Origin of the sequence: Dactylosporangium sp. NPDC005572 (genome assembly GCF_040605515.1) — a bacterium.
Classification (GTDB): Bacteria; Actinomycetota; Actinomycetes; order Mycobacteriales; family Micromonosporaceae; genus Dactylosporangium.
This window is the reverse complement of sequence record NZ_JBEXCY010000037.1, coordinates 1-57,671: the sequence shown is the minus strand read 5'-3', so window position 1 is coordinate 57,671 and position 57,671 is coordinate 1. Positions and strand designations below refer to the sequence as shown.

Below are 57,671 nucleotides of genomic sequence, written 5' to 3'. Positions count from 1 at the left end.
GGCTGCGCGAACGGCCCGGCGAGCGCGTCGACCGGCTCGCCGAATGGCTCGGCGCCTACGCCGAGCGGTTCGGCGGGCGGTTCACCGAGGACATGGCCACCGGGCAGTTCACCATCGACCAGCTGCCGGCGAGCCTGCAGACCGAAGCACCCGGCGTGCGCTACGTGCGCACCCGCTACGTGCCCTACGGCGGCCCGGCGACCGTGCCGGCGTGGCTGTGGGAGGCCCCACAACGCCCCCGCGTCGCGCTCACGATGGGCCTGTCGGCCACCGAGGTCTACGGCGGCTACACCGTGTCGCTGCAGGACGTCCTGGACCGCCTCGGCGAGCTCGACATCGAGGTCGTCGCGACGGTCGCCGAGCGCGAGCAGGCCCGGCTGCGACGGGTGCCCGGCAACGCCCGCCTGGTGCCCTACGTGCCGCTGCACGCACTGCTGCCGACCTGCGCCGCCGTCGTCCACCACGCCGGCGCCGCGACGCTGGCCACGGCGGCGCTGCACCCGGTGCCGCACCTGGCCCTGTACTACCACTTCGACCAGCCGATGCTCGCCCGCGCCCTGGTCGCACAGGGCAGCGGGCTCGCCGCACACACCGGTCGCGCGACCGGCGAGGTCGTGCGCGACGCGGTGGCGCGGCTGCTCGCCGAGCCGTACTTCCGCCGCAACGCGGCCCGCCTGCGCGATGAGATCCTCGGCTCCCCCTCGCCGAACGCGCTGGTGCCGGAGCTGGAGGCACTGACCCGCAAGTTCCAGTCGAGTCCCTAGGAGAGCCCGTGCGTGTCCTGCTGTGCACCCTGCCGCAGAAAACCCACTTCCTGACGATGGCGCCGCTGGCGTGGGCCCTGCGTACCGCCGGGCACGAGGTACGCGTCGCCAGCCTGCCGCAGTTCTCCGCGACGATCACCCAGGCCGGCCTCACCGCGGCGCCGGTCGGCCGGGCCGTCGACGTGGACCGCCTCGACACCGACGAGGAGCGCGAGGAGTTCCGCCGCGGCCTGCCCCGCCCCTACCACCTCGCCGAGGAGCCGACCGGCCCGGTCGGCTGGGCGGACGTGGAGGAGGACTACGAGAACTTCGTGACGTGGGGGTTCAAGCTCCACAACGCGCCCCTGGTGACCGAGCTGGTCGCGATGGCCCGGCACTGGCGGCCCGACCTGGTGCTGTGGGAGCCGTTCACCTACGCCGGCCCGATCGCCGCCAAGGCCTGCGGCGCCGCCCACGGCCGGCTGCTGTTCACGGCGGACGTCTTCGGCGTCGTCCACGAACGGCTCCGGCGGCTCGCCCCGCCGCGGCGCGACCCGCTCGCCGGCTACCTGCGCACCCACGCCGAGCAGTTCGGCGTCGACTACGACGACGACATGGTCTCCGGTCAGTTCACCGTCGACCAGCTGCCCGACTCGCTGCGCGTCGGGGCCGACCTGCACTACGTCCCGATGCGGTACGTGCCGTACGGGGGGCCGGCGGTGGTGCCGAAGTGGCTGTGGACCGCGCCGGAGCGGCCGCGGGTGGCGCTCACCATGGGCCTGTCGGCGACGGAGCACTTCAGCGGCTACACGTTCAGCGTCGCCGATGTGCTCTCGGCGCTGGCCGACCTCGACGTCGAGGTCGTCGCGACGGTCGCCGCCACGGAACAGGAGCGGCTCGGCACCGTGCCGGACAACGCGCGGGTCGTCGACTACGTGCCGCTGCACGCGCTCGCCCCGACGTGCACCGCCGTCGTCAACCACGGCGGGTTCGGCACGCTGAGCACCGTCGCGCTGCACGGCGTGCCGCAGCTGCTGCTGCCGTACCACTTCGAGGGCCCGCTGCTGGCCGGCCGGCTCGTCGCGCAGGGCGCCGGGCTGGCGCTGGACTCCGGCGAGGCGACCGGCGACGCGGTCCGGGCCGGGCTGCTGCGGCTGCTCGGGGAGGCGTCGTTCGCCGAGCGGGCCGGGGCGCTGCGCGACGAGATCCGGGCGCTGTCCGCGCCGAACGAGGTCGCCGACCAGCTGGAGGCGTTGACCGCCAAGTACCGCCCCTGATCGCAGGCGCGGCGAAAAGGGGGCCGGCGAGCCGGCCCCCTTTCGTCATTCGGGTCAGGGCCGGTGCAGCGCGACGATGATCACGCCCTCGCTCACCATGTCGGGGTCGAAGTCCTCGTCGAGGCCCATGTCGAGGATGCGCTGCAGGTCCTCGGGCAGGTCGTCGTGCCGCTCGGCGTACTCCCGCATCGCCTCGTACGTGCGCGGGTAGGTGTACATCGTCTGCATCGTGATGTCGGTGATCTCGTCGATGACCAGCCCGGCCTGCTCGGCGAAGCCGGGATAGTCCTCCGCCCGCACCAGCGGCGCGGCGCGCCACGCCCACAGCGCGGCGGCGACCGCGGCCTGCGTCTCCGCGTCCTGCTCCAGGTCCTCGCCGCGGCGCACGAAGTCGGTGAGGACCGCCCGGCCGCCGGGCCGCAGCACCCGGCTCACCTGTCCGAGCACCTGGGCCCGGTCCGGGATGTGCACGATCGACTCCAGCAGCATCACCGCGTCGAACGACTCCGGCTCGAACGGCAGCGCGGTGGCGTCGGCGTGCTGGAACACGGCCCGGTCGGCGAGCCCCTCGGCCCGCGCGCGGGCACCGGCCAGCGCCACGTCCCGCTCGCTCACCGAGATGCCGAGGACCGCGGCGCCGGTGCGCCGGGCCAGGTGCACGCCCGGCTTGCCGGGGCCGCAGCCGACGTCCAGCACCCGGTCGCCCGGCCGGACGCCGAGCTTGTCGATGACAATGTCGGTGAGCCGCTGGCCGGCCACCTCGAAGCTGCTGTCGTCGTCGGGCCCGGTCCAGTAGCCGTAGTGCATGTTGCCGCCCTGGAACCGGGTGATGAGCTCGTTCGCCTCGTCGTAGAAGGCGCCGACCTCGCCCGGGGTCGGCAGCCGGAACACGTCGGTCACGCCGGGCTCCCGGGCGTCTCCAGCAGCTCGGCGGCGTGCCGCTGCAGCAGGTCCCGGGCGGCGCGGACCTCCGCGGCCATCGGCCGGTCGGCGGCGAGCGGCGGCGAGATCGCCTCCAGCTCTCCCCAGACCCCGGTGGCGGTGTCGCGGCGCTCGAGCATGGCGGTGAGCTGCGCGACGCCGACCGCGAGCGACCCGACCGTGAGCCAGCCCAGCTCCAGCGCGTCGGCGACGCCGTTGGCGCCGTTGAGCGCCATCGGGACGTGGTCCTGGTTCCAGCCGTTCGTCGGCAGCGTCGTCAGCGACGCCGGCGCGACGAGCTGGCGCAGCCGGGCAACGAACGACGTGGCGCTGATCTGCACGCCGGCCAGCCCGCAGCCCCGGCCGGCGCGCGGGGTGAGCATCGGCGGCAGGTCGCCGTTGGTGACCGGGCTGACCAGCAGCGCCAGCTGCCGCTCGGCCAGGTACGCCGCCATGTGCATGGCCAGGCCGGTCTGCTCCGCGGCGAACCCGACCGGCATCGCGTGGAAGTTCCCGGCGTGCAGGACCCGCCCGTCGTAGGTGATCGGGTTGTCGGTGACCCCGTCGGCCTCCCGCGCGAGGATCGCCCCGGCGGCGTCGAGCTGGTCGAGCACCGCGCCGAGCACCTGCGGGGTGCACCGCACGCTGTACGGCTCCTGCAGCGGCCGCCGGGGATCGTGGACCAGTCCGGCCGGCAGGTCGCGCCGCAGCCAGCCGGTCACCGTGAGCTGGCCGGTCTGGCCGCGCGCGATGGCGACGCCGTCGTCGAAGTGCTCGGGGTTCGAGCCCAGCAGCGCGGCGATCCGCGCGGCGAGCACCGCCACCGCCCGGGTCAGGCGCAGCGCCGACTGGTGGTTGACGATCGCCTGGGCCAGCCCGACGCCGGTGCCGTTGACGAACGCGAGCGCCTCGCGGACCGGCCACACCAGCGGCTCGGCGCCGAGCCGGGCGAGGACCTCGGCGGCCGGGCGCACCGCCCAGCGCGACTGCTCGTCGCGCATCCACGCCTCGCCCTCCCCGGTGAGGCTCAGCGCGGCATGCGCGAGCGGCTGCAGGTCGCCGCTGGCGCTGACGGTACCGTCGCGCGGGATCACCGGCGTGAAGCCCTGGTTCCACAGCTCGGCGAGCCGGTTCCAGAAGTCGGGCGACACCGCCGAGAAGCCCTTGCGCATGCTGTTGAGCCGCAGCCACAGCACCAGTCGCGACACGTCCGCGTCCAGCGGACGGCCCTGCCCGGTGCCGAGGTGGGCGATGAGCGAGGCGCCCTGCTCCAGCTCCGAGTCGGCGCGGAACAGTACGAGCGGGCCGAAGCCCTGGGTCAGGCCGTAGATCGGCGCCCCGGTGGCCAGGCGCGCGTCGACGGTGTCGGCGCTGGCCCGCATGCGCGCGACATCGGCCGCGTCGCACGGTTCGAGCTTGGCGTCCCAGGCCGCGCCGCGGACGATGTCCGCCAGGCGTCCCGCGTCGCTGGTACTGCTGCTGGACATCTCCACGGTGATGGTCACGTTGGCTACCTCTGCGGTCGGTGGGAACGGGTCAGGGGCCGGACGTCAGAGCGGGTCGGGCTGCTCGGCGCGCAGCTTGCCGGTCGGCGAGCGCTCGATGCGCGGCAGCACCCGCACCCGGCGGGGCCGCACGCCGATCGCCGCGATCGCCGCGGCCAGGTCGAGGCCGGCCAGCGTCGTGCCGGGCCGAAGAACGAGCAGCAGGTCGAGGTGCTCGCCGATCATCGGATCGGCGACCGGGGCGAGCGCGAGGTCGGCGGCGTCCAGCAGCGGCCGGATGCCCCGCTCCACCTCGTCGAGGTCGATGCGCCGGCCGTTGACCTTCACCAGCCGGTCGCGCCGCCCGGCGAAGCGGAAACCGCGCGGACCGACCGGCTCGACGTGGTCGCCGGTGCGCCGGGTGGCCGGGGGCCGCTCCCCCGCGCCGAACGCCAGCCGGGGGCTGCGCACCACGAGCGGCACCTCGCCGGGGACGGCGGCCTGCTCGTCGGCGCCCGCAGGCACCAGGTCGACGTCGGGCAGCAGCGTCCACGGCGGCGGCTCGCCGCCGGCCCACCGCCGGGCCGCGATCCCGCCGGTCTCGGTGGAGCCGAGCACCTCCACGATCTCGGCGCGGTCGGCGCCCGCCTCGGCGAGGAAGCGCCCGGCGGTGGCCGGCAACATGGCGCTGCTGTGCAGCACGACCACCCGGTCGAACCCCCGGACCCAGTCCAGGTGCTGCAGCAGCAGCGTGAAGATCCATGGCGTGGCGGCGACCACGACCGCACGGCCGCCGACGGCCGGCATGGCGCCGAAGAAGCCCGAGCGGTACCACACCGGCACACCGAGACGCGCCGGGACGAGCACGGTGGCGAGCGCGCCGTAGATGTGCACCGGCGGCACGAACGACACGACGGCGCGGGGCGCCTCGGCGCCACCGAGCAGGTCCGCAAGCAGGCCGGCCTCGGTCCACAGCTGCTCGCGCGTGCGCCACCAGGCGCGACGCGGGCCCGTGGTACCGGAGGTGTGGAACGCGACGGTCTCCGGCACCAGCCGGTCGACGAGGCCGGCGGCTGCGCCGTCCCACGACACGTGCCACGCGCCTCCGGTCACCTCCGGCGCCTCGAACCCGGCCGACAGCAGCGCCTCGGGCGTCAGCTCGGCGTAGCCCATCTCTGTGCTCCTCCCGCGTTCCGCGCTCACGCGATCGACTGGGCGATCACCATGAGGTACTGGCCGTACTCCGAGTTGCGCATGTCGGCACCGCGCCGGTAGCAGTCCTCGACGCCGATGTAGCCCATGCGCAGCGCGATCTCCTCCAGGCACGCGACCCGCACGCCCTGGCGGTTCTCGATGACCTGGACGTACTGGCTGGCCGCCAGCAGCGAGTCGTGCGTGCCGGCGTCGAGCCACGTGAAGCCGCGGCCGAGCCGCTCCAGCCGGGCCCGGCCCTGCTTGAGGTAGGCCAGGTTGACGTCGGTGATCTCCAGCTCTCCGCGCGCCGACGGGGTGATGTCGCGCGCGATGTCGACCACGTCGCGGTCGTAGAAGTACAGGCCGGTGATGGCGTTGTCGGAGCGCGGCCGCAGCGGCTTCTCCTCGATGGAGACCAGCGCCCCGGTGGCGTCGACCTCGCCGACGCCGTACCGCTGCGGGTCCGACACCGGGTAGCCGAACAGCGTGCAGCCGTCGAGCTGCTCGCGGGTGGTGCGCAGCAGCTCGGGGAAGCCGGCGCCGTGGAGCAGGTTGTCGCCGAGGATCAGCGCGCAGTCGTCGCCGGCGATGTGCCCCTCGCCGATGAGGAACGCCTCGGCGATCCCGCGTGGCTCGGCCTGCTCGGCGTAGCTGAGGCTCAGGCCGAGCGCCGAGCCGTCACCGAGCAGCGTGCGCAGCGCCGCGACGCCGGGCGGCGTCGAGATGAGCAGGATCTCCCGGATGCCGGCGAGCATCAGCACCGACAGCGGGTAGTAGATCATCGGCTTGTTGTAGACGGCGAGCAGCTGCTTGGACGTGGCCAGCGTCGAGGGGTACATGCGGGTGCCGCTTCCCCCGGCCAGGACGATGCCCTTCACGTTGCGGTCCGTTCTTCCGGGGCCGCCGGTACCCGGCGGCGCTCGCCGGGCATCAGGCGACGGGTCAGCGGTCCGGTGACCGCAGTGGTCAGCACCGCGATGAGGACCAGGATGGTGAAGCCGAACTCGTTGACGAGGCCCGCCTGCAGGCCGACGGACGCGATCACCAGCTCGGTGACGCCGCGGCAGTTCATCAGCACACCCACCTGGGCGGCCTCCCGGGCCGGCAGCCCGGCGAGCCGGGCGGCGCCGGCGGCCCCGGCGAACTTCGTCAGCTGCGCGGCGACGCAGATGACGGCGAAGAGCAGCCAGCGCCCCGCGTCGCCGCCCAGCAGCCCGATCGACGTGGTGAGCCCGACGCCGGCGAAGAACAGCGGCAGCAGGATGGTGAGCGTGAAGCCCTGCAACTGGCCGGCGAGCCGCTCGACCGCCGGGCGGCCGCGGGGCACCGCCACACCGAACAGGAACGCGCCGATGAGCGGGTGCAGGTGGATCAGCTGGGTCAGCGCGGCGTAGGTGACGGCCCCCGCGACGAGCACGACGGTGAGCAGCTGGGTGGACTCCACCCGATCGACGAGCAGGCGCAGGGCCGGCCGCACGCACAGCAGCGTGACGAGCGCGAGCGCGACGGCCAGACCGGCGGTGTGGGTGAGGTCCGCGGTACCGCCGGCGCCGGCGATGATCAGGGTGAGCGCCAGCCACGCGACGGCGTCGCCGAACGCCGCCGCCGACAGCGACAGCGCGCCCACCCCGGTGCGCTCCAGGCGCAGGTCGACCAGGATGCGGGCGAGCACCGGCAGCGCCGTGACGGCGAGGGCCAGCCCGAGGAAGAGCCGGTGGGCGGTCCCGTCGCCGCCGGTGCCGGACAGCCGGCTCCCGGCCGCCGCGGCGAGGCCGAGCCCGGCCAGGAACGGCAGCCCCATGCCGCCGACGGTCACCAGCGCCACCGAGCGCGGCCGGACGGCGCCGGCCTCGTCCTGCTCCGGCCGGCCCAGTCGCAGCTCACAGCCGAGCAGGAACATGAAGACCACGAGACCCAGCTGCGCGGCCTTCCCGAGACCGTCGAGCACGCCGGCCGGGAACAGCCAGGCCACCGCGCCCGGCCACATCAGGCCCAGCAGCGACGGGCCCAGCACGATCCCGCCGAGGATCTCGCCGAGCACCGCCGGCTGGCCCCAGCGGCGCAGCAGGTGCCCGAACAGGTGGCTGACGACCAGCACAACGGCGACCGCCAGCAGGAAGCGGGCCAGCGGGTCGACCGGGGCGCCGGAGCGCGGCGACAGCGCGTCCGGCCCCCACAGGGCGGCCGCGCCGGCGAACACCACCAGCCCGGCGGCCACGCCCCAGGCGGTGCGGCTCACCGCACGGCTCCGGCCACCCCGGCGGCGAAGCCGCGCCGGCCGTACAGCAGCGGCCGGTCCGTGCCGGAGCCGCCGCCGGGTCCGCCGGTGAGCACCGCCTGCCGGACGAGCCCGAAGACCACGACGTGGTCCCCGACCGGCACGAGGTCGGCCACGTCGCACTCGGCGACGCCGTACGCGTCCTCGACGAGCCAGGGCAGGCCCGTCGCCGCGGCGCGCCACGCGACCTGCTCGAAGCGGGAGGCGGAGGCGGAGGCGAACAGCCGCGCCGCCGGGGTGCCGCCCTCGTGGAGCAGGTTGACCGCGAAGGCGCCGCGCTCGCGCACCGCACGCAGCGTGCCGGTGCGCTCGTCGAGGCAGACGAGGAGCGTGGGCGGGTCGAGCGTGACGCTGGTGAGCGAGCTGCAGGTCAGGCCGTGCGGCCGCCCGCCGGCGTCGACGCTGGTGACGATCGTGACGCCGGTGAAGTACGCGCTCATGAACCCGCGGAACTCCTCCGTGATCGATGCGCTGCCCATGGCGGTCAGGCGTTGAGCTTGGCGAGGTACTCGTAGCAGCTCGGCAGCGCGGCCACCATCTCCCGGGCCTCGGCGCGCAGCCGGTCGAACTCCGCTCGCGCGCGGGCCGGATCCAGGTGGTGCAGCGCGGCCGGCGGCTCCGCCGGCACGTGCCCGAGCCCGAGGTTCATCGCGTTCCACGAGTAGCTCTCGAACCCGTGGTAGGAGGGGTAGATGGTCTCCTCGTCGAGCAGCCGCGAGCCGGCCAGGGCGAGCCGCTCGTCCAGCCCGTCGGGCGCCGGCCGGTTCTTGGCCTCCTTCCAGTACGGCGTGTCGTCGCGGCGGGCCACCCGGTAGTGCAGCACGAGGAACTCCTTGACGCCGTCGACCGCGCGGGCGATGCGCTCGTTGTAGGCGGCGATCGTGGCCGGGTCCCAGCGCTGGTCCGGGAAGTGCCGCACGAGCTGCTCGATGCCGTGCTGGATGAAGAAGATGCCGGTCGACTCGAGCGGCTCGACGAATGCGCTGGACAGCCCGATGGCGACGCAGTTGTTGACCCACGAGTCGCGGTTGCGGCCGATGCGCATCCGGATGTGGTTGGCCGGCAGGTCGTCGCGGCCGGGGGCGACCGCCGCGCGCAGCTCGCGCTCGGCCTCCTCCGGGTCGATGAACTGGTCGGAGTACACGTAGCCGTTGCCGTTGCGCCGGAACAGCGGGATCGTCCACATCCAGCCGGCGTTCATCGCCGTGGCCGTGGTGTAGGGGCTCATCTCGACGGCGTCCTCGCGCGGCACCCGGAGGGCGACCGCGCGGTTGTTGGGCAGCACGTCGAGGAACGACTCGAACGGCGTGCCGAGGGCCTGGTTGATGAGCAGGCCCCGGAAGCCGGTGCAGTCGACGAAGAGGTCACCGGCGATGGGGCCGTGCCCGGCCGTGACGACGTGCTCGATCCAGCCCCGCTCGTCCAGCGCGACGTGCTCGACGCTGTCGACGACGTGCCGCACGCCGAGCCGGGTCGCGTGGGCCGTCAGGTAGCGCGCGACCTCGTCGGCGTCGAAGTGGTAGGCGTACGGGAACTGGGCGCGCTGCTCGGCGAGCGTGGACCGCCCGAGCGGCCCGTCGAGGCCGGCGACGAACAGCGAGCCGTCCAGCATCCGCGGTGCCCGCTTCGCCTCGCACAGCGCCGAGGTGATGAAGCAGGCGCGGTCGAACGGGACACTGCGGTCGCCCAGGGCCAGCCACCACTCGGCGAGCGAGAAGCCGTCGACCATCCGCAGCCGCTCGAACGGGTGGTAGAAGTGCTCGTCGGGGCGGCGCCAGTTCTGGAACCGGATCCCGAGCTTGTAGCCGCCCGCGCACTTGGGCAGCCAGTCGGCCTCGTCGAGGCCGAGGTAGTCGAAGAAGTGCCGGATGGTGCTGAACGTGGCCTCGCCCACGCCGATGCGGGACACCTGCGCCGACTCGACCACCGTGACGTCGATCCGGCTGCCGAAGGCGGCCTTGAGGTAGCTCGCGGTCATCCAGCCGGCGGTGCCGCCACCGACGATGACGACGGATCGGATCATGGCTTCTCCCTCGGGTGCGGGACTCGGCGGGGGGCTGACTCAGACAACGTGAACGTCCGGGACGTACCGGATCCAGCGGCCGCCGGCATCGCGGAATGCCTGCTCCTTGGCCATGATCTCGTCGGCGTGGTTCCACGCGAACAGCAGCGCGTAGTCGGGGTAGGGCGCGGCGAACGCGGCCGGCTCGCGCACCGGCAGATGGGCACCGGGGGTCAGCCGGCCGATCTTCGCCGGCGTGCTGTCGCAGACGTAGGCGACCAGATCGGTGTCGATGCCGCAGAAGTTGGTGACGGTCGCGCTCTTGGCGGTCGCCCCGTAGCCGACCACGACGCTGCCCTCCTCGCGCAGGCGGCGCAGCAGCGCGACGAGATCGGTACGGATGCGCAGCACCCGCTCGCCGAACGCGCGCAGCGTCGCCGGGTCGTCGATCGCGGCCGCCCGCTCCTCGGCGACGAGCGCCGCCACGGCGTCCGACGGGGTGCGCGCACCGGCGTGGGCCAGCGTGTAGCGGACCTCGCCGCCGTGCACCGGCAGGCGCTCGACGTCGACCAGCTCCAGGCCGTGCGCCGCCGCCATCGCGCGGACCGAGGACGCGCTGAAGAAGAAGAAGTGCTCGTCGTAGATCTGGTCGAACGAGGTGCGGGCGATGATGTCGCCGAGGTACGGGTCCTCGAACACGAACACGCCGCCGGGGTGCAGCAGCGCCTTCACGCCGGCCAGGATCGAGCCCATGTACGGGATGTGGCACAGGGTGTTGGCGGCGTAGATGACGTCGGCCGGACCGTCCTCGGCGAGGATCTCGCGCGCGGTCTGCTCCTCGAAGAACGACTTGCGCACCCGCACGCCCTTGAGCGCCGCCACGTCGGCGACCCCGCCGGACGGCTCCACCCCGAGGTGACGCACCCCGGCGTCGGCCAGTGCCTTGAGCATGACGCCGTCGTTGCAGCCCAGCTCCACCACGAACGGGTCCTCGCGGGCGAGCTCGGTGGTGAGCAGGCGCTTGGCCAGCTCCTCGAAGTGCGCCCGCATCACCGCCGAGCCGGACGAGTGGTACGGGTACGCCTCGTGGAACATGCGGTCGCGGGGCACCTCCTCCATGAGCTGGACCATGGCGCAGGACCCGCACACACCGACCGCGAGGCGGTAGAAGAACTCCTGGGCCGGGTCGGCGCCGGGCTCGACGAACGCGTCGGACAGGGGCTGCCGCCCGAAATCGAAGAACTCGCCGACGGTGCCATTGCACACACGGCAGTTGGTGGTGTTCGACATGGAGACTCCTGACTGAGGGAATCGACCGCGGCCGGACGCCGGTTGACCGACACATTGACCGGTGAACGGCTCCGCGAACAAGCGCACATAGAACGGTGACGGCCGGTCGTGACCGTACCGCACCATTGCTCGCTGGCCGAGGCCCGGCGCACCGCGAAACCCGGTCACACCCGGGCCGAACTGCGCGAACGGCGCGCCGGCGGGCGCGCATGTGTCCCGCTGGCGAGACGCTGCGGTAATGGCGTGAGCAATTGTGAACGCATTGACTGTGCTGCACGCCGATCGCTACCGTCGCCGGTGTTTCCCGCCACGTGCGCGCTTTCCGTCGCGCCGGAATTCGGCGGTAACCGCACCGGCTGCGTCGATCCGCGGGAAACCGCCGGCGAGCCGCGGGAGATTCGAACGGGGAGGAGCCCGATGATCATTGCCGGAATCGCGCCCGGCCGCTTCGGCGGCGTCGCGATGATTCGCGACGACCGGCTGTTGCTGCACACGGACGTGCGGCACCTCGACAACAACCCGGACGACGTCGTCCTCGACGACCAGGACATGGTGCCGCGACTGCTGGGCACCCGCACGCCCGACGACGTCGACGAGTGGGCGGTGGCCGCCGACGCCGGCGGCGGGGCGCTGCGCGACGGCGGCAACCTGGAGATCGGCGGCAAGACCCGCAGCGCGGTGCGCTACGAGCGGGTCGAGTGCCTGGCGGCCGCGGCCTGGTGCACCAGCCCGTTCGCGCGGCGCGGCGAGGGGGCGCTCGTCGCGGTGGGGGCGCACCGGTTCCACTTCGGCGGCGACGGCGTCATGCGGCCGGCGGGCGGCCGTGAGGCGCCCGCGACCGCCAACCGCTGCCTGGTGGCCCTCGGCGAAGCCGTCGATTGGGCCACCGAACGGCCGGCCGACGGGGACGGCGAGTGGTGGACGCCGCCGTTCCACGCCGCCGCGTGCGCCGCGATCGGGGCTGCCGCACTGCGGGCGGCCACCGGCGGCAAGCTGCGCCCGCTGCAGTGGCACGTGCAGGCCGGGCCGGAGCTGGTCCGCCATCCGCACCTGCCGGCCGGCTGGCTGCCCCGCCCGTGCCGGCCCGAGGAGCTGGCCCGCCTGCTCGCGGGGACCGGCCGCGCGGTCGTCGCCCTGCACGGCCGGGTCAAGCCGGCCCGCGACTCGCTGGGCACCCGGTCCCTGCTGATCCCGGTGACCCGCACGCCGGCGGAGCCGGCCGCGGCGGCGCTGTGCCTGGTCGAGGACGTGGCTGAGGTGTTCGCCGACGGGCGGCCCGACCCGTACGCCACCCGCCGCCTGACGCTGCGGCAGTCCTGGGCGCACCGCCTGCCCGGGCTGGCCGGCGGCCCGGTCCGGGTGCAGACGGTCGACCCGGACAGCGACCGCACCCTCACCATCCTGCTGCGGGAGTACCGCAAGTGGTCAGGGGGCGTGCCGGTGCTCGGCGTCGCCGAGGCCCGCCTGCCCGGCCGCGGCCCGTTCCCCGACGTCCACTCGGCGCTGCGCTGGGACGGCGCCGACACCGTGTGGGCCGACAACGTCCTGTACCGCCGCGCCGACGACAAGGGGGCCCGGCGATGAACCGCGCCGAACGCGCCATGGTGATCTCGTTCCAGAAGTCCGGCACGCACCTGATGCAGGAGCTGATGCTGGGCCTCGGGTACCGCATCGTCGGCGTGCCGCGCCCGGCGCCGCACAGCGGCCCCGACTTCGACGACGAGCAGCTGCTGCGGATCGCCGGACTGGTGCTGTCCAAGGAGGACCACGACGAGCTGGTGGAGCTGCGCGGGACCGAGGCGTTCGCCGAGCGCGCACAGGACGCCTGGTCGGCGCTCGTCTGGCACTGGCATCAGCGGCTCGGCCAGCAGGTCGTCAACCGCTACGGGCAGAGCCGGCTCGACGTCGCCGCGCGGACGACCACCAACCCGTACCTGCCGTACAGCCGCTTCGCCGACACCCCGCCCGGGCTGTGCTGGATCTTCCACGAGCTCGACATCCACCGCGTCGACGGCAGCTTCCTCAGCGAGTGGGTGGAGTCGGGAACCCCGCCGCTGGTGCTCAACTACCGCGATCCCCGTGACGTCGTCGTGTCGATGATCAACTTCTTGGAGGGGCGCACCCGCGCGGGCTACGGCAACTTCTACGAGGCCGACATCTTCTCCACCATCCTGGCCAGCAAGCCGACCTGGGAGGAGAAGATCGACTACGCGCTGCGCGACCCGTCGTTCCTCGCCCACGACCAGTTCCGCAAGGCCCTGTGGCTGCTCAACCACCCCAACGTGTGCACGGTGCGCTACGAGGATCTCGTCGGCCCGCAGGGCGGCGGCTCCCGGGCGCGGCAGGTCGAGGCGGTCGACCGGGTGCTGCGGCACCTCGACGCCGACCTCGACGCGGAGGCGGTGGCCGACCGCGTCTACAACCCCGACTCGTGGAGCTTCTACAAGGGCCGTAGCGGCGGTTGGCGGGAGCACTTCACCGCCCGCAACCTGGCCCGGTTCCGCGAGCAGTTCGGTGACCTGCTGGAGCAGTACGGCTATGAATGAGCCCGGCGGAGGGCCGCCGCCTGAACCGGTGGCGGCCCTCGACGCGCTGCGGGGCCGCGGCGGGGGCGTGTGCCCCGTCGCCGGCCCCGCGCCGTTTCACGCGGTGCTCGGCGCGCCGGAGGTCCGGGCGGTGCTGCGCGACCACGACGCCTTCCCGTCCCGCTTCGGACCGGGCCTGGCCTACGCGCAGCCGGGCGGCGTGCTGGTGGCCAGCGACCCGCCGGACCACACGGCGCAGCGGGCACTGCTCGCGCCGGCGTTCCGCCCGGCCGCGATCGCCGCGCTGGAGCGCCCCGTCCGCGAGCTCGTCGACCGCCTGGTCGGCGACATCGCCCCGCACGGCCGGGCCGACCTCGTCACCGACCTCGCGGCGCCGCTGTCGCTGCGGATGGTGTGCGGGCTGCTCGGCCTGCACGCCGACGACATCCCGAGGTACTGGTCCTGGGTCCTCAAGCTGGGCGAGGGCCTGCTGTACCCGGCCGGGTCGCTCGACCGGCGGATCGTCGATGCCTACCGCGCCTTCTACGAGCACTTCCACCCGCACCTGCAGCGCCGCCGGCGCGACCTCGAGCGCGGCCTACCCGCCCCGGACGACCTGCTCACGCACCTGATGACGGCGCGGCCCGGCGGGCGGGCGCTGAGCCACCCGCAACTGCTGGCGTTCTGCCAGTTCCTGCTCGTGGCGGGCAGCTCGACCACGGTCATGCTCGTCGGCAACCTGGTGCACCGGCTGCTCGGCGACCCGGACCAGCTTGCCGGCGTGCGCGCCGACCCGTCGCTGCTGCCGGCCGCGGTCGAGGAGAGCCTCCGGGTCGACACGCCGCTGCTCGGGCTGTTCCGCACTTCGGCCGGCGCACAGCGGCTCGCCGGCGTCGACCTGCCGGACCGGGCGAAGCTCCTGGTGATGTTCGCGGCGGCGAACCGTGACCCGGTCGCCTGGCCCGACCCGCACCGCTTCGACGTCAGGCGCGACCCGGCGGCGCTGCGCCGGCACTCCTCGTTCGGCCACGGCGCCCACTACTGCCTGGGCGCGCCGCTGGCCCGCCTGGAAGCGACCGTCCTGGTCGGCGCGCTGCTGGACCGGCTGCCGGGCCTGCGCGCCGCCGGGGCGCCGCGGCGCGTGCCGGCCGCCATCCTGCACGGCTTCGACCACCTGCCCATCGCCTGGGACCCGCCGACGGCCTGACCGCCGACGGGGGCCGGCCGGGGCCGGCCGGGCGGCGGGCCGGGTCAGACCGTGACGACCCGGGCCGCCGCGGTGACGCGCTCCATGAGGTCGGCCTGCCGTATCGTGCCCTCGTCGTGGGCCCGCAGATCACCGCCGGCGAGCACGGCCTGGGCGAACGCCCCGACCACGTTGGCGAACTGGTGGTCGGCCGGGAGCACGAACTCCTCGCGGTGGTCCTGCCGCACCACCCGCAGCACCGGCTGGTGACTCTCCGGCGGCGTGAACACCCGGTCGAGCAGCAGCCGGCCGGTGCTGCCGGCGAGGTGGTAGCTGTTGCGGTACGAGTGCTCCATGCCGAACGTCAGCTCGGCCGGCACCCCGTCGGGCGTGCACAGCAGCACGCTGCCGGAGAGCACGGACCCCGACGTACGGTCGCGGCGGAACACCGCGCCGACGACGTCGAGGTCGCTGCCGAGGAAGTGCAGCGCGGCCCGCACCGGATAGCCGCCGAAGTCGAGGAAGGCGCCGCCGCCGACCGCCGGCAGGTAGCGGATGTCGCCCGGCGGCTTCGGGGGGATGGTGAAGGCGCTGCCGAAGCCGCGCAGTTCGCCGATGGCACCGTCGGCGACGAGCTTGCGCACGGCGGAGTGCTGGGAGTGGAACAGGAACATGAAGTTCTCCAGCAGCACCAGGCCCCGCTCGCGGGCCAGCGCCAGCAGGCGGCGGGTCTCGGCGTGGCCGCCGGTCATCGGCTTCTCGACGAGCACGTGCTTGCCGGCCAGCAGCGCCCGCTCGATCCACTCGGCGTGCATGAGCGCGGGCAGCGGGATGTAGACGGCGTCCACGTCGTCGCGCTCCAGCAGCGCGGCGTAGCCGGTCACCGGCTCCCCGCCGTGGCGGGCGGCGAAGCGGGCCGCCTTCGCCGGCTCGCGGCTCGCGACGGCCACGACCTCGGTGAGCGGGTCGGCGGCCATCGCCGGCAGCGTGCGGCGCCACGCGATGTCGGCGCAGCCCAAGACGCCCATCCGCAGCCGGTCGGTCGTGCTGGCTGAAATCATCGCAGGAGCTCCGCTCGGCAACGGTCCGGTCAGGGACGCGGTCGGGTGGGGGGCGGGTCCGCTCAGGACGGAACGCCGCCGGCCCTGAGGGCACGATAGTGAGCCAGGCACTGCTCATATGTGGGCAACCGGCCGGCCGCCGCCGCCTCGGCGAGCGTCGGGGCCGCGGCGTCCTTGTCGGACATCACCGGCGGGCCGTCCAGCGGCCACGGGATGCCGATCTCGGGGTCCAGCGGGTTGATCTCGATCATCGTGCCCGGCACGTACGACTCGGAACACAGGTAGCTCATGCAGGCGTCGTCGGTGAGCGCGAGGAAGGCGTGGCCCAGGCCGTCGGCGAGGTACACGGCGAGGCCGGACTCCTCGTCCTGGCGGGTGGTCTCCATCATGCCGAACGTCGGCGAGCCGACCCGCAGGTCGACCACGACGTCGAGCACCGCGCCGCGCACGCAGGTCACCAGCTTGGCCTGGCCGGGGGGCACGGTCGTACCGTGGATGCCGCGCATGGTGTTGCGCCGGCTGAGCGAGTAGTTCTGCTGGCCGACCACGAACGGGTAGCCGATCACCTCGGTCAGTTCCTCGGCGCGGAACGCCTCGTAGAAGAACCCGCGCCGGTCCAGGTGCTTGTCCGGGGTGATGCAGTAGGCGTCCCGGACGGACATTTCAGTGACCTTCATGGTGAGCAACACATCCAATCAGCACAGGCTGTGCAGGCAGGCCAGGAGGCTGCGGGCCTCGATGTTGAGGTAGTGGCCGTGGCGGAGCAGGTCCATGATCTGCCGGACGGTCATCCAGCGGTAGTTCGGCGGCACCTCGAGCGGCGCGCCGGCCCCGACCTCGACGATCCGGTAGCGGGTGAGGGCATGGTAGAAACGCCCGCCCTCCTCCGACAGCAGCGTGTCGAAGCGGGTGCGCGCCCCCGGCGCCGCCAGCAGGCCGGCGCCGAACGTCTCGCCGTCGGCCGGCTGCGCGCCCGGCAGTTCGTGCATCGTCGGCGCCATCTCGACCATGTCCATGAGGCCGTACTCCGCGCGCGCCTGGACCAGCACGTGCAGCACCCCGTCGATCGGGCGCACGGCGAGTTCGGCCCGGCCCTCGCCGCGGGGGTGCAGCAGCGGCTGACTCCAGCGCCGCACCTCGCGGGTGCCGGCCGTGACGTCCACCGCGATGATGCGGAAATGGCGGCCGTCCCGGTCCGCGATCTCCTCGTCGGTGCGCTTCCAGTCGGCGACGTCGCCGAGCGGGATGAGCCGGGCGGTCCAGTCGCAGCGGGTCTTGGCCTCGGTGAACCAGCTGAGGATGTCGCCGGCGGTGCGCGTCGCGCCGGCACCGCCCGCGCCGTACTGGTACGAGCGCACCAACGCGTCGCGGAACTCGTCGTCGCCGGTGGTGTCACCCTCGTCCGGCAGGTCGAACGACATGCACGACAGCACGGTCCGGGCGTCCATGTTGACCAGGTTGTCGATCCGCATGAGCGCGCGGATCTGGGCCAGGGTGAGCCAGCAGTACCCCTCGTGGACCGGCACCTCGCCGGTCACCAGCACGACGATGTTGCGGTTGCGCTTGCGCCAGAACCAGGCGCCCTGCTCCGACTGCAGCACGTCGACGACGACCTGCCCGCGGCCGGGCCCGACGAAGTGCTCCAGGTAGCGGGTGCGGTCGCCGCGGTGGACCTGCGTGTAGTTGCTGCGGGTCGCCTGCACCGTCGGCGACAGCTGCAGGGTGTTGGCGTTGCCCGGCTCCATCTTCGCCTGCATGAGGCAGTGCAGCACGCCGTTGAACTGCTTGACGACGATGCCGAGAATACCGATCTCGGGCTGGTTGATGATCGGCTGGGACCACGTGTCGGCCCCGCCTTCGCGGACTCGCAGCCCCTCCACGGTGAAGAACCGCCCGCTGGCATGGCCCAGGTTGCCGGTCTGCTTGTCGAACTGCCAGGCGTCGAGCGCGCTGAACGGGATCCGCTCGACGCTGAACCGCCCGGCCGTCGCCAGCCCGGCCCACCAGGCGTGGAACTCCGCGAGCGGCATGAGCGCGCCGGCGTCGACGCCGGCGTCCACGAGTCTCGTCATGACAGGCGAATCCTTCCGTCGCTGCGCGCGTCCGGCGGCGCGGGGAGGGCGCCGCCGGACGGCATGGGATGTTCGGTCGGAAGCCGGGTGCGGGTAGGACCGGCCGGTCAGAGCCGGTTGAGCACGCCGTTGAGGACGTCGATGGTCCGCTCCTGCTGCGCCTCGGACAGCGACGGGAACATCGGCAGCGAGAAGATCTCGTCGGCCACGGCCTCGGTCACCGGCAGGGAGCCCTTCGCGTACCCCAGATGCGCGAAGCCGGACTGGGTGTGCACCGGCCAGGGATAGCTGATGTTGAGGTGGATGTCGTGCGGGCGCAGCGCCTCGATGATCTGGTCCCGCTTCGGGTGCCGGACCACGTAGACGTAGTAGACGTGCTCGTTGCCGGGCGACACGACCGGCGTGACGAGGTCGGTGCCGGCGAACGCCTCGGCGTAGCGGGCGGCGACGCGCTGCCGGGCCGCGATGTAGTCGGGCAGCCGCCGCAGCTTGCGGCGCAGGATCTCGGCCTGCGCCTCGTCCAGGCGACTGTTGTAGCCGGGCGTGGAGACCACGTAGTACTGGCTCTCCATGCCGTAGTAGCGCAGCCGGCGCAGGTTCGCCTCGACGTCGTCGTCGCCGGTGAGGGTGGCACCGCCGTCGCCGTAGGCGCCGAGCACCTTGGTCGGGTAGAAGGAGAACGCGGCCGCCTTGCCCATCGAGCCGGCGATCCGGCCGTGGTGGCGGGCGCCGTGGGCCTGCGCGCAGTCCTCCAGGATCGGCAGGTTGTGCCGCGCCGCCACCGCCTCCAGCGGTGCCATGTCGACGCACTGACCGTACAGATGCACGGGCAGGATGCAGCGGGTCCGTTCGGTGATCGCCGCCTCGACCTGCTCGACGTCCATGAGGAAGTCGTCGGCGTGGATGTCGACGAAGACCGGGGTCGCGCCGACCGCGTCGATCGCCAGTACCGTCGGTGCCGCGGTGTTCGACACCGTGATGACCTCGTCGCCGCGGCCGACGCCGAGCGCCCGCAGGCCGAGGACGATGGCGTTGGTGCCGTTGTCGACGCCGACGCCGTGCGCGACGCCGTGGTACGCGGCGAACTCCTCCTCGAACGCCTTGACGCTCGGGCCGAGGACGAGCTTGCCGGAGCGGAACACCGAGTCGACCGCGTCGAGGAGGTCGTCGCGTTCCTGTTCGTACTCCGCCAGATAGCCCCAGACGTACAGAGTCATGACGGCTGATCACCTCCGAGATGTAGCGCGGGCGGCCGTGCGGGAGCGGTTCACGTCAGACCAGCTGCTTGAGCAGGTCCGCGCCGACGGTGTCCCACTCCTCGCGGTACACGGCGAGGACGTGGACGTCCCAGAGCCGGCCGTGGAAGAACGTGTGACCGGGCAGGACCGCCTCGGCGCGCACCATCGCCGAGCGGTCGGCACCGAAGCCGATCGCCGACGGCGCCGGGTCGACCGTGTGGAAGTACACCTTCCGGGTGCGCCACATCGCGAACGCGAAGTTGGTCGTGAGCGCGTGCGCCTCGGTCACCACCTCGTCCGGCTGGCCCTCGACGAGGCTCACCTCGGCCCGCAGATGCCCGGCCGGGGCCAGGTCCGACAGGGCACTGAAGCCGATCAGCCGCTCGTCGCCGGCGGGCTCGCCCCCGGGGCCGGGCTGGTCGCGCCGGTAGACCAGGAAGCACGCCGACCGGCCCCGGCCGAACTGGTCGACGAAGGTGTCGAGCATCGGCAGGCCGGCGTGGCCGAGCCGCAGCAGGACCCCGTAGACGAGCGGTGCGTCGGCGACGGCCGCCGGCCGCAGCGTGACGTGACGCGATTCGGTGTGCGGAAACAGCATGTTCGTGGTCCTCGTTTCGGCTCGACAAGTGCGCGCCGAACGGTCGGGCGCGTTTCTTCGCGCATGGCGCCGACCGCTTCGACAATGTGCCGGCAATAGCTGCGACGGAGGCTAACCGCGACATCGTGAGCCGTCAACGCGTGGCAATTCTCCACGCATTTTCCGCGCCCGTGCCCGCCCGCCGCGCGGCGTCCTGCCGGCGGGACATGAGGGCGGTCCTGAGCTGCTACTGACAGCCATCCCGGCCAACCGCGGAAAGCGCCCGAAGGTATTGACCGTGTAACGAGCCCGTCGATACTGTCGCCGCGCTGTACATCGTGTGTTCCGCCGCTGGCGATAACGAAGGGGCGATGACGGGACAATGGTCAACCGAGCACTTGCCGAACAAATCGATCCGGCCCTCGTCGACAAGATCGAGGAAATCGTCCGGACCACCGCACACACCATTTGCGCGGAGCAGCCGGACGTGCCCGAACCGGGCAACCTGCGCGAGCTCGACTCCTTCTCGATGGTCCAGGTCCTGCTGGAGCTCGAGAACTCCCTGGAGATGAAGCTGCTCGAGAAGATGGAGCACTTCGAGGGCGAGAGCTTCCGCGACCTCGCGGAGTTCATCCTGATCATCTCAGCCGAGGACGAGGAGGAGAAGCGTGCGTCCGCCCTCGCGGCTGGGGACTCCTCTGCCCCAGCCTGAGCCGGTCGGCGCGCCGGGCCCGGTCGCCGGCGTCCTCGGCGCCGTCGGTCGAACCCCGCTGGTGCGGCTGGAACGGCTCAGCCCGGGCCCGTCGGCGCGGCTGTACGCGAAGCTCGAGTCGCTCAACCCCGGCGGCAGCATGAAGGACCGCGCCGCCATCGGCATGGTCCAGGGCGCGATCGCCAGCGGGGAGCTGGTCCCCGGCCGTTCGACGGTCGTGGAGTCCAGCTCCGGCAACCTGGGCATCGGCCTGGCGCAGGTGTGCCGCTGGTACGACCTGCGGTTCATATGCGTCATCGACCCCAAGACGACCGCGCAGAACATCGGGATCCTGACCGCCTACGGCGCGGAGCTGGACACGGTGACCGAGCCGGACAACGACCTCGGCGACTACCTGTCGGCGCGCATCAAGCGGGTGCGTGAGCTCGTGCTGACCGTGCCGGACGCCTACTGGCCCAACCAGTACGCGAACCTGCTCAACGCCCGCGCCCAGGAGACCGTCATGCGGGAGATCAGCGAGGCGCTCGACGGGCGGGTCGACTACCTGTTCGTCGCGACCGGGTCGTGCGGCACGATCCACGGCTGCATGCGGTACATCGCCGAGCACGGCCTGCGCACCCGGGTGGTGGCGGTCGACGCGGAGGGCAGCGCGATCTTCGGCGCCGCCCCGTGCCGACGGCTCATCCCGGGCCACGGCGCGGCGATCCGCTCGGCGCTGTACTACGACGGCATCGCCGACTCGGTGACGCGGGTGTCCGACCAGGACTGCGTGGTCGGGTGCCGCCGGCTGGTCGGCACCGAGGCGATCCTCAGCGGCGGCTCGTCGGGCGCGGTCGTCAGCGCCGTCACGCAGTGGCTGCCGCGCCTGCCCGAGGACGCCAACTGCGCGCTGATCCTGCCCGACCGCGGCGAGCGCTACCTGGACACGATCTATTCCGACGCGTGGGTGTTCGAGAAGTTCGGCGACATCCGGCACCTGTGGAAGGAGCAGGCCGCGTGCTGATCCTCAGCCGTCGCGACGTGCGGACGGTACTCGACGGCGCGGAGTCCGCCGTCGGGCGCACCGTCCGCGCCGCGTACGTCGACCACGCCGAGCGGCGCACCTCGGTGCCGCACTCGGTCTTCCTGCGCTTCCCCGACAGCCCGCGCAACCGCATCATCGCGCTGCCGGCGTACGTCGGGGGCGACCGCCCGGTCGCCGCGGTCAAGTGGGTCGCCTCCTTCCCCGGCAACCTCGACCGGGGCGTCGAGCGGGCGTCGGCGGCGATTCTGCTCAACTCCGTCGAGGACGGCCGACCGGTCGCGCTGCTGGAGGGCGCGGTCATCTCGGCCCGGCGGACCGCGGCGAGCGCCGCGCTGGCGGCGGACGAGCTGACCACGGCCGCGGCGCCCGACGTCCGCACGGGCGTCACCCTGGTCGGCTGCGGCGTCATCAACTTCGACGTGCTGACCTTCCTGCGGGCGCGGATGCCGCAACTGCGCGACGTCGTGCTGCACGACCTCGACCCGGCCCGGGCCCGCGCGTTCGCCGAGCGGGTCGGCCGTGCCCGGCCCGGGCTGCGGGTGCGCGTCGACGACGACCTCGACACGGCGCTGGCGGCGAACCGGCTGGTATCGCTGGCCACCACGGCCGCCGAGCCGCACCTCGGCACCGCGGCCTGCCGCCCGGGGACCGTGATCCTGCACCTGTCGCTGCGCGATCTCACCCCGGAGTCGATCCTCGTCGCGACCAACGTCGTCGACGACGCCGACCACGTGTGCCGCGCCGCCACGTCGCTGGAGCTGGCAGAGCGCCGCTCGGGTGACCGCTCGTTCATCACCGCGGAGATCGGCGCGGTGCTGGCCGGCCGCGAGCGGGTCCCCTACGACCCGCACGCCATCACCGTGTTCTCGCCGTTCGGCCTCGGCGCGCTCGATGCGGCCCTCGCCGCCTACGTGCTCGACACCGCGGTCCAGCACGGCCTCGGGGTACACATGGCCGACTTCGCCGACGACCCCGCCTGACCCTCCCTCCCCGTCGACAAGGAGTCGTCATGGACACCAGCGTCCAGCCCCGGGACCAGTACCTCGTGGTGGTCAACCACGAGGAGCAGTACTCGATCTGGGCCGCCGACCGCGACCTGCCGCCCGGGTGGCGGGCCGAGGGCACCGCGGGCAGTCGCGACGAGTGCCTGGACCACATCGAACGGGTGTGGACCGACATGCGTCCGCTGAGCCTGCGTCAGCGCATGGCCGACGATGCCGGCTGAGCACACCGCCGCCCGCCCCGCGGCGGTGCGGCACCTGACCCCCCTCGCCCTGCGCCTGCGCGGCCCGCTGAACCGGGCCGCGCTCGACGCGGCGTTCGCCGGCCTGCTGCGCGACCATCCCGAGTTGGGCGCCGGCGGCGAGGCGCTGCCCCGGCGGGCCGCGCCGCCGGCCGGCCTGCGCGCGACGGCCGATCTGATGCGCACCGTCGACGTGCTGTTCGACCGGCTGCGGCGGGAGCCGACCGGGCCGCTCGACGGGCCGCTCGACGCTGTACTGCTGGACGTCGGCCCCGACGAGCATGTGCTGCTGCTGGCGCTCGACGCCGCGGCCACGGCGGTCACCGTCGACGCGGTGGCTGCCGCGGTGGCGGACCGGTACGCGGGCCGCCCGGCGCAACCGCTCCCGCGAGGGCCCGTCGCGCCGGCGACGGCCGCCCGGCCGACGTCGGCGGCCCCGTTCGCGGCGCGCAGCGCGGACCCGGCGACGTTGCTCGCGGCCGTGCAGACGCTGGTGGCGCGCCACGGCGGCGAGTGGGCCGGCGCCCTGGAGCTGCGGGCCGGCGGGGCAACCGTGACGGTCGCACCGGACCTCGCGCCCGGGCTGAGCGTCGCGGACGCGATCGCGCGGGTGTCGGCCGCGCTGGCCGTCGCGGGGCCGTCCTCGCCCGCGGAGCCGGTCGCGGCGGTGGTCGAGGTGCTCGACGCATCCGGTGCCGACTTCGGGGCGGTACTGGCGGAGACGGTGTTCGTCGGCCCCCGCACCGGCCCGGACCGGCTGGTGGTCCGGGTGCGCCGCGGCGCCGACGGGGTGCCCAGGGGCGAGGTCGAACACGGGGACGAAGAGGAGGCGGCCCGGCTCGCGGGCCGCCTCGCCGTCGTCTGTGCGGCGTTCGCCGCGCCGGACCCGCCGAGCCTGGGCCGGCTGCCCCTGCTGCCCCCGGCGGAGCTGCGGGAGGCGCTCGCGCTGCCGCGCCCGGCCACCGGGCCGTTGCCGGCGGCCCCGGTGCACGAGCTGATCGCCGCCCAGGCCGCCCGCACGCCCGACGCCGTCGCCGTGGAGTGCGGCGGCCGCCGGCTGACCTACGCGGGCCTGCTCGCGCGGTCCGGCGCGATCGCCGCCGAGCTGCGCCGGCGCGGCGTGCGGCGGGGCGACGTCGTCGCCGTCGCGCTGGAGCGTGGCGTGGACCTGACGGCCGCGCTGCTCGGCGCGGTGCGGGCCGGCGCCGCGTACCTGCCGCTGGACCCCGAGCACCCGGCGCCCCGCCTTGCCGCCGTCCTCGACGGCGCCGGGGCCACCGCCGTGATCGGCGCACTGCCGGCGGCGGCCGGCGGCCCCGCCACGGTCCTCACCCTCGACGAGCTGCCGGACGCGCCGGCGCCGCTGCCCGACGTCGCGGCGGAGGACGCCGCCTACGTCATCTTCACCTCGGGATCCACCGGGCGGCCCAAGGGTGTCCTGGTCACGCACGGCGCGCTGACGAACTTCCTGCGGTCGATGGCCCAGCGGCCCGGCCTGACCGCGGGCGCGGTGTTCCCGGCGGTGACGACGGTGTCGTTCGACATCGCCGCGCTGGAGCTGTTCCTGCCGCTGGCGACGGGCGGGCGGGTGGTGGTCGCGACGTCCGCGCAGGCCCGCGATCCCGAGCGCCTGGCGGGGCTGCTGCGGGACAGCGCCGCACGGACCATGCAGGCCACCCCCACGACCTGGCGACTGCTGCTGGACGCGGGCTGGGTGCCGCCGGCCGGGTTCACCGCGCTCTGCGGCGGTGAACGGCTGCCCGCCGACCTGGCCCGCCGGCTCTGCGACACGGGCGTGCGGCTGTGGGACCTCTACGGGCCGACGGAGACGACCGTGTGGTCGTCGACGGCCACGGTGGTCGACGGCGCCGTCCACGACTTCGCCGCCGTGGCCGGCACCACGCTCCGCGTGCTCGACGCGCGGCTGGAGCCGCTGCCCACCGGCTGCACCGGCGAGCTGTACATCGGGGGCGTCGGCGTCGCCGCCGGCTACCTCGGCCGCCCGGCGCTGACCGCGGACCGGTTCCTGCCGGATCCGTTCGGTGCCGGGCGCCTGTACCGCACCGGCGACCTTGCCCGGCGCCACCCCGGCGGCCGGATCGAGATCCTCGGCCGCACCGACCACCAGGTGAAGATCCGCGGCTTCCGGGTCGAGCCCGCGGAGATCGAGGCGGTGCTCGTGGCCCACCCCGCGGTGCGCGCCGCGGTCGTCCACCCCGTGCCCGGGCCGGACGGCACGCCCCGGCTGGTCGGCTACGTCCAGCCGGCCGGCGCGGCCGCCGACCTGCCGGCCCTGCGCGCGTTCTGCGCCGAGCGGCTGCCCGCGTACCTCGTCCCCACGCACCTCGTCCCGCTCGACGCGTTCCCGACGACGGCCAACGGCAAGATCGACCGCGCCGCGCTGCCCCTGCCGCCGTCCCCCGCGACTTCCGCGCCCCCGGCGGCTCGGGGCACGGCCCCTCGGACGACGGTCGAGGAGGTCACGGCGAAGCTCCTGGCGGAGGTGCTCGACCGCCCCGCGCTCGCCCCGGACGAGGACTTCTTCGCCGCCGGCGGGGACTCCCTGCTCGCCCTGCGCGCGGTGAACCGGCTGCGCGCGGAGTTCGGCGTCGACCTGCCTATCGCTGCCTGCTTCGAGGCCCGCACGCCGGCCGCCATCGCGGCCCGGCTCGCCGCGGCCGCCCCGGCGGCGCCCCCGGTGCGCCCGGCCCCCCGCGACGGCGCCCGGCTGCCCCTCTCCGCCGAGCAGCACCGCATGTGGCTGCTGCAACAGCTGGACCCGGCGGGCGTCGCCTACAACGAACCGCTCGCCGTCACCCTCCCCGGCCCGGTGGACCCGGCCCGGCTGACGGCCGCGCTGACGCAGCTGTTCGCCCGGCACGAGATCCTGCGCACGCGGTACCCGGTCGCGCCGGACGGCGAGCCGCGACAGGTCGTCGACCCGCCCGCCGAGGTGGCACCGCCGACCGACCCCCGCACCCCCGGCCAGGTCCTCGACGACCTGCTGCGGCAGCCGTTCGACCTGGCGGCGGCCCCGCCGATCCGCGTCGTCCGGTCGGGCGACACGGTCCTGTTCGTCCTGCACCACATCGCCACCGACGACCGCACCAACGAGCTCCTCGCCGCCGAGCTGCACACGGCGTACCTCGGCCACCCGCTGCCCCCGGTTCCCGTGCAGTACGCGGACTACGCCGCCTGGCAGGCCCGGCGCCCGGCCGCCGCCGACGAGGCGTCACTGCGGTTCTGGCGCGACCGCCTGACCGGCGCCCGCCCGGTGTCCCTCGCGGCGACGGGGGCCGGCGACCCTGCGAGGGACACCGACGACACGCGGGGCGGGACCGTGCGGTTCACCGTCCCGGCCGCGGTGACCGGCCGCCTGCACGAGCTGGCGGCGGCCCACGACGCGACACCGTTCGCGGTGCTGCTGGCCGGCTTCGTCGCGGTGCTGTCCCGCCGGACCGGCAGCCTCGACGTCCCGGTCGGCGTCGCGGTCTCCCGGCGCGACCGGCCCGAGCTGGAGCCGGTCGCCGGACTCATGGTCAACACGGTCGTCGTGCGCGTGGCGGTCGACCCGGCGGAGAGCTTCCGGCGGCTGCTCGGCACGGTGCGCGACGCGGCGGTCGACGCGCAGGCCCACGCCGCCGTGCCGTTCGACCGGGTCGTCGAGCGGGTCGCCGCCCGGCACCCGCTCTTCACCACGATGTTCACCATGCACGCGGCGAGCGCCGCCCCCGGGATCGGGCTGCCCGACCTGCCCGGCGCGAAGTTCCACCTCGGCTGCCACGTGACGGCCCGGCCCGACGGCGGGCTCGACGGGCGGATCGAGTACCCGGCCGCGCGCTACGACCCCGCCACGGTCGCCGCGCTCACCGCCGAGTACCTGCGGTTCCTCGCGGAGGCCGGCGACGCGCCGGAGACCCCGCTGGCCGGACTCGGCACGCAGAGCACGCCCGGCCCGCGCACCGAGACGGTCGCGGCGAGCACGGTGACGCTCGGCGGGGCACCGGAGGCGATCGCGGTGACCGGCCTCGGCCGGACGCTGACCTACGCCGAGCTCGACCTGGCGGCCGATGCGCTGGCCCACCGGCTGCGCCGGGCCGGCGCCGGTCGCGGGACGTTCGTGGTGGTCCGGCTGCCGCGCAGCGCGGACCTCGTCGTCGCGCTCCTGGGCGTGCTGCGTTCCGGCGCGGCGTACGTGCCCCTCGACCCCGCGCATCCGCAGGAACGGCTGCGCCAGGCCGTCGCCGACACCGACGCGACGCTGGCGATCACCGTCCCCGGCGCGCCGGCACCGGCCGGCGTGCGCGCACTGCACCTGGACCAGTCGCCCGGCAGTGCGGGCGACGCTGCCGCGCCGCCCGACCCGCACCCCGGCGACCCGGCGTACCTCGTCTACACCTCGGGCTCGACCGGCACCCCGAAGGGCGCGGTGGTGACCCGGGGAGGGCTCGCCAACTACGTCCGCTGGGCGGTGGGCGCCCTGCCGCTGGGGCCGGGCGCCGGCGCGCCGCTGCACACGTCGCTCGCGTACGACCTCGGACTCACCGCGCTCTGGCCGACGCTCGCCGCGGGCGGCGCGGTCCACCTGGTCGAGGAGGCGCCGGGCGTCGAACCGCTCGCCGCGCTCCTGTCCGACCCGGGCGGTTTCGGCGTGCTGAAGCTGACCCCGACCCACCTCGACCTCCTGGCGGCGCCACCCCGCGCGGAGGCCACCCGATGCCTCGTTGTCGGCGGCGAGGCGCTGTACGGCGAGCAGCTGCAGCCGTGGGCGGCGACCGCCCCGGAAACGCTCGTGGTGAACAGCTACGGCCCCAGCGAGACGGCCGTCGCCTGCTGCGTGCACACCGCACCGGCCGGCGCGGTGCGGCCGGGCCCCGTGCCGATCGGCCGCCCGATCCCGGGCGTGACCGTCCACCTGCTCGACGACGCGATGCGCCCGGTACCGGACGAGGAGCCGGGCGAGCTGTACGTCGGCGGCGCCGGCGTCGGCCTCGGCTACGCCGCCGGCCCGCGCCTCACCGCCGAGCGGTTCGTGCCCGACCCCTGGCCGGCCGAGCCCGGCGCCCGCCTGTACCGCACCGGCGACCTCGTCCGCCGGCAGGCCGGTGACCTGGTGTTCCTGCGCCGCCGCGACGACCAGCTGAAGGTGCGCGGCTACCGGGTCGAGCCGGCGCAGGTCGAACGGGCGCTCATCGCACACCCCGCGGTCGCGGCCGCGGCCGTCACCCTCGCCGCCGACCGGCTCGCCGCGTACGTGGTGGCGGCGGCCGCGCCAATCGACGCCGGCGAGCTGCGCGCCCACGTGGCGGCGCGGCTGCCCGGCCACGAGGTGCCGGACCTGTGGGCCTTCGTGCCGGCACTGCCGCTGCTGCGCAACGGCAAGCTCGACCGCCGCGCCGTCGCGGCGCTGGAGGGTGCCGTCCCGGTGGCCGCCAGCGGCGCCGTCGGTACCGCCGCGGAGGCTCCGTCCACGCCGGCCGAACAGGCGATCGCGGACGTGTGGCAGGAGCTGCTGGGCGTGGCGCGGGTCGGGCGCCGGGACGACTTCTTCGACCTCGGCGGCCAGTCGCTACTGGCCGCCCGGGTCGCTGCCCGGCTGCGGGAACGCTTCCCGGTGACCGCGCGGGACCTGTTCGCGGCGCCGACCGTGGCCGGGCTGGCCGCACTGCTCGCCGCCCGGGTCCAGGCCCAGCTCGCCGCGATGTTCGGGCCGGCCGCGCTGTCGGGCGCCGGGGCCCGAACCGAACCCGCGGCCCTGCCCGGACCGGCCGGGGACCCGCAGCCGGACGCCGGGCCGCGGCCCCTGTCGTTCGCGCAGCAGGGGCTGTGGATCCTCGACCAGCTGAACCCGGGCAGTACCGAGTACCTGGTGCTCACCGCGCTGCGGCTGCGCGGTGCGCTCGACGTCGGCGCGCTGGCGCGGGCGCTGAGCGCGGTGGTGGCGCGGCACGAGATCCTGCGCACCCGGTACACCGCCGGCGCGGACGGCACGGCCCTGCAGGTCGTCGACCCGCCGGCGGCGGTGCCGTTGCCCGTCACCGGGGGCGACCCGCAGGCCGTGCTGGTGCAGGAGTTGACGACCCCGGTCGACCTCGCCGCCGGGCCCGTGCTGCGGGCCCGGCTGGTGCGGGTGGCGCCGGACGAGCACGTGTTGAGCCTGGTGGTGCACCACATCGCGATCGACGGCTGGTCCGCCGGAGTGTTCGCGGCCGAGCTGGCCGACGCCTACGCCGGCGTGCCCGGGCCGCCGCCCGCGCTGCAGTACGGGGAGTTCACGGTCCGGCAGCGCCGCCATCTCAGCGGCGCCCGGCTGGAGGGGCTGCAGCGGTACTGGGCGGATCAGCTCGCCGGTCTGGAGCCGACCGAGCTGCCGGCCGACCGGGTCCGGCCGCCCGTGCGGGACCCGCGCGGCGGTGTCGTACGGTTCAGCGTGCCGGCGGCGCTGGTCGAGCGGCTCGACACGCTGGCGCGCGGACACGGCGCGACGCCGTTCATGACCTACCTCACCGGGTACTTCGCGCTGCTCACGCAGTACACCGGACGCACCGACCTCGCCGTCGGCGTGCCGGTGTCCGGGCGCGGCGGGGTGGTCGTCGACGACCTCATCGGGTACTTCGTCAACTCGGTCGTGGTGCGGGTCGACGCCTCCGGGGCGCCGTCGTTCACCGGGCTGCTGGAGCGGGTGCGGGACGTGGCGACCGCCGCCTACCGCCACGACGACCTGCCGTTCGAGCTGCTGGTGCAGCGGCTGGCGCCGCAGCGGGACCTGTCCCGGCATCCGCTGTTCGGGCTGCTGTTCGCCTTCCGGGAGGAGGGCGCGGGCCGGTTCCGGCTGCCGGGGCTGGCGGTGGAGCCCGAGCCGGTACCGTGGCGCACCGCCAAGTTCGACCTGACGCTCGAGCTGACCCGCCGTGCGGACGGCGGGCTCGACGGTGAGCTGGAGTACGCCGAGGCGCTGTTCGACCGCGCGAGCGTCCAGCGCCTCGCCGGGCACTACCGGCAGATGCTGGAGCGGGTCACCGCGGCCCCGGACACGCGCGTCGACCGGCTCGACCTGTTCGGCGCCGACGAACGCGCGGCCCACGGCCGCGAGATCGCCGGGCCGCAGGTCCACAACGGCGACGCGGGGCTGCCCGAGCTGATCGCGGATCGGGCCCGCACCGCCCCCGACGCGATCGCGGCCGAAGCGCCGGGTCGTCGCGTCACCTACGCCGAGCTGGACGCGGCGGCCAACCGGCTCGCCCACCACCTGCGCGGGGCCGGTGTGCGCCGCGACGACGTGGTCGGGGTCCGGCTGCCGCGCGGGATCGACCTGGTCGTCGCGGTGCTCGCGATCCAGCGGGCCGGCGGCGCCTACCTGCCGCTGGACTCCGCGCACCCGGCCGAGCGCACCGCCTGGATGCTGCGCGACGCGGGCGCCCGGCTCGTCGTCGCCGACGACGACGCACCGCCGCCCGCCGGCGAGGTGGGGGTGATCGGGTTGCGGACGGCGCGGTCCGCGATCGACGCGTGCCCCGGCGACGCCGCCCCGGTGCGGACCGACCCGGACGGTGCCGCGTACGTCATCTACACGTCAGGATCGACCGGACGGCCCAAGGGCGTCGTCGTGCCGCACCGCGGCATCACCAACCGGGTCCTGTGGGCGGTGCGCCGCCACGGCCTGGGCCCCGCGGACCGGATGCTGCAGAAGACCGCCGTCACGTTCGACGCGTCGGTGTGGGAGCTGCTCGGGCCGCTCGTCTGGGGCGGCACGGTGGTGCTGCCGGAGCCTGGCACCGAGCGGGACCCGGCGCTGATGGTACGGGCGCTCGCCGCCGGACGGATCACCGTGCTGCAGGGCGTGCCGTCGTTCCTGCGGCTGCTCGCCGAGGAGCCGGGACTCGACCGCCGCACCGGGCTGCGGCTGATCTTCTCGGCCGGCGAGGCGCTGGCCGGCGACCTGGCGCACCGGCTGACCGAGCGCACCGGCGCGGTGCTGGTGAACACCTACGGGCCGACCGAGTGCTCGATCGACGTCACCGCGTGGCAGTACGGGCCGGCCGACCGCGGCGCCGCCACCGTTGCGATCGGCCGGCCGCTGGACAACACCCGCGCGGAGGTGCTGCTCGCCGGGGGCACTGCGGCCCCGGCCGGTGTCCCGGGCGAACTGGTCGTGTCCGGCGCCGGGGTGGGGCGCGGATACCTGGGCCGGCCGCGGCTGACCGCCGAGCGCTTCGTCCCCGACCCGTGGGGTCCGCCGGGGTCCCGGGCGTACCGCACCGGGGACGTGGTCCGCCGCCGGACCGACGGGGTCCTGGACTTCCTGGGCCGCGCCGACCAGCAGGTGAAGATCCGCGGTGTCCGGATCGAGCCGGGCGAGGTCGAGGCCGCCCTCGGCGCGCACCCCGCCATCGCGTCGGCCGCCGTGGTACCGCGACCGGGCCCCGACGGCCAGCCGCGGCTCGTCGCCTACGTCGTCGCCCGCGGCCCGTCGCAGCCCGGCCTGGCACCGGCCGAGCTGCGCGCATTCCTGGCCCGGAGCCTGCCCGAGACGCACCTGCCGTCGCTGTACGTCGCCGTCCCCCGGATGCCGCAGACCACCAGCGGCAAGATCGACCGCGCCGCCCTGCCGGAGCCGGCCGACGGGCCGGCGCCGGCGACGGCGCCAGCGACCAGGCGACGCCGCACGGCCGCCGAGGCCGGGGTGGCCGCGCTGGCGGCGGAGGTGCTGGGCCGCGACGACGTCGGCGTCGACGAGGACTTCTTCGACCTCGGGGGCCACTCGCTGCTGGCCGTCCGGCTGGTCAGCCGGCTGCGCGCGGAGCTCGGCGCCGACCTGCCGGTGCGGGTCGTCTTCGAGGAGCGCACGGTCAGCCGCATCGCGGCCCGGCTCGCCGACCGGGGCAACCGCAGTGGCAACCGCAGTGGCGACGGCGGCATCGCCGCGCACACCGGGCCCGCTCCCCTGTCGTCGGCGCAGCAGCGCATGTGGTTCCTGCAGCTGCTGGAGGGCGGCAGCCAGTACCACGTGACCTTCGGTCTCCGGCTGCGCGGACCGCTCGACGTCGATGCGCTCGGCCGGGCGCTGCGGCGGCTCTTCGAACGGCACGGGATCCTGCGCACCCGCTACGCGCCGGATCCGGGTGGTGGGGCGGTGCAGCTGGTCGAGTCGCCCGGCGAGGTGGCGCTGCCCGTCACGGACACCGGCGAGTCGGAGCTGCCGGCCGTGGCGGGCGCGCTGGCGGCGCGGCCGTTCGACCTGGCCGCCCGAGCGCCGGTGGCGCCGCACCTGCTGCGCCTCGGCGGCGACGACCACGTCCTGCTGCTCGTCATGCACCACATCGCGACCGACGCCTGGTCCGACGCGATCCTCGCGCGCGACCTCGCCGCGCTGTACCGCGCGCAGACCACCGCCGAACCGGACCGGCTGCGGCCGGTGCCGGTGCGATACGCCGACTACGCGGCCTGGGAACAGCGCGGGGCGACGGCCGACGAGGACCTGGCCTACTGGCGGGACCGCCTCGCCGGCCTGGCGCCGCTGGACCTGCCGCTGGACCGGCCGCGCGGCCCGGTCCGCGACCCGGCCGGCGCCGCGGTCACCGTCGACCTGCCGCCCGGCGTCGTCGGTCCGCTGCTGGCGACGGGCCGGCGACAGGGTGCGACGGCGTTCATGACGTTCCTCGGCCTGTTCTTCGCGCTGCTGCGGCGGTACACCGGTGGCACCGACCTGACCATCGGGACCCCGGTCGCCGGGCGGGACCACGCCGACCTGCACGACGTGGCCGGGCTGTTCGTCAACACCGTGCCGGTGCGGATCGACCTGAGCGACGACCCGACCTTCGAGGCGCTGGTCGGCCGCGTCCGCGACCGGGTGCTCGACGGCCTGGCGCACGCGGCGCTGCCGTTCGACCGGCTCGTCGAGCATGTCGCGCCGTCGCGCGACCCCGCGCGGCTGCCCGTGTGCGAGGTGATGTTCGACCTGAGCGAGGAGCCGCCGGCCGGGGCGGACTGGCCGGGGCTCGCGGCGGCGCCGTTCGCGGTCGCCCGCACCACGGCGAAGTTCGACCTGACACTGGCGCTGCGCGCGCGGGCCGACGGCGGGTACACCGCCGAACTGGAGTACGCCACGGCGCTGTTCGACGCCGCGACGGCGACCCGGATGGCCGGACACCTGGTCACCCTCGCCACCGCCGCGGCGCGGCCGGACCGGCGGGTCGGCCGGCTCGACCTGCTCACCCCGGCGGAGCGCGACGAGCTGCTGCGCGGCGCGGCGGAGCCGGTGTTCGAGGGTGGGTGCCTGCACGAGGAGTTCGAGGTGCAGGCCGCACGCCGGCCGGACGCGATCGCGCTGCAACACGAGGACGAGCGGGTCACCTACGCGGAGCTGTCCCGGCGCTCCACGGCCCTCGCCCGGCGGTTCGCCGCCGCCGGCGTCGGCCCGGAGACGCCGGTCGCGGTCCACCTGGAGCGGTCGATCGACGCGGTGGTCACGCTGCTCGGCGTGCTCAAGGCCGGCGGCGTCTACGTGCCCCTCGGGACCGGCCAGCCGCCGGGGCGCCTGGCCGCGATCCTCGACGACCTGCGCCCGGCGGTCGTCGCCACCCACGCCCGGCTGCGCGACCGGCTCGACGGCGTGACCGCACCGGTCCTGGCCGTCGACGCGCCCGACACCGCCGACCCGGCCCACGCGGCCGGGGCACCGGTCGCCCTGCCGCCCGGCGACCCGGACCGGCTCGCGTACATGATCTACACCTCCGGTTCGACGGGCCGCCCGAAGGCCGTGATGGTCACGCACCGCTCGTACACGCATCACTGCCGGACGACGGCGGCGCTGCACGGGCTGACCGCGGACGACCGGGGGGTGCTGCTCTCGGCGCTCACCTTCGACCTGGCGATGGAGCAGCTCGCGGTGACGCTGCTGGTGGGTGGCGCGCTGACGGTCAGCGACGCGCGGTTCTGGGCGCCGTCGGAGGTCCCGGACCGCCTCGCCGCCGCCGCAGTCACGCACGTGTTGTTCACGCCGGCGTACTACCGGCAGGTCATGGACGGGGTGCGGCCGAACGACCCGCGGCTGGCGGCGCTGCGCATCATCCACGTCGGCGGGGAGCTGGTGACCCACGGCGACGCCCGCCGGTGGTACGACGCGGGCCAGCCGGCCCGGTTCATCGGCGCGTACGGGCCGACGGAGGCGACGGTCGTGTGCCTCACCCACCCGGCGGCGGCGCGGGACGTGGCCGGCACTCCGCCGGAGACCGGCCTGCCGATCGGGCGGCCGCTGCCCGGGACCCGCGCATACGTGCTCGACCAGGATCTCAACCCGGTCCCGGTCGGGGTCGCCGGCGAGCTCTGCGTCGGCGGGGCCCGGGTCGCCCGCGGCTACCTGCGCCGACCGGCGCTCACCGCGGACCGGTTCGTGCCCGACCCGTTCGGCGACCGGCCCGGCGAGCGGCTGTACCGCACCGGCGACGCGGTGCGGTGGCGCCCGGACGGCACGATCGAGTTCCTCGGCCGCATCGACGCGCAGGTGAAGCTGCGCGGGTTCCGGATCGAGCCGGGCGAGATCGAGGTCGCGCTCGGCACCCACCCGGCGGTGGCCGCGGCGGCGGTCGCGGTGCGCGACCTGACCCCCGGCGACGCCCGCCTGGTCGGCTACGTGGTGCCGCGCGGGGGCCACCGGCTGTCGTTCCACGAGCTGCGCGAGCACCTGCGCGACCAGGTGCCCGACTACATGATCCCCAACGCGTGGCTGGCACTGGACGAGCTGCCGCTCAACGCGAGCAAGAAGATCGACCGGCGGGCCCTGCCCGCGCCCCGCCCCGACGACGTGCTGCAGCGGCGCGGGCACACGGCGCCTCGCGACGAGGTCGAGGCCGCCATCGCCGCGGCCTGGGCCGACCTGCTCGGAGTGTCCACGGTGGACGTCACCGACGACTTCTTCCACCTGGGCGGTCACTCGCTGCTCGTCACGCGCCTGCTCGCCCGGCTGGACGACCTGTTCGGCCTCCGGATTCCGCTGCGACTGCTGTTCGAGGCCACGACCGTCGCCGACCAGGCCGTCGCCCTGGCCCGGCTCGCCGAGACCGCCGACCCCGGCAGGGAGAACGCATGACCGACGTCACCCAACCCACCGCCGGCACCGCCGTGCTGCTCGGCCGGCTGCGGCAGCGCGGCCCGGAGCGCGCGACCGCCGCCGGCTTCCCGGCCGTGCCGCGCACCGCGCCGCCGGCCGCCTCGTCCGCGCAGCGCCGGCTGTGGTTCCTCGACCGGCTGCGGCCGGGCGGCGTGGAGTACCTCGTGCCGATCGTGCTGCGGCTGCGCGGCCCGCTCGACCCGGCCGTGCTCGCCGAGGCGCTCACGGCGCTCGCCGCCCGGCACGAGGTGCTCCGGACCCGCTACGGCGCCGGCGCCGACGGCGAGCCGGTGCAGCTCGTCGACCCGCCCGCGCTGGTACCGCTGCCGGTGTCCGGCGGCGACGAGGACGCCGGCGCCGCGACGGTCGCGGCGGCGCTGGCCGAGCCGTTCGACCTCGCCGCCGGGCCGGTGCTGCGGGCCCGGCTGGTGCGGCTCGCGCCCGACCACCACGTGCTCGTCCTGGTGATCCACCACATCGCCGTCGACGGCTGGTCGTGCGGCGTGCTCGTGCGCGAGCTCGCCGACCTGTGCGCCGGCCGGGACCTGCCCGATCCGGTGCAGTACGCCGACTTCGCCGCCTGGCAGCGCGCTCAGGACACCGATGACGGCCTGCGGTACTGGCGGGAGCGGCTGCGCGGCCTGGCGCCGCCCGAGCTGCTGACCGACCGGCGCCGTCCGGTCAGCTGGCAGCCGGCCGGCGCGACGGTGCCGTTCGAGCTGCCCGCCGAACTGGGGGCCGAGATCGGCCGGCTGGCGGGGGCACACCGCGCGACCCGCTTCATGGTGTACCTCGCCGGCCTCTGGGCGCTGCTGCACCGGTACACCGGCCAGACCGACCTCGCCGTGTCGACCCCGGTCGCCGGCCGGACCCACCCGGGCACGCACGAGCTGGTCGGCTTCCTCGTCAACCTGCTCGTACTGCGGGCCGACCTGTCCGGCGCACCCACCTTCGCCGTGCTGCTCGACCGCGCCCGCGAGACGGCGCTGTCCGCCTACGCCCACCAGGACGTGCCGTTCGAGCGGGTCGTCGACGCGCTCGCGGTGGACCGCGACGTGTCGGCGCACCCGTTCACCACGGTGAACCTGACGCTGCAGAACACCGAGCCGCTGCGCTTCGCGGCCGGCCCGGTCGCCGGCGAGGCCGTGCCGGTGCCGTCCGACCAAGCCAAGTTCGACCTGAGCTGGACGCTGGAGGAGCGCCCCGACGGCTCGGTCGCCGGCGAGGTCACGTTCCCGCACGCATTGTTCGACGCCGAGACGGTCGCGGCGATGGCCGAGCACTACGGCCGGCTGCTCGCCGCCGCGGTGGCCGACCCCGGCCGCCGGGTCGACGACCTGCCGCTGCTCGACGCCGGCGAGGAGGGGGCGCGGCTCACCCGCCGGCCCGTCGCGGCGCCGCCCGACGGGCCGTGCCTGCACGAGCGGTTCGCGGCGCACACCGAGCGCGAGCCGTGCGCGGTGGCGCTGACGTCCGGCACGACGCGGATGTCGTACGGCGAGCTGGAGGCGAAGGCCAACCGGCTGGCCCGCCGGCTGCGGCAGGCCGGCGCCGGCCGGGAGGCCCTGGTCGGCATCCTGCTGCCCCGGGGCACCGACATGATCGTCGCGCTGCTCGCCGCCCTCAAGGCGGGCGCCGCCTACCTACCGCTCGACCCGCAGTACCCGGACGAGCGCATCGCGTTCCAGGTGCGCGACGCGGCAGCGCCGGTCGTCGTCACCACGACCGCGGACGCGCCCCGGCTGCAGGGCCTTGCCGCCGCCGGGGTCGCGGTCCTCGCCCTCGACGACCCGCAGGAGGCCGCCCGGATCGACGCGCAGCCGGCAGGCGCACCGGACGTGCGGGTGCACCCCGACGACCTCGCGTACGTCATCTACACCTCGGGCTCCTCGGGCCGGCCCAAGGGCGTGCGGGTCACCCACGCCAACGCCGCCCGGCTGTTCACGGCGACCGACGCGCAGTTCCGGTTCGGGCCCTTCGACGTGTGGGCGCTGTTCCACTCGTTCGCGTTCGACTTCTCGGTGTGGGAGATCTGGGGGGCGCTCGCGTACGGCGGCAGGCTGGTGATCGTGCCGCAGGAGACGGCCCGGTCGCCGTGGGACCTCGTGACCCTGCTCGCCGACGAGGGCGTGACGGTGCTCAACCAGACACCGTCGGCGTTCCGCTCGCTCGTCGAACTGGCCCGCCGCGGCGAGGCCGGCCTCGACCGGCTGCGGCTGCGCCTGGTGGTGTTCGGCGGGGAGGCGCTCGACGTGCCGATGCTGGCGCCCTGGTGGCAGCGGTTCGGCGACGAGACGCCCCGCCTGGTGAACATGTACGGCATCACCGAGACGACGGTCCACGTGACGTTCCGGGCGCTGGATCGCCGCGACCTCGACGGCGATCGCAGCCCGATCGGCGCGCCGCTGACGGACCTGAGCCTCAGCGTGCTCGACCCGCGGATGCGCCCGGCGCCGGTCGGCGTGCCCGGAGAGCTGTACGTGGGCGGCGCCGGCGTGGCGCGCGACTACCTGGGGCTCCCCCGGCTGACGGCCGAGCGGTTCGTCCCCGACCCGGCCGGCCCGCCGGGCGCGCGGCTGTACCGCTCCGGGGACAAGGCGCGACTGCTGCGCGGCGGCGACATCGGCTTCCTCGGCCGGCTCGACGACCAGGTGAAGATCCGCGGGTTCCGCATCGAGCTCGACGAGGTCGGCGGATGCATCGCCGGGCACGCGGACGTGGCGGCCGCCGTGGCCGGCGTCCACGAGCCCGAACCGGGGCAGCGGCAGCTCGTCGGCTATGTGGTGCCGAAGGACGGCGCCGCCCCCGCGGGCGCGGACCTGCGGGCGTACGTCGCCGCGCGGTTGCCCGGGTACATGGTGCCGGCCGCGTTCGTGCTGCTGCCCAAGCTGCCGATGACCGCCAACGGCAAGGTCGACCGCCGGGCGCTGCCCGCGCCCTCGCTCGACGGGCCGCGCGCGCCCGCGGGCCCGGCGGCGCCCGTCGCGCCGCGCGACGCGACGGAGGCGGCGGTCGCCCGCATCTGGGCCGAGGTGCTCGGCTCGTCGGACGTCGGGGTACAGGACAACTTCTTCAGCCTCGGCGGCGACTCGATCCGCGCCGTGCAACTCGTCGGGCGGCTCCGCGCGGCCGGCTACCACGCGACCGTACAGGACGTGTTCCGCCACCAGAGCGTCGCCGAGCTCGTCGGCGCCACGGGCGGTGGGCCGGGCACCGCCGAGCGGGTCGGCACCGCGCCGTTCGCCCTGCTCGACCCGGACGACCGGGAGCGGCTGCCGGCCGGGCTGGCCGACGCCTACCCGATGGCGCGGGTCCAGGCCGGCATGGTCTACGAGCTGCTCGCCGACCCGCAGCACCGGCCGTACCACAACGTCACCAGCTACCTGATCCGCGACGACGGCGAGTTCGACGCCGCCGCCCTGCGCGCCGCGCTCGACGCGGTCGTCGCCCGGCACGAGATCCTGCGCACGTCGTTCGACCTGACCGGCTTCAGCGAGCCGCTGCAGCTGGTGCACGAGCGGGCCGAGATCGAGCTGGCCCACGGCGACCTGCGCGGGCTGCCGCAGCCGGTGCGGCTGGAGTCGATGCGGGCACTGCGCGCCACGGAGCGGGCGCGGCTGTTCGACCTGGCGGCGGCGCCGCTGATCCGGTTCCACGCGCACCGGGCCGAGGAGCGGCGCTGGTACCTCACGCTCACCGAGTTCCACGCGATCCTCGACGGCTGGAGCCACAACTCGCTGGTCTCCGAGATCCTGGCCGGCTACCGGGCCGCCCGGGACGGGGCCGCCCCGCGGTTTCCGGCTGGCCCACCGGTCCGATACGCCGACTTCATCGCCCAGGAGCAGCACAGCCTGCGCGACCCCGCCGACCGCGAGTTCTGGCGGGGCCGGCTCGACGGCGCCGACCGGCTCACGATCCCGCCCGCGTGGGCGGGCGACGACGGTGACGGCAGCGACGACGGTGACGCGCCGATCGCCGTTGCCTACCGCGACCTCGAGACGCCGCTGCGCGAGCTGGCCCTGCGCGCCGGCGCCTCGCTCAAGAGCGTCCTGCTCGCCGCGCACCTCGCCGTCTGGCGCACGGTGGCCGGCGACGGGCCGTTCCACACCGGGCTGGTCTGCAACGGGCGCACCGAGACCGAGGGCGGCGACCAGGTCCGCGGCATGTTCCTCAACCCGGTGCCGTTCGTCGCGCCGACCGGCTGGGCGACGTGGACCGAGCTGGTCCGCGCCACCTTCGCCGAGGAGGTGGAGCTGTGGCCGCACCGCCGGTTCCCGCTCGCCGAACTGCAGCGCGCGCACGGCGGCGGCGAGCGGCTCGTCGAGGTCGCCTTCAACTACCTCGACTTCCACGTGCTGGACCGGCAGGCGGTGGACACCGAGGGCAGCGTCGACGTGAGCCCGAACGAGTTCCCGTTCGCCGTCTCGACCCAGGGCGGCGCGCTGCTGATCAGCGCCCAGCCGGCCCGCGTCGGCCGGGCGCACGCCGAGGTGCTGGCCCGGATGTACCGCGCCGCCCTGGAGGCGATGGCCGCCGACCCCGACGCCGACGCCCGCGGGACGCTGCTCGCTGTCGAGGACCAGGAGCGGCTCGTCCGCCGGGGGGCCCGGCGGCGCGGCGCGCGGCCGGACCGGGGTCTGCACGAGCTGGTCGCCGAGCATGCCGCGACGACGCCCGACGCCGTGGCCGTCGAGGCCGCCGGGGCGACCCTCACCTACCGGCAGCTCGACGAGCGGGCCGCGGCCTGGGCCGGGTGGCTCGCCGACGCCGGGGTGGGCCGCGGCGACCTGGTCGGGCTGCGGCTGCCCCGCGTGCCCGACCTGATCGCGGCGCTGCTCGGCACGCTGCGGGTCGGCGCGGCCTACGTGCCCGTCGACCCGGCCGAGCCGGCGGAGCGCGTGGACGGCATCCTGCGCGACGCCGGGGTCCGCGCCGTCGCCGCCGAAGCCGGGCCGGGCGCGCACCCTCCGGTACCGACCGTGCACCACCCCGACCCGGACGAGCTGGTCTACGCGGTCCACACGTCCGGGTCGACGGGCCGGCCGAAGGGCGTCATGGTCACCCACGGCGCGCTCACCGACCGGGTGTGGTCGATGCGCCGCACCATGCGCGTCCGCCAGGACGACGTCGTCGTGGCGGTCGTGCCGATCACCACCGACGTGGCCCAGCTCGCCGCCTTCGTCGCCCTGGCCAACGGGGCCCGGCTGGTCCTCGCCGGCGCCGACCTGGCCCGCGACCCGCAGTCCCTCGCCGCGCTGCTGGCCGGCTCCGGGGCCACGTTCATGCAGGCGTCGCCGACGACCTGGCGGATGCTGCTGGCCACCGGCTGGCGCCCGCCCGCCGGATTCCGGCTGCTCAGCGGCGGCGAGGCGATGGACGCCGAGCTGGTGCGGCGGCTGGCCGCCACCCGGGCCGAGGTGTGGAACATGTACGGGCCCAGCGAGGCGACCGTGTTCTGCTTCGGCACGCGGCTCGCCGACCGGACGTTCGTGCCGGCCGCCAACACCACCGTCTACCTGCTCGACGAGCGGCTGCGGCCGGTCCCCGACGGTCTGCCGGCCCAGCTGTACATCGGCGGCAACGGTCTCGCCCGCGGCTACCTCCGGCGCCCGGCCACGACCGCGGCCGCGTTCCTGCCCGACCCGTGGGCCGGCGTGCCGGGCGCGCGCATGTACGCCACCGGCGACATCGCGCGGCGCGACCGGGAGGGCCGGGTCGAGATCCTCGGCCGCCGGGACCACCAACTCAAGATCCGCGGCGTGCGGATCGAGCTGGGCGAGGTCGAGAACGTGCTGGCCCGGCACCCCGGCGTGCGGGCGGCCGTGGCGCAGCCCGTGCCCGGTCCGGACGGCAGCGCGCGGCTCGCCGCCTACGTCCTGCCCGAGCGGCCCACGGCCGACCCGGCCGACCTGCTCGCGTTCGCCGCCCGGCACCTGCCGCCGGCGGTGGTGCCGGCGCACCTGATCCTCCTCGACGAGCTGCCCCGGCTGCCCAACGGCAAGGTCGACCGGGGCGCGCTGCCGGCGCCGACCGCGGCGCCGCCGGCCCCGGTCGCCCTGCAGGCCCCCGTCGGCGCGGTCGAGGAGGCCGTCGCGGAGGTCTGGCAGGACGTCCTCGGCGACGCCGTCGGGCGGGACACCGACTTCTTCCAGGCGGGCGGACACTCGCTGCTCATGCTCCGGGTCGTCGCCCAGCTGCAGCGGCGGCACGACCTCACGGTCACGTTCCGCGACCTGCTCGCCGGGCGCACCGTCCGGGGCGTCGCCGCCGCGATCGCCGCCTCGGGGCCGCGGGCGACCCAGCCGGCGCTCGTGCCGTTCGGCCGGCAGACGCCCCGGCTGCACTGCCTGCACCCGGGCGGGGGCAGCGCCCACTGGTACCGACACCTGGCCGCCCACGTGCCGCTGGCCGCCTTCGAGTGGCCCGGCCTGCACGACCCGTCCGTCACGGCGGACGGCGTCGCCGGGATCGCCGAGCGGTACCTCGCCGAGCTGCCGGAAGGGCGGCCGGTGCTGCTCGGCTGGTGCGGCTCCAGCGCCATCGCCTGGGAGATGGCCCGCCGCCTGCACGCCGCGGGCGCCGCGCCGCGGCTGGTGCTGCTGGACCCGGTGGTGGACCTGACCCGCCGGACCCAGCACCGCCCGCTGACCAGCCTGGCCACGTTCCGCCGGGCGGAGGCGCTGTTCGCGGCGCTCCCGGGGCTGCCGGCCGAGGCGCGTGACGCGGCCCGGGCGGAGCTGCTCGGGCTCGTGCGCGGCGCGGTCGACGACGGCGACGTGTGGCTCACCGACGACGACCTCGGCGACGCCTGGGCGCATCGGCTCCGGGGCTGGCGGGAGCTGCTGGAGGCCCGGCTGGGGTACCGGTTCGAGCCCTACCCGGGCGAGGTCGACCTGATCCTCGGCGACGAGCTGGCCGACGGCTGGCACGAGTCGATCCAGGGGCTGCGCTACGACGAGTACCTCGCCCACTGGCGCGACCTGGCCGCCGGCGGGCTGCGCGTACACCGCGTCGCCGGCGACCACCTGGGCCTGCTGCGGCCGCCCGCGGTGGCCGGTCTGGCCCGGGTCCTCACCGCACTGCTCGACCACGGCACCGAGACGGAGGAGTCCTGACATGCACGTGATCTCGCTGCGCGACCTCGGCGACGACGACCTGGCCTGGATCGTCGAACGGGGCGCCAAGTTCGCCAACGACCCGACCTCGCACGGCGAGCCGCTGCGCGGCCGGGTCATCGGCGTCTACTTCAGCCGCACCTCGACCCGTACCCGCACGGCCTTCACCGTGGCGGCCCTGCGCCTCGGTGCGAAGGTCATCGCCTACGGACCCGGGGACCTGCAGCTCAACACCGGCGAGACGCTGGCGGACACCGCCCGGGTGCTCGGCGGCATGCTCGACGGGATCGTCGTGCGCACCGCCGGGGCGCCGGAGGAGCTGCACACGCTCGCCGAGCACTGCCCCGTGGTGATCAACGCGATGAGCGCGGACGAGCACCCGACCCAGGGCCTCGCCGACCTCACCACGCTGCAGGTCCGCTTCGGGCGGGTCGAGCACCTGCGGACCGTCTACGTCGGCGAGGGCAACAACACCGCCGTCGCGCTGGCGCTGGCCCTGGCCCGCTTCCCGGGCAACCACCTGCAGCTGCGCACGCCGCCCGGGTACGGCCTCGACCCCGCCGTCCTCGCCGAGGCGCGCTCGCTCGCCGAGCGCACCGGCGGCAGCGTCGAGGAGCGCCACGACGTCGCCGACCTGCCGGCCGACGCCGACGTCGTCTACACCACCCGCTGGCAGACGACCGGCACGTCGAAGCCCGACCCCCGCTGGCGGGAGGCGTTCGAGCCGTTCCGCGTCGACTCGGCGCTGCTGGACGCCTGCCCCGGCGCGGTGTTCCTGCACGACCTGCCCGCCCACCGCGGCGAGGACGTGACGGCCGAGGTACTCGACGGGCCGCGCAGCATCGCGTTCACCCAGGCCCGCCACAAGCTGCACAGCGCGATGGCGGTCCTCGAGCGGTGCTTCGCGTGACGGACCGCAGGCCGGTGTGGGCCGGCAGCACCGCCTGGTGCGGCCGGCCCACCGGTCGTCAGACGCAGTAGGTGCGGACCTTGACCACCGTCACCCGCAGGTCGGGCAGGGCGTCCTGCAACGCCTGGGCAGCCTCACGGCTCGCGAAGTACACCGCCGTGTACCGGTTGCCCGTGCCGGTCAGCCCGAGTGCGGCGGCGGCCCCGTCGTCGCACTGGGCCGGTATCAGCGCCGCCCGGTAGCCCAGCTCGGCCGCGGCCGCGATGCTCTCGCCCGGCAGGCCCTCCGGCTCGCCCGGGCGGAACACGGCCAGCACCGCGGCCCACGCCTCGCCGCCGTTCGTCAGGTCCGTCAGCGCGGCGGGCCGGCCGATCGCGGGCACGCAGCGGGCGTCGTAGTAGCACAGCCGCCTGGCGACGTCCTGCGCGTCCTGGTCGATCTGGGCGACCTCCGGGTACCCCGTGATCTCGAAGATCGCCGGACCCACCCGGACCACGTCGTACCGCACCCGCGCGCCCGTGTGCTCCCCGGCGCCGTCGGCGGGCTTGGCGAGCGTGATCGTCGCCGCCTCGTCACCCCAGGCCGGGCTCGCCTGCGGCTGGAGGACGGCCGCGTCGGGGAAGCCGGTGCAGGCTTGCAGGCGCTGCCGCAGGCCGGTCATCACCGACCTGGCCGTGTTCTCCTCCGCGTAGACGTACAGGTTCTCGGTGATCGCGGTCCGGTCCGCCTGGGCGCCGACGAACCGCAGCGCGGACCGGCGCATCACCGGCTCGCCGAAGCAGTCCTTGCTGTAGTCGAAGTTGTCGATCGCGCCCTCGGCCTCCCGCTCGTGCGGCAGGAACCCGGCCGGGATCTTCGCGGCCTGGGTGCGGTCGCCGTCGACCTTCGGCGGGGTCTCGCTGGCGCCCGGCGGGAGGTCCGGCGGCGGCCCGGCCAGCTGGCTCCCGGCGACGGCGTACCCGCCCGCGAGCACCGCGAACACCGCCACCGCGGCCAGCGCGACGCGCCGGGCCCGGCGCCGGCGCGCCCGGCCGGCGATCCGCTCGACGGACGGCGGCGCGGCGACCGCCGGCCCGATCCCCGTCCGCAGCGCGCCGAACGCCTCGTCGACGGCGCGGGTCGATTCGTCCGCGTTCATGGCCGGCTCCCGTCCAGTGCGTCGGTGGTGGCGAGCATGGGTGCGAGGGCCTGGCGCCCGCGGGACAGGCGCGCCTTGATCGTGCCTTCGGGCGCGCCCTCGACGCGGGCGATGTCGCCCACCGAGAAGCCGCCGAGGTGGAAGAGCACGAGCGCGCGGCGCTGCGCCTCGGGCAGCCGCTTGAGCGCGTTGACCAGGTCGAGCGTCGCGCCGTCCGGCTCGACCGGCGGCGGGGGCGGACCGTGCCGGGTCCAGGTCGACACGGCGACCTTCGCCCGCCGCCACCGGCTGATCGCCAGGTGGTGACCGACCTTGCTGACCCAGGCGCGCGGATCGTCGTACTCGCTCAGGCGCCGCCAGCGCTGCCACGCGCGGACGTACACCTCCTGCGCGATGTCCTGCGCCTCCGCGAGGTCGCCCGTGTAGGCGACCAGTTGCGTGACGAGCCCGCGATAGGTCCCGCGATAGAACTCCGCGAATGTGCTCTCGTCAGCCATCGTGACCCCGGCATCCAGCCATGCCTAGGAACACGCCGCTGTCCCGCACCCGGTTGCCCCGGTACCCGGAAAATCTTCCGCCCGGTTGAACGACCGGCCCGGCGGCTGCGTGGGACGGTGCATGAGCCGGGACGACGAGCTGCAGGCACTGGTGGACCGGGTGGCCGAGGCGGCCTCGGCGTTCATCGGCGGCGATATCCGCACCTACGTCCGCCTCCTCCCCCACGCGACCGGCTACACGCTCATGTCACCGTACGGCGGTGTCCGGCACGGCTTCGACCACTCCGACGAGGCGCTCGACGCGACCGCCCGCCACTTCCAGGGCGGCGAGGCGAAACTGGAGGTGGTCCAGGCCGAGCGCTCCGGCGACCTGGCCCTGCTGGTGGCGGTGGAGCGCCAGCACGGCGTGGTCGGCGCCCCGCCGGCCCAGGACTGGTCACTGCGGGTGACCCTGGTCTTCTGCCGCGAGGAGGGCGAATGGCGCCTGCTCCACCGCCACGCCGACGCCCTGGTCCACGAGATCGACCACGCCCACCTCGCCCGCCTGGCCGGCGGCGACTCTCAGCCGGGACACAGCGACAGTTCTGGATGATTCCTGTGTGACACGAGCCGCGTACGGGGCCGCTGCCTGGTCACTGGGGTATACGGTCCTCGGTCTGTACTGGTGGGCGGGCGGCCCCGGCTTCCCGTTCGCCCCGGTCGGCGACGACCGCAGCACCATGTCGATCCTGGAGGGCAGCGACGCCGCCGTGGTGGCGCCGCTGATGGCCCTGGTCGGCCTGGTCGGGGTAGCGGTCGCGCTGTCCATGGCCCTCGCACCGCCGACGGCCCGCGGGTCGTGGGTGGTGCTCGGCTTCGGCTGGGCGATGGCGGTCGGGCTGGCGCTGGTACTGCCGGACTACACGCTGCTCGCGTTCGTGGCGTTCGCGCCGCTGCTGGTGGTCTTCGCGTTCACCGGCGTGCCCGGGCCGCAGGACGGCGTGGGCGAAATCATGTACTGGCACCGCGTCAACCTGCTGATCCTGTTCGTTGGCGGGCTGCTGTGGGCGTGGGCCGCGGTGGCGTACCGGCGCCGGATCCGCGGCGCCTGCGTGCGCTGCGGCGGTGCCAGCCTGCCCCACGCGGAGCTGCTGCGCCGGGGGCGCCTCGCGGTGCTCGTGGCGGTGGTCGCGCCCGTGCCGTACGAGGCGACCCGCATCGCCTGGTTCCTCGGCGTGCCGCTCGGCATCCCCGCCGACTTCCTCGCGATGATGCGGGCCACGCCCGGGATGCTGGAGGTCGGCCTCGGCCTGGCACTCACCTCGATCGGCGGCGGCGTCCTGACGCACGGGCTGGTCAGCCGGTGGGGCGAGGTGTTCCCGCGCTGGGTGCTGCCGTGGGCCGGGCGGCCGGTGCCGCCGCTGCTCGCGGTCGTCCCGGCCGCCCTGGTCGCGGTCGTGCTCGTGCCGGCGGGGCTGATGAACCTGCGCGCACCGGTCACCGCGGACACCTGGGGGCTCACCGCGCCGAGCGTGCTGTGGGCGGTCTGGGGCGTGGCGCTCGGCGCGGCCACCCTCGCGTACCACCTGCGCCGGCGGCCACCGTGCCGACGGTGCGGGCGGGGTCAGAGCAGGCGGCCCGAGACCGAGGATGCGGGCTGGCTGCCGAAGTAGCGCGAGTCGCGGGCCAGCGCGCGGTTGTCGCCCATGACGTAGATCCCGCCCTCCGGCACGGTCGCGTCGAGGCACAGGGTCTCGGCGCCGTGCACGTACGGCTCGTCCAGCTGGATGCTGTTGCGGAAGACGCGGCCGTCGGCGCAGGAGATGCGGTCGCCCGCCAGGCCGACCACCCGGCTCACCGTCGTGAAGGTCTCGGTGCCGTCCTCGACCGTCAGGACCACCAGGTCGCCGTGGTGCAGGCCGGTGACGCGGAACGAGAGGCGGTCGACCACCACGCGGTCGGCGACGCGCAGCGTCGGCTCCATCGCGGAGGTCGGGATGAAGCGGACGGTCAGTAGCTGGCTGACGGCGACCGCGGCGACGACCGCCGCGACCACCAGTCGCAGCACCCGCCGGCGCCGGCCGACGCCGAGCCGCTCGCGCCAGGCGATCCGCAGGCCCCCGGCGACCCAGCGGACCGTCGCCCAGCGGCCGGTCACCTGGTCCAGCTCCGCGAGGACCGCGGTGCTCCACGGGCCGTGGGCGGCGCGGGCCAGCACCCATCGGCCGGCCCGGTGCACGCGGCTCACGACGCGGTCCGCGGGACGGGGTGCGGGGCCGGCCGGGACGCGCGGGCCGCGGCCTCGCGGCGGCGCTGGTGGGCGAGCGCCGCGCCGTCGGCGGTCAGCCGGTACAGGTGGCGGGGCGGGCGGCCCGGCACCTCGGCCGGCTCCCACCGGGTCTCCAGCAGGTCCGCCTCGGCCAGCCGGATCAGGATCGGGTAGAGCGAGCCGGATGCCAGGCCGGTCTCCCGGCTCAGGTCGTAGCCGTACCGCCAGGTCGCGGGCTCGGCCAGCAGCGCGTCGAACACCCGCAGCGTCTGCGGGGAGGAGTGCGGCAAACGGGGCATGCCGCAAAGTCTACATATGAAGACTATGCGCTGTCACGACACGCAGAGGCAGAACGGGTGGCCGGCCGGGTCGAGGAACACGCGGAACGTGGTGCCGGGCTGGTGCTCGTGCTTCGTCGCGCCCAGCGCCAGGACCGCCGCCTCGCCCGCGTCGAGGTCGTCGACGATCACGTCGATGTGCATCTGCTGGGGCCGCTCCTGGCCCGGCCAGACCGGCGCCGAGTAGCCCGCCACCTGCTGGAACGAGATGCACTGGCCATTGTCGGCCCTGATGTCGGCCCAGCCGTCGGACTCGTCGATCTTCCAGTCGAGCATCGTCGCGTAGAAGCGGGCGAGCGCCCCCGGGTCGGGGCAGTCGATGACGAAGCTCGGGTTGCGTGCGATAGCCATGCCCGGCACCGTACCGCCGGTACCGGACGATCTACGTCCGGAACCTCGGGAGCAGCAGCGAGCCGCCGACGAACAGCAGCCCGGCCATCGACAGGGCGGCACCGACCCAGGCCGTGGCCAGGTACCCGTGACCTGCCGCGATCACCACGCCACCCAGCCAGGCGCCGATCGCGTTGGCCAGGTTGAGCGCGGAGTGGTTCGACGACGCGGCCAGCGCGGGAGCGTCCGGCGAGGCCTCCATGAGCCGGATCGTCAGCCCGCCGCCGAGGACCTGGCAGACCAGGCCGACGGCGAAGACGAGCAGCACCGCGGCGACCGGCGACGAGGCCGTGAGCGCGTACAGCGTCAGCACCGCGGCCATCGCCACCAGCGCGCCGACGAGCGTGCCGAGCGCCGAGCGGTCCGCGAGCCGGCCACCGAGCAGCGCGCCGATCGTCATCCCCACGCCGAACGCGGCGAGGACCCACGGCACGGCCGCGCTGGGCAGGCCGGCGACCTCGGTCAGGGTCGGCGCGACGTAGCTGTAGACGGCGAACATGCCGCCGAAGCCGACGGTGCCGGTGAGCAGCGCGATCCACACGTGCACCCGGCGGAACGCGCCGAGCTCGCGGGCGATGCCGGCGCCGGCGGGGGTGGCCACGGGCGGCACCCAGCGGCGCACGGCGAGGATCGTCACCACGCCGATGACCGCGATCGCCGCGTAGGAGGCGCGCCAGCCGAGCTGCTGTCCGGCGAGCGTGACGAGCGGGACGCCGACGACGTTGGCCACGGTCAGCCCGACCATGACCCGCGACACGGCCCGGCCCTTGCGGTCCGGCGGGACGAGCCCGGCGGCGACGACGGAGGCGACCCCGAAGTACGCCCCGTGCGGCAGGCCGGTCAGGAACCGGGCGGCGACGAGCGACCAGATGCCCGGCGCGGCGGCGGTGAGCGCATTGCCGGCCACGAACGCGAGCATGAGCACGAGCAGCAGCCCGCGCCGCGGCGCCCGGGCGGCGAGGGCCACGATGACCGGCGCGCCGACCACGACGCCGAGGGCGTAGGCGGTGATGCCGTACCCCATCGTCGGGATGGAGACGCGCAGGTCGTCGGCCATCTGGGGCAGCAGGCCCATCGTCGCGAACTCGGTGGTGCCGATGCCGAACCCGCCGATCGCCAGCGCGAACAGCGCAGACCCGACCGGCCGGCTCCCCGCCTGGGTCGCGGTCCGGACCTGGGTGGTAGTCACGACGCCCATCCTTGCCCCGGCGTGTTTCCGCCCGGACACCGCCGGGTGACCGGGTGATGCGCATTACCCGGTCAGGCGGTGGAGAAGGGTCGAGGAACGGTGAGGTGGCGCAGGGGATGGGCTCAGGCGCCGAAGGCCTGCAGGAAGGTCCGCACGGCGGCGCGGGCGACGGCCCGCAGCTCGGCGTCGGGGACCTCCCGGGTGCCGAGCCGGCTGCGCTTGTCCATCGGGCCGAGCAGGAGGGCGGCGAACTGCTCGGCGGCCAGCAGCGGATCGGTGACCCGCAGGCGGCCGGCGACGGTCAGCCGGGCCATGCGGTCGGCGAGGGCCTCGGTGACCCGGTCGGAGGCGGCGCCCTCGACGATGTCGAGCAGGTCGGGGAACTGGTTGATCTCGGCGAGCAGCAGCCGGCGCACGGCCCAGGCGCGCTCGTCGAGGTAGCAGCGCAGGAGTTGCAGCCCGACGTCCTCGAGCATGCCGCGCACCTGGCCGCCCTGCGGGCTCAGCTGCTCCACCGCGGCGAGGTTGCCGGCGAGGGTCCGGTCGGCCTCGGCGGCGATCGCGGCGCGCAGCAGCGTCTCCTTGTCGCCGAAGTGGTTGTAGACGGTCGCCTTGGCCACGCCCGCCTCGGCGGCGATGACGTCCATGGCGGCGAGCGCATACCCCTCGCGGGCGAACACGGCGAACGCCGCGGCCAGGATCGCCTGCCGCTTGTCGATCCGCCCCCGCACCGCGCCCTCCATGCCAGCACAATACCGACCGGCTCAGGCCTCGCCGAGCAGGTCACGGGTGAGGCGGTCGAGGCGCAGCGCGTCGCGCCGGTCGAACGCCGGCGTCGCCACGCCGATGCGCACGCCCTCGACGTAGGCACTCAACGGCTCGGGCGGCGGGGCGTCCATCCGGGCCAGGATCTCGGCCGCGGCGCGGGCCGGCGGCCGGCCCGACCGCCGCAGCCGGTCCACGTGGGCCCGGGTGGCCGGGTCGTACTCGCCCGAGAAGCTTGTCGCCACGATGCCCGGATGGAACAGCAGGTACCGGGTGCGCGCCGCCGGGTGCCGCTCGGCGTAGGCGGCACCGAGCAGGTCGTTGTACCGGCCGCCGAGCCCGAGCGCGGCCCCGCCGGCGTAGCCCGCCCGCAGCTGCAGGTCGTCCCACGGGATCGGCGCGGCACTTCCCGGCCCGGCGACGTTGGCGATGACCGGGCGCTCGGCGTGCTCCAGGTGCTCGACGAGGTGGTGGCCCAGGAGGTACCGGCTGAGGTAGAACAGCGCGAAGTTCTCCTCGAAGCCGTCCGGGGTCTCCGTGCGCGCGGAGCGGTAGTGACGGGCGCAGAGGACGATGCCGTCCAGGACCGGGAAGTGGGCCGCAGTCCGCTCGGCGACCGCCGCCGCGTCGGCGACGCGGCTCAGGTCGGCCCGCACGAAGGTGGCGCCGTCGACCGCCTTCGCGGCATCCCGGCCGACGGTCATGACCCGGTCTCCGCGGCGCAGCAGTCGGCGCGCGACCTCCCGGCCGATGCCGTCCGTGCCGCCGGTGACGAGGAAGTTGCTCATGCCGCACTCCCCTCGAGCCGCTCGTCCGCCACCGCCGCACCTCGCTTCTTCCAACAATACCGATCAGTTTGCCAAACTAGACTAGTCAGTCTGGTTTGGCAATCGCTCCAGTCTGCTTGCAACGCAGCGGCGGGTTCGTGGCGTGGGACCTGGTGGAGGCGCGTGCGAAGGGAGCCGGAGTGCAGCTCGACGAGGTCGCGCGGCGGTACCTGCTGGTGGCCGGTGCGATCCTGGCCGTCGCCGCCGTCGGAGTTGCCGCCGCCGTGGGGCTTCCGGCAGTACCGGATGAGCACCCGGCCCCGAGGAACAGCTCGCCGCAGCCGTCGTCGGCGGCCGCCGCACCCGCCAGCCCCGTGCCCGTGCCGTCGGGGCCGGGCGGGCCGATGAGCGCGCTGCCGGCACTGCCGGTCGTCGACGGCGAGGCGTCCTCGGTCGGGGTGCCGTGGGAGCTGCACCTCGGGCTGGACGTGCTGCCGTTCTCGGCCCGGACGGTACACCGGGCGCAGTCGGCGCAGGGCGAAGAGCTGCGCCTGGAGGCCGGCGATCCCGGCACGGCGGTGACGGTGCGGCTGGGGCGCAACACCGGGCACTTCGAGCCGCTCGTCGGCGCCGAACGGCCGGTGACGGTGGGCGGCCGGCCCGGCGTGGTGGCCGGCAACGGGGTACGGTGGCAGCCGGCGGACGGGCTGTGGGCCCAGGTCGGCGGGCGGATGCCGGAGGTGACGGCGCTCGCGGTGGCGGGCGGCGTGCGGCTCGACCGCACGTACCGCTGCTCGGTCCCGTTCCGGCTGCCGCCCGGGGTGGCGCTGTTCGACCGGTGCGCGCTGACATTTACCGACAGCAATGTCACGGAGGCGGCGCTGACGGTCCGCGACGGCGAGTCGTACGCCCGCATCACCACCGGGCGGGGCAAGCTGGCCCGGGGCGAGGTGACCGAGGTCCTGGGCGGGCACCCGGCCACGGTGTCGGACCGCGCGATCGTCGTCGACACCGGCGCGGGCCTGCTGCGGCTGGCGGCGGAGGGCGTGCCCGACCCGGCCTGGCTGCGGCGGCTCGCGACAGGCGTGGTGTGGGTGGGCGGCGCACCGGGCGCCTGGCCCGCCGACCCCCTGGGCTAGCACCGGCCCGGCTGGCAGCCGGGCCGGTTCCTCGATGGTGTCTCAGATTCCCGCCGGGTCCGTCACGCCGGTTCGACGGGCAGCCACAGTTCGCAGGTGGCGGTGCTGAAGTCGTCCGCGCGTTCCCGGACCGCGACGATCGAGGGGCCCGGCCGCAGGCGCCACGGGTTGGAGGGGAACCATTCGGTGGCGGTCGCGGCCCAGGTGTCCTGCAACGTCTGCGGGTAGGGCCCGGCGGTGTGGAAGACCGCCCACGTTCCGGCCGGTACGTCGATGGTGTGGAGGTCGTCGGGGGCCGGCGTGTCCAGGCGGACAGCGACTCCGTGCAGGTAGGTGAGTGGGGTGCCCTCGGTGGCGTCGGGGTCAACGTCGTCGCTGACCTGCAGCAGGCCGGCCGGGTCGGTGTCGCTGAGGGTCTTCAACCGCGCGTGCTCCTCCTGCGGTAGTGCGGCGACGAGGTGCTGGATGTGCGGGTTGACCCCGCGGTGGATCAGCGGGACCCGGGCCGCGTGCCCGACGAGCCGGAACGCGGGACGGTCGACGATGCGGGTGTCCATGGGGATGCTCCCTTCGACGGTCAGGCGGAACCTGACCCGTGGTTGTGTGCGAAGGGGGCCTCCGTCGCGGCGTACGTCGCCAGGACCGGCACCGTGGACCGCGCGGAACGCACGTCCGAACGCCTCGGTCGAGCCGTACCCGTGCCGCACGGCGATGCTCAGCAGATCGTCCGCACCCTGCACGACAGCGGCAGCCGCGACCGTCATCCGCCGTCGGCGCACGTACTCCGACAGCGGCATGCCGGCCAACGACGAGAACATCCGCCGCAGGTGATACTCGGTCGTACCGAACGCCCTGGCCAGTCCGCCGACGTCGAACTCCTCCGTGAGGTGCTCCTCGACGAGGTCGACCAGCCGGTTGAGTGCTGCGATCACGAGGCCCCCTTTCACCATCGATCCTGGCCGGAGACACCCCGCTCACGCCCGACCGCTGTGGCCCGATCCGATCATGCGCCACTCACCACACGCAGGCAGCCGCTTACGGCTGGACCACGACAGCGGTTGCCGTGAGGAAGGTGCGGTCGTCGTAGCCCCCGGTGATGAGGACACGGCCGTCCGGGAGCGCGGCCACCGCCGGGGACTGTCGTTCCGGGCCCGGAACGGTTCCCAGCGCGCGCAGCGCGCCGTCGGCGTAGATGTCGACACCGTATCCGCCCGCGATCACGACCCGGCCGTCGGCCAGGGTGAGAACCGCATCGAAGATCTTGTACCGCGGCTCGGACATCTGCGGCCCCGGCCGGAACGTACCGGAGCGTGGGTCGAAGCGTTCGGTCCGGGCGAGCCGGGCCTGGGGGTCATCGGCGGTCTGGCCGCCCACGACCAACGCACCGCCATCCGGCAGCGAGGCAAGGGCCAGCTTGTACTTCGGTGCGTCGAGCCGGCCGACGTCGCGCCAGGAGTCGTTGGCCGGATCGTAGACCGCCGCCGTGTCGAGCAGCGTGCCGCGCGCGGACTGGCCGCCGGCGACGAGGACCCGGCCGTCCGCCAACAGGGTCGCGCCGTGCATCGACCGCGGTCCGGGTAGCGCTGCGGCGGCGCCGAACCGGCCGGTCGCCGGGTCGTAGATCTCCGCGCCGGCGAGGACGGTCGTTCCGTCCGCGCCGCCGGCGATGAGCACCCGCCCGTCGAGCAGGCGGGTGGCCGTGTGCTCCGCACGGCGCACCGACAACGTCTCGGCCGGCTCGAACCGGCCGGTCACCGGGTTGTACACCTCCGCGCTGGCCAGCGGCGGCAGCCGCTCACCGGAGAACCCGCCGACCACGAGGACGCGGCCGTCGGTCAGCGCCGTCGCGGTATGACCGGCCCGCGGCGTGGACAGCAGCGCGCCGGGTGTAAACCGCCCGGTCGCCGGGTCGAACAGTTCGCTGTCGGCCCCGGCGGTGCCGTCGCAATGGTCCACCACGCAGCCACCGATGATCAGCACACGCCCCCCGGGCAACGGCGTCGCGGTGTGCGACGCCCGCGGGGTCCCCATCGCCAGCCCAGCCTGTGCGGGTGCGGTGACCTGTGGCGGCGAGGGCGGTGACGGCTGGGGCTCGTCGATCGTGCAGCCGACGGTGAGCACGCCAGCCAGGATCAGGCACATCGCGAACGGACCGCGCACCGCCCACCTCCCTAGACGACGGATCGAGGGTTTGAAACGTCGATACCGCGCGAGGCGTCCAGGTTCCGTGAGCAGCGCGACTGATCTTGATGTCGCTAGGATCGTCGCCATGGCGACGCGGCTTGTTCAGATCAACATGAAGGCTCGGGACGACTCCGCGCTGGGCGGTTTCTGGGCGGAGGCGCTCGGCTGGACAGTCTCCAGCGAAGGACCCGGCGTGACCAACCTCGAACCCGAGGGCTTCGTCTACCCCGACCCCGTCGCCGTCTGCGTGGACCTCGTCGCCTCCCCGGAACCCAAGACGGTGAAGAACCGCGTGCACGTCGACCTCGCCACCACCTCGGCGGCCCATCAGGCGGAGCTGGTCACGCGCCTGCAGGATCTCGGCGCAACACCCGCCGACGTGGGCCAGGGCGACGTCCCGTGGACGGTCATGGCCGACCCGGAGGGCAACGAGTTCTGCGTGCTGGACTCGCTCTACCAGGAAACCGGACCGATCGCCACGGTGGTGGTCGACTGCGCGGATCCGCGAGCCATGGCCCGCTTCTGGGGCAAGGCCATGGACTGGACCCTGCACAAGGTGACCGACCACAACGCGGTACTGCGCTCCGCCAAGGGCGTCGGCCCGTACCTGCAGTTCCTCCGCACACCCGACGTGAAGACCGTGTGGAACCGCGTCCACCTCGACATCCGCCCATACCCGGGCGACGACCCGGAGGCCGAGGCGGCCAGACTGCGAACGCTCGGCGCCACCGCCATCGACCTGGGCCAGAGCGATGTACCGTGGACGGTCCTCGCCGACCCGGAAGGCAACGAGTTCTGCCTCCTCGCCCCAGGCTGACCGCTCGGTCGGCCCTCCTCGCCGGCTGACCGAGCGGATGGCGCGCGTCGATGCCCTACCAGGTGAACACCGGCGGGCCGGGGTGCAGCCATACGGAGTTGATCGGCGTCATGTTGGGAAACCCGGCGAGGCCCTCGTAGATGGCGCCGCCTGGCGGGCAGTTGGTGCCGTACCAGCCGTAGCAGACCTGGATCACCCAGCCGCCATACTGGTTGTTGATGATGGCACGCTGGTTGAACACGTTGTTCAGGGTGTAGACGCCGTCCCACCAGATCGCGACGGGGCCCTGGGCGATCGCCTCCGCGGTGGCACCCGAGTACATGCACGCGGCACCGTACGGACAGCCGTTCAGGGGGCCCGCGGCCTGTGCGGGGCTGCTGACGGCCACCGCCATGACCAGGCTCACCGCGATCGCGGTGAGGCCGGACACCAGCTTCCTTGATACGGACATCTCTGCTCCAACCCTCGAAGTGGCGATCACGAACCGATCGGGGAAGCCGTCCCTGCCTCCACGGACTGCATCCCCGCTCTCGACACGGACGGCGACCTGCGGGACGGCGCCAAAGTCGTCGAGCTCACCGACCTCCTCCCGCACCCGCTTCGTCGCCCGGCGGAAACGGCCTCGCCAACGACACCGGCCGTCACGCAAGTTCGCTATCAACGCCGCCTGGTGCATCGCCGACCGCGACGGCAAGTACGCGCTATCGCAGCGACTGCCGTCCATGCCTCCGCATGACGGCAACCATCTCGTAGGTCCCTGCCGAGCGGAACCTGGAAGCTTCCAGGTATGGCGCCCTGCGCGGCAGCGTTGCGACCCGCGGAGTCGAACCGACACCGGCAAGCCGGCCGACCGCATCGAGTGGGCCCACAAATCATGATCCTGAAGACTTTTGCACCGCGTCCCCCGTGATCGCGAAGACTTCTGGCACCCCAGGCGACAACAACCCTTCGCGATCAACAACCATGACGACGTGGCGCACCCGCAATATCGGCGCGGCGGGCAACAACCCTTCACGATCGTCGCCGCCAGCGCGTGGACGGCGGGCAGCCAGGCGCGGCGGCAGACCCCAAACCGCGCCATGGGCAGTCAGCGTCGGCGAGTTGGTCGGCGTCCGGTCATGCGATGTGCAGCGGTCGAGCTCGGCTAGAGCATGCCGTGGGCGCGGAGTGCTGTGAGACGGGCCGGTGGCAGGCTTTCGGTCAGGTTGCGCTCCAGGTCGACGAGCTCACGGTCGACCGCGTAGATCACAAAGTCGTCGGTGACGGGCAGCGTGTCGGACCAGTCGCGCAGGTTCAGCCGGGCCGCGACCGCGCACAGCAGCTGCCGGCCAGCCTCGGCGCCGGCGGCGGCCTCGTGGTCGTCGGCGTTGAGAAGTGCGAGTTCCTGCCGTACCAGTCGCATTGGTCCCGCGTTTTCGACGTCGATGTCGGTGCAGGCGTTGAAGTCGGCCGGCGACCATGCTGCTTGGGTGTCGATCGCTCGCAAGGTGGCACGTTCCTGCGCGGTGGCCGCGTGGATGTCCAAGGATAGGGCATCCGGTCCGTAGCTCAGCGCGACGCAGGCAGCCGGGCCGTCGATCTCCAGCCCGGCCACGGCCGCTGGTATCAGCGTGAGGAGTGCGTCTTCGATGGCCCGGCATGCCACGGCGAGGTCGAATCCCGCCGGTGGCCGCTCGTAGCGGACCTCGGATCTGCGGCCCGCGATCTCGACGATACGGACCAGGCCGAGCTGGTCGTGCTCGGCTGTCAGCACCGAATGTGATCGGCCGCCGTGCTCGATCTCGACGCGGCCGATCAGCCCGTCGGTGTACGCATACGACTCGCGTCCGGAGCCGCGCCGCGCCACCATGTCGGCGGAACGCATCAGGCCGTCTTGGAAATGGTACCGGTGCAGGTAGATCGGCTCGTCCGTGTCGAAATGCGTCACCTCGACCTCGTTGCCGGTGTGGCGGGCAAACGTCTCGTAGTAGAGGCGCCCGTGGAGGAACCCGCTGTACTTCTGGGTCACCACCGCACGGCCCTCGGCGTCGAACCCGATGCGCAGGACATCACGATCGGTCGGCGGGCGGGCGTCCAGCCGGCGGCCCGGTCTGAGAAGGGCTCGTTCGAAGTGCAAGGGACGAAGATCAAGCCCTGGCCAGGTGTACCAGTCCCAGCGCTCGACAAGTGCGGTCGCCGCACTCTTGCGCACGTCGTACTCGTCGGCGAGCCGGACGAACCGCGCGGCGAGATCTGACATGGGCGCATCCTACGGGCGGGCATGAGGCGCAGCCGATCGCGCGGCGCCCATGGTCACGTGCATGGATCTGCCGGCGAGCGCGCCTCCGCGGCCACTTACATTTAATAATGTTAACTGATAGCGTCCTCGCCATCGACCCATCGATGGTGAGGAGTACAATGAGATCTCGACGTCGTACATTCGCCCTGGCAGCGGGCGCGGCACTGGCCATCGTGACGACCATGATTCTCGTGCCCACGCTCCAGGCGCAGGCCGCCATCCAGGCCGCCTGCACCGCCCCGAACTGGGCAGAAGGCAACACTTACACCGTCGGCACCCAGGTCACGTACCAGGGTCACACGTACCAGGCGCTGCAGACGCACACCGCCTATCCGGGCGCCGGCTGGACCCCGTCCACCACACCGGCGCTGTGGAAGGATCTCGGCACGTGCACCGGAGGTGGCGGCCCGACCACGCCTCCGCCGACCACGCCGTCGGGAGTTCCGTCCGCCCCGTCCAACTTCCGGGTCACGGCGACCACCAACACGAGCTTCTCGCTGGCGTGGAACGCTTCGACCGGTACCGTCACCGGCTATCGGGTCTATGAGGGTACGACGGTGCGTGCCACCGTCACCGGCACCACCGCCACGGTGTCCGGGCTCGGGGCCGGCACGACCCACACCTACACGGTGAAGGCGTACAACGCGCAGGGTGAGTCCGGCGCGTCGAACAGTGTGACCGCGACGACGACGGGTGGCACCACCAACCCGCCGAGTGGCTGGCAGGCCGCGCCGTACCTGTACCAGTGGGGTGACCCGCCGAACCCGCAGACGGTGCAGTCAGCCACCGGCATCCGCTGGTTCACGCTCGCGTTCGTGCTCTCCGGCGGCGGCTGCACCCCGGCGTGGGACGGCTCCCGGCCGCTCACCGGCGGTGTCGACCAGACCGTCATCAACCAGGTCCGCGCGGGTGGCGGCGACGTCATCCCGTCCTTCGGCGGCTGGAGCGGCAACAAGCTCG

Annotated in this window: 42 protein-coding genes (1 of these 42 running past the window's edge); 17 read left to right on the top strand and 25 right to left on the bottom strand. The window is 74.5% G+C overall.

The window, feature by feature from the left end:
* Both ABZS66_RS20330 and ABZS66_RS20325 read left to right on the top strand, forming a co-directional pair.
* On the top strand, window positions 1-764 hold the 3' portion of the coding sequence (locus tag ABZS66_RS20330) for an activator-dependent family glycosyltransferase (protein ID WP_354759776.1). Its footprint begins 508 nt before the window's first position; the window shows 764 of its 1,272 coding nt (coding positions 509-1,272); the start codon falls outside the window, past its left edge; it ends in the stop codon at window positions 762-764.
* A gap of 8 nt (window positions 765-772) precedes the next feature.
* Entirely contained in the window at window positions 773-2,020 is a 1,248-nt protein-coding gene (locus ABZS66_RS20325) for an activator-dependent family glycosyltransferase (protein WP_354759774.1), read from the top strand.
* A gap of 54 nt (window positions 2,021-2,074) precedes the next feature.
* Here the strand turns inward: ABZS66_RS20325 and ABZS66_RS20320 are convergent, their stop codons facing one another.
* Genes ABZS66_RS20320 through ABZS66_RS20285 form a run of 8 tightly spaced genes read right to left on the bottom strand, consistent with a single transcriptional unit; the run spans window position 2,075 to window position 11,189 of the window.
* Window positions 2,075-2,920 carry a methyltransferase domain-containing protein gene (locus tag ABZS66_RS20320; RefSeq protein WP_354759772.1) on the bottom strand — a complete coding sequence of 282 codons (846 nt, stop codon included), beginning with the start codon at window positions 2,918-2,920 and terminating at the stop codon, window positions 2,075-2,077.
* Window positions 2,917-4,446 carry an aromatic amino acid ammonia-lyase gene (locus ABZS66_RS20315; RefSeq protein ID WP_354759770.1) on the bottom strand — a complete coding sequence of 510 codons (1,530 nt, stop codon included), beginning with the start codon at window positions 4,444-4,446 and terminating at the stop codon, window positions 2,917-2,919. The genes ABZS66_RS20320 and ABZS66_RS20315 overlap by 4 nt, the downstream gene beginning before the upstream one ends.
* A 45-nt stretch (window positions 4,447-4,491) precedes the next feature.
* The gene (locus ABZS66_RS20310) at window positions 4,492-5,598 is read right to left on the bottom strand and encodes a class I adenylate-forming enzyme family protein (RefSeq protein ID WP_354759768.1); all 1,107 of its coding nucleotides are present in this window, start codon (window positions 5,596-5,598) and stop codon (window positions 4,492-4,494) included.
* Between the two features lie 26 nt (window positions 5,599-5,624).
* Window positions 5,625-6,497, bottom strand: coding sequence for a glucose-1-phosphate thymidylyltransferase RfbA (rfbA, locus tag ABZS66_RS20305; RefSeq protein ID WP_354759766.1), 873 nt, complete (start codon window positions 6,495-6,497; stop codon window positions 5,625-5,627).
* The gene (locus ABZS66_RS20300) at window positions 6,494-7,858 is read right to left on the bottom strand and encodes a cation:proton antiporter (RefSeq protein WP_354759764.1); all 1,365 of its coding nucleotides are present in this window, start codon (window positions 7,856-7,858) and stop codon (window positions 6,494-6,496) included. Before ABZS66_RS20300 ends, rfbA begins: the two co-directional genes overlap by 4 nt.
* Entirely contained in the window at window positions 7,855-8,376 is a 522-nt protein-coding gene (locus tag ABZS66_RS20295; protein WP_354759762.1) for a flavin reductase family protein, read from the bottom strand. Before ABZS66_RS20295 ends, ABZS66_RS20300 begins: the two co-directional genes overlap by 4 nt.
* Before the next feature lie 5 nt (window positions 8,377-8,381).
* Window positions 8,382-9,920 (bottom strand): tryptophan halogenase family protein, encoded by a 1,539-nt coding sequence (locus ABZS66_RS20290; RefSeq protein WP_354759760.1) that lies wholly within the window; start codon window positions 9,918-9,920, stop codon window positions 8,382-8,384.
* A 39-nt stretch (window positions 9,921-9,959) separates the two neighbouring features.
* Window positions 9,960-11,189, bottom strand: coding sequence for a class I SAM-dependent methyltransferase (locus tag ABZS66_RS20285; protein WP_354759758.1), 1,230 nt, complete (start codon window positions 11,187-11,189; stop codon window positions 9,960-9,962).
* A 417-nt stretch (window positions 11,190-11,606) separates the two neighbouring features.
* Between ABZS66_RS20285 and ABZS66_RS20280 the strand changes: the two genes are divergently transcribed.
* Genes ABZS66_RS20280 through ABZS66_RS20270 form a run of 3 tightly spaced genes read left to right on the top strand, consistent with a single transcriptional unit; the run spans window position 11,607 to window position 14,921 of the window.
* Window positions 11,607-12,773: a hypothetical protein gene (locus ABZS66_RS20280; protein WP_354759756.1), complete on the top strand. Its 1,167-nt coding sequence runs from the start codon at window positions 11,607-11,609 to the stop codon at window positions 12,771-12,773.
* Window positions 12,770-13,735, top strand: coding sequence for a hypothetical protein (locus tag ABZS66_RS20275; protein WP_354759754.1), 966 nt, complete (start codon window positions 12,770-12,772; stop codon window positions 13,733-13,735). Before ABZS66_RS20280 ends, ABZS66_RS20275 begins: the two co-directional genes overlap by 4 nt.
* Window positions 13,728-14,921, top strand: a complete 1,194-nt coding sequence (locus ABZS66_RS20270) for a cytochrome P450 (RefSeq protein ID WP_354759752.1) — start codon at window positions 13,728-13,730, stop codon at window positions 14,919-14,921. Before ABZS66_RS20275 ends, ABZS66_RS20270 begins: the two co-directional genes overlap by 8 nt.
* Window positions 14,922-14,965: 44 nt before the next feature.
* Here ABZS66_RS20270 and ABZS66_RS20265 read toward each other — a convergent pair whose 3' ends face one another.
* From ABZS66_RS20265 to ABZS66_RS20245, 5 genes are all read right to left on the bottom strand, one after another.
* A complete protein-coding gene (locus tag ABZS66_RS20265; RefSeq protein WP_354759750.1) occupies window positions 14,966-15,961 on the bottom strand; it encodes a Gfo/Idh/MocA family oxidoreductase in 996 nt (331 codons plus the stop codon).
* 62 nt (window positions 15,962-16,023) lie between these two features.
* The gene (rfbC, locus tag ABZS66_RS20260) at window positions 16,024-16,623 is read right to left on the bottom strand and encodes a dTDP-4-dehydrorhamnose 3,5-epimerase (RefSeq protein ID WP_354759748.1); all 600 of its coding nucleotides are present in this window, start codon (window positions 16,621-16,623) and stop codon (window positions 16,024-16,026) included.
* A 33-nt stretch (window positions 16,624-16,656) separates the two neighbouring features.
* Window positions 16,657-18,033 carry an NDP-hexose 2,3-dehydratase family protein gene (locus ABZS66_RS20255; RefSeq protein ID WP_354759746.1) on the bottom strand — a complete coding sequence of 459 codons (1,377 nt, stop codon included), beginning with the start codon at window positions 18,031-18,033 and terminating at the stop codon, window positions 16,657-16,659.
* Window positions 18,034-18,140: 107 nt separating this feature from the next.
* A complete protein-coding gene (locus ABZS66_RS20250; RefSeq protein WP_354759744.1) occupies window positions 18,141-19,250 on the bottom strand; it encodes a DegT/DnrJ/EryC1/StrS family aminotransferase in 1,110 nt (369 codons plus the stop codon).
* Between the two features lie 55 nt (window positions 19,251-19,305).
* Entirely contained in the window at window positions 19,306-19,869 is a 564-nt protein-coding gene (locus tag ABZS66_RS20245; RefSeq protein ID WP_354759742.1) for a GNAT family protein, read from the bottom strand.
* Between the two features lie 361 nt (window positions 19,870-20,230).
* On the opposite strand from ABZS66_RS20245, the gene ABZS66_RS20240 reads away from it, so the two are divergent.
* The 7 genes from ABZS66_RS20240 to ABZS66_RS20210 are packed head-to-tail and all read left to right on the top strand — an operon-like array spanning window position 20,231 to window position 42,961.
* The gene (locus ABZS66_RS20240; RefSeq protein ID WP_354759740.1) at window positions 20,231-20,560 is read left to right on the top strand and encodes a hypothetical protein; all 330 of its coding nucleotides are present in this window, start codon (window positions 20,231-20,233) and stop codon (window positions 20,558-20,560) included.
* Window positions 20,547-21,563 (top strand): 2,3-diaminopropionate biosynthesis protein SbnA, encoded by a 1,017-nt coding sequence (sbnA, locus tag ABZS66_RS20235; protein ID WP_354759802.1) that lies wholly within the window; start codon window positions 20,547-20,549, stop codon window positions 21,561-21,563. The genes ABZS66_RS20240 and sbnA overlap by 14 nt, the downstream gene beginning before the upstream one ends.
* Window positions 21,557-22,564: a 2,3-diaminopropionate biosynthesis protein SbnB gene (gene sbnB / locus ABZS66_RS20230; RefSeq protein ID WP_354759738.1), complete on the top strand. Its 1,008-nt coding sequence runs from the start codon at window positions 21,557-21,559 to the stop codon at window positions 22,562-22,564. Before sbnA ends, sbnB begins: the two co-directional genes overlap by 7 nt.
* A gap of 29 nt (window positions 22,565-22,593) precedes the next feature.
* Window positions 22,594-22,809 (top strand): MbtH family NRPS accessory protein, encoded by a 216-nt coding sequence (locus ABZS66_RS20225; protein ID WP_354759736.1) that lies wholly within the window; start codon window positions 22,594-22,596, stop codon window positions 22,807-22,809.
* Complete coding sequence (locus ABZS66_RS20220; protein ID WP_354759734.1) at window positions 22,799-34,915, top strand: amino acid adenylation domain-containing protein; 12,117 nt, start codon at window positions 22,799-22,801, stop codon at window positions 34,913-34,915. The genes ABZS66_RS20225 and ABZS66_RS20220 overlap by 11 nt, the downstream gene beginning before the upstream one ends.
* Window positions 34,912-42,051: an amino acid adenylation domain-containing protein gene (locus ABZS66_RS20215; protein WP_354759733.1), complete on the top strand. Its 7,140-nt coding sequence runs from the start codon at window positions 34,912-34,914 to the stop codon at window positions 42,049-42,051. The genes ABZS66_RS20220 and ABZS66_RS20215 overlap by 4 nt, the downstream gene beginning before the upstream one ends.
* 1 nt (window position 42,052) lies before the next feature.
* The gene (locus ABZS66_RS20210; RefSeq protein WP_354759732.1) at window positions 42,053-42,961 is read left to right on the top strand and encodes an ornithine carbamoyltransferase; all 909 of its coding nucleotides are present in this window, start codon (window positions 42,053-42,055) and stop codon (window positions 42,959-42,961) included.
* A 58-nt stretch (window positions 42,962-43,019) separates the two neighbouring features.
* Here the strand turns inward: ABZS66_RS20210 and ABZS66_RS20205 are convergent, their stop codons facing one another.
* Both ABZS66_RS20205 and ABZS66_RS20200 read right to left on the bottom strand, forming a co-directional pair.
* On the bottom strand, window positions 43,020-44,099 hold the full coding sequence (locus ABZS66_RS20205; protein ID WP_354759731.1) for a hypothetical protein: 1,080 nt from the start codon (window positions 44,097-44,099) through the stop codon (window positions 43,020-43,022).
* Entirely contained in the window at window positions 44,096-44,596 is a 501-nt protein-coding gene (locus ABZS66_RS20200) for a SigE family RNA polymerase sigma factor (protein WP_354759730.1), read from the bottom strand. Before ABZS66_RS20200 ends, ABZS66_RS20205 begins: the two co-directional genes overlap by 4 nt.
* A 121-nt stretch (window positions 44,597-44,717) precedes the next feature.
* On the opposite strand from ABZS66_RS20200, the gene ABZS66_RS20195 reads away from it, so the two are divergent.
* A complete protein-coding gene (locus tag ABZS66_RS20195) occupies window positions 44,718-45,188 on the top strand; it encodes a nuclear transport factor 2 family protein (RefSeq protein WP_354759728.1) in 471 nt (156 codons plus the stop codon).
* A gap of 7 nt (window positions 45,189-45,195) precedes the next feature.
* Window positions 45,196-46,248, top strand: a complete 1,053-nt coding sequence (locus tag ABZS66_RS20190) for an NYN domain-containing protein (RefSeq protein ID WP_354759726.1) — start codon at window positions 45,196-45,198, stop codon at window positions 46,246-46,248.
* Here ABZS66_RS20190 and lepB read toward each other — a convergent pair.
* From lepB to ABZS66_RS20160, 6 genes are all read right to left on the bottom strand, one after another.
* Window positions 46,200-46,823, bottom strand: a complete 624-nt coding sequence (gene lepB / locus ABZS66_RS20185; protein ID WP_354759724.1) for a signal peptidase I — start codon at window positions 46,821-46,823, stop codon at window positions 46,200-46,202. The two genes, ABZS66_RS20190 and lepB, sit on opposite strands and share 49 nt — an antisense overlap.
* Complete coding sequence (locus ABZS66_RS20180; RefSeq protein ID WP_354759722.1) at window positions 46,820-47,143, bottom strand: PadR family transcriptional regulator; 324 nt, start codon at window positions 47,141-47,143, stop codon at window positions 46,820-46,822. Before ABZS66_RS20180 ends, lepB begins: the two co-directional genes overlap by 4 nt.
* Window positions 47,144-47,176: 33 nt before the next feature.
* Window positions 47,177-47,533: a VOC family protein gene (locus tag ABZS66_RS20175; RefSeq protein ID WP_354759720.1), complete on the bottom strand. Its 357-nt coding sequence runs from the start codon at window positions 47,531-47,533 to the stop codon at window positions 47,177-47,179.
* 31 nt (window positions 47,534-47,564) lie between these two features.
* Window positions 47,565-48,761 (bottom strand): MFS transporter, encoded by a 1,197-nt coding sequence (locus ABZS66_RS20170; protein WP_354759718.1) that lies wholly within the window; start codon window positions 48,759-48,761, stop codon window positions 47,565-47,567.
* 122 nt (window positions 48,762-48,883) lie between these two features.
* Entirely contained in the window at window positions 48,884-49,504 is a 621-nt protein-coding gene (locus ABZS66_RS20165) for a TetR/AcrR family transcriptional regulator (RefSeq protein WP_354759715.1), read from the bottom strand.
* Window positions 49,505-49,525: 21 nt separating this feature from the next.
* Complete coding sequence (locus ABZS66_RS20160; RefSeq protein ID WP_354759713.1) at window positions 49,526-50,314, bottom strand: SDR family NAD(P)-dependent oxidoreductase; 789 nt, start codon at window positions 50,312-50,314, stop codon at window positions 49,526-49,528.
* A gap of 179 nt (window positions 50,315-50,493) precedes the next feature.
* On the opposite strand from ABZS66_RS20160, the gene ABZS66_RS20155 reads away from it, so the two are divergent.
* Complete coding sequence (locus ABZS66_RS20155) at window positions 50,494-51,432, top strand: hypothetical protein (protein WP_354759711.1); 939 nt, start codon at window positions 50,494-50,496, stop codon at window positions 51,430-51,432.
* Between the two features lie 62 nt (window positions 51,433-51,494).
* Here ABZS66_RS20155 and ABZS66_RS20150 read toward each other — a convergent pair whose 3' ends face one another.
* A complete protein-coding gene (locus ABZS66_RS20150; protein WP_354759709.1) occupies window positions 51,495-52,364 on the bottom strand; it encodes an AraC family transcriptional regulator in 870 nt (289 codons plus the stop codon).
* Window positions 52,365-52,467: 103 nt separating this feature from the next.
* Window positions 52,468-53,592 (bottom strand): kelch repeat-containing protein, encoded by a 1,125-nt coding sequence (locus ABZS66_RS20145; RefSeq protein WP_354759707.1) that lies wholly within the window; start codon window positions 53,590-53,592, stop codon window positions 52,468-52,470.
* Between the two features lie 109 nt (window positions 53,593-53,701).
* Here ABZS66_RS20145 and ABZS66_RS20140 point away from each other — a divergent pair, with 109 nt between their 5' ends.
* Complete coding sequence (locus tag ABZS66_RS20140) at window positions 53,702-54,433, top strand: VOC family protein (protein ID WP_354759705.1); 732 nt, start codon at window positions 53,702-53,704, stop codon at window positions 54,431-54,433.
* A gap of 55 nt (window positions 54,434-54,488) precedes the next feature.
* Here ABZS66_RS20140 and ABZS66_RS20135 read toward each other — a convergent pair whose 3' ends face one another.
* Together ABZS66_RS20135 and ABZS66_RS20130 are read right to left on the bottom strand one after the other, a co-directional pair.
* A complete protein-coding gene (locus ABZS66_RS20135; protein ID WP_354759703.1) occupies window positions 54,489-54,884 on the bottom strand; it encodes a hypothetical protein in 396 nt (131 codons plus the stop codon).
* A 693-nt stretch (window positions 54,885-55,577) separates the two neighbouring features.
* A complete protein-coding gene (locus tag ABZS66_RS20130; protein ID WP_354759701.1) occupies window positions 55,578-56,672 on the bottom strand; it encodes a hypothetical protein in 1,095 nt (364 codons plus the stop codon).
* Between the two features lie 221 nt (window positions 56,673-56,893).
* Here ABZS66_RS20130 and ABZS66_RS20125 point away from each other — a divergent pair.
* The coding region (locus tag ABZS66_RS20125) for a carbohydrate-binding protein (protein ID WP_354759699.1) at window positions 56,894-57,671 on the top strand (778 nt) is incomplete at its 3' end.

Bases quoted from the DNA above. Each gene is read 5' to 3' on its own strand.
- ABZS66_RS20310 (WP_354759768.1), bottom strand. From the start codon at position 5,598: ATGGGCTACGCCGAGCTGACGCCCGAGGCGCTGCTGTCGGCCGGGTTC.
- ABZS66_RS20295 (WP_354759762.1), bottom strand. From the start codon at position 8,376: ATGGGCAGCGCATCGATCACGGAGGAGTTCCGCGGGTTCATGAGCGCG.
- ABZS66_RS20290 (WP_354759760.1), bottom strand. From the start codon at position 9,920: ATGATCCGATCCGTCGTCATCGTCGGTGGCGGCACCGCCGGCTGGATG.
- ABZS66_RS20285 (WP_354759758.1), bottom strand. From the start codon at position 11,189: ATGTCGAACACCACCAACTGCCGTGTGTGCAATGGCACCGTCGGCGAG.
- ABZS66_RS20280 (WP_354759756.1), top strand. From the start codon at position 11,607: ATGATCATTGCCGGAATCGCGCCCGGCCGCTTCGGCGGCGTCGCGATG.
- ABZS66_RS20275 (WP_354759754.1), top strand. From the start codon at position 12,770: ATGAACCGCGCCGAACGCGCCATGGTGATCTCGTTCCAGAAGTCCGGC.
- ABZS66_RS20270 (WP_354759752.1), top strand. From the start codon at position 13,728: ATGAATGAGCCCGGCGGAGGGCCGCCGCCTGAACCGGTGGCGGCCCTC.
- ABZS66_RS20265 (WP_354759750.1), bottom strand. From the start codon at position 15,961: ATGATTTCAGCCAGCACGACCGACCGGCTGCGGATGGGCGTCTTGGGC.
- rfbC (WP_354759748.1), bottom strand. From the start codon at position 16,623: ATGTCCGTCCGGGACGCCTACTGCATCACCCCGGACAAGCACCTGGAC.
- ABZS66_RS20255 (WP_354759746.1), bottom strand. From the start codon at position 18,033: ATGACGAGACTCGTGGACGCCGGCGTCGACGCCGGCGCGCTCATGCCG.
- ABZS66_RS20250 (WP_354759744.1), bottom strand. From the start codon at position 19,250: ATGACTCTGTACGTCTGGGGCTATCTGGCGGAGTACGAACAGGAACGC.
- ABZS66_RS20245 (WP_354759742.1), bottom strand. From the start codon at position 19,869: ATGCTGTTTCCGCACACCGAATCGCGTCACGTCACGCTGCGGCCGGCG.
- ABZS66_RS20240 (WP_354759740.1), top strand. From the start codon at position 20,231: ATGGTCAACCGAGCACTTGCCGAACAAATCGATCCGGCCCTCGTCGAC.
- ABZS66_RS20225 (WP_354759736.1), top strand. From the start codon at position 22,594: ATGGACACCAGCGTCCAGCCCCGGGACCAGTACCTCGTGGTGGTCAAC.
- ABZS66_RS20220 (WP_354759734.1), top strand. From the start codon at position 22,799: ATGCCGGCTGAGCACACCGCCGCCCGCCCCGCGGCGGTGCGGCACCTG.
- ABZS66_RS20215 (WP_354759733.1), top strand. From the start codon at position 34,912: ATGACCGACGTCACCCAACCCACCGCCGGCACCGCCGTGCTGCTCGGC.
- ABZS66_RS20210 (WP_354759732.1), top strand. From the start codon at position 42,053: ATGCACGTGATCTCGCTGCGCGACCTCGGCGACGACGACCTGGCCTGG.
- ABZS66_RS20205 (WP_354759731.1), bottom strand. From the start codon at position 44,099: ATGAACGCGGACGAATCGACCCGCGCCGTCGACGAGGCGTTCGGCGCG.
- ABZS66_RS20200 (WP_354759730.1), bottom strand. From the start codon at position 44,596: ATGGCTGACGAGAGCACATTCGCGGAGTTCTATCGCGGGACCTATCGC.
- ABZS66_RS20195 (WP_354759728.1), top strand. From the start codon at position 44,718: ATGAGCCGGGACGACGAGCTGCAGGCACTGGTGGACCGGGTGGCCGAG.
- ABZS66_RS20180 (WP_354759722.1), bottom strand. From the start codon at position 47,143: ATGCCCCGTTTGCCGCACTCCTCCCCGCAGACGCTGCGGGTGTTCGAC.
- ABZS66_RS20175 (WP_354759720.1), bottom strand. From the start codon at position 47,533: ATGGCTATCGCACGCAACCCGAGCTTCGTCATCGACTGCCCCGACCCG.
- ABZS66_RS20165 (WP_354759715.1), bottom strand. From the start codon at position 49,504: ATGGAGGGCGCGGTGCGGGGGCGGATCGACAAGCGGCAGGCGATCCTG.
- ABZS66_RS20160 (WP_354759713.1), bottom strand. From the start codon at position 50,314: ATGAGCAACTTCCTCGTCACCGGCGGCACGGACGGCATCGGCCGGGAG.
- ABZS66_RS20140 (WP_354759705.1), top strand. From the start codon at position 53,702: ATGGCGACGCGGCTTGTTCAGATCAACATGAAGGCTCGGGACGACTCC.
- ABZS66_RS20135 (WP_354759703.1), bottom strand. From the start codon at position 54,884: ATGTCCGTATCAAGGAAGCTGGTGTCCGGCCTCACCGCGATCGCGGTG.
- ABZS66_RS20130 (WP_354759701.1), bottom strand. From the start codon at position 56,672: ATGTCAGATCTCGCCGCGCGGTTCGTCCGGCTCGCCGACGAGTACGAC.